Here is a 56,415-nt window from a genome sequence, read left to right as displayed (position 1 = left end):
ATCGAAGTGATCCTGGCCGAGTGCGTGGCCTACGGGCCGGAGGAACTGGTCGACAACGTCGCCCGTTTCGAGTCACGGATGCGGGAAATGGGGGCCTATGTTGATCTGGAATAGCGGGTGGCAGCGAGCCACGGACTTCGAGCCGCGAGCAGGTTGTTGCTCGCAGCTCGTCGCCCGAAGCCCATAGCTGCCACTAGGGAATCAGGATCGTCGATCCGGTCGTCTTGCGCCCGGCCAGAGCTTCCTGGGCCTTGGCAGCCTCCGCCAGTGGGTAACGTTGTCCGATGTCGATCTTGACCTTACCGCTTTCGAGCACGCCGAACAGGTCGTTACACATCATCTCGAGCCGTTCACGCGTATCGGCATAGCCGTTGAGGCTGGGGCGTGTCACATAGAGCGAGCCCTTCTGATTGAGAATGCCGATGTTGACGTTTTCCACCGGGCCGGAGGCGTTGCCGAAACTGACCATCAAGCCGCGCTTCTTGAGGCAGTCCAACGAAGTCTCCCAGGTGTCCTTGCCCACCGAGTCGTAGACCACATCGCACATCTCGCCATGGGTCAGCTCGCGCACCCGCTCGACCACGTCCTCCTTGGTGTAGTCGATGGTCGCCCAGGCACCGTTCTTCTCGGCCAGCTCCGCCTTCTCCCGCGAGCTCACCGTACCGATCAGCTTGACGCCCAGCTCACGCGCCCATTGGCAGGCGATGGAACCCACGCCACCGGCAGCGGCATGGAACAGGATCGTCTCGCCACCCTCGAGCGGATAGGTCTGGCGCAGCAGGTATTGCACGGTCAGGCCCTTGAGCATGCAACCCGCCGCCGTTTCGAACTCGATACCATCCGGCAGCACCACCACCTTGTCGGCCGGTAGCGTGTGGTATTCGGCATAGGCACCGAGCGGCCCCTGGGCGTAAGCCACGCGGTCGCCCGGCTGGAGATGTGACACGCCTTCGCCTACGGCGTCGACGATGCCGGCACCCTCCGTGCCCAATCCGGAAGGCAAAGACGGTGCCGGATACAGGCCGGTGCGGAAATAGATATCGATGAAATTCAGGCCCACTGCCCGGTTTCTGACGCGAACCTCCCCAGTACCGGGTGATGATGGCTCGACCTCGATGAGCTCGAGCACCTCGGGGCTGCCGGTGCGAGAAAACTGGATGCGTTTGGCCATCGGAATCTTCCTTATTCAGCTAACGAGTTTGGTTCACCATACAAGCGCCGCTGACAGGATAGGTCAAGTCGATTCATCTATCGTGCCTAGCGCATCGATGAACCGGCGATACAGGCCGCAGACAACCCGCCCGGATCGAGCAATATCATCCAAGACGAATTGGAGACCAGGCGGTACAAGTAATGGCAAGGCGTCAAGAGGGCATCGCCATGCCAGAGAAGGATCGGTTCCATTTCACTCATAGCGGTCACCTGAATGGCAACACACTGCTGGATGCCGCCATCACCGACTTTCGCTACACGCGACATACCCATGACGACTATTCACTCGCGGTAACGTGGGAAACCCCCTGATCCTATCGGAATACACCCAATGCTCGATATCTTCTTGTATGCGGTCGGCATCATGTACACGCCCGGCCCGGTCAACCTGTTGGGTCTGAATGCGGGGTTGCAGAACCGCTTTCGCCAGACATTGGGGTTCTTCGGCGGCGTGGCACTTGCCATGCTGGTGCTGTTCCTGGTCTTCGGCTACACAGGCGAAGCGATCGTCAAACCGGACTACCTGCCTTACGTCGCCTTGGTCGGCGCATTGTTCATCGTCTACCTGGCCATCAAGTTATTCCGAGCCCAGGTCGACACCAATAGCGGCAACAGCCAAGGAATCCTGACGTTCAAGGATGGCTTCCTGATGCAGTTGCTCAACCCCAAAGGCACGTTGGCGACGCTTCCTATCGCCACTCTCCAGTTTCCGGCACAGGGAATTACTGGCCTGGCCATTCTGGCCATGTCGATCGTCCTGTCGCTGTTGGCCTTCGGCGCCCCCAGCAGCTATTCCCTATTGGGTGCAGTCGCCGGCCGTTGGATCACCAATCCGCGTCTTTTCGTCCATTTCAATCGCATCATGGCCCTGTTGCTGTTCTATGTGGCCGCGGTGATCCTGCATGACCATGTCTATCATGCACTGGTCGCCGCCTGAACGTCACCGCCCGGATCACGTTGAAAGACATGCTGAGTTTTCACCTGCATGAAGCCCAGGCGGGTATAGAAGCGATGCGCGTCACCGCGACTGATACGCGAATGAACCCGCAGTCGGCCGATGCCCCGCTCCTTCGCCCAGGCCGCCACGCCTTCTACCAGTAACTGCCCGAGCCCTTCACCTCGCGCTTCTTCGTCGATCACCAGGCCGGCAATCTCGACAAACGGCGGTGACGTCAGTTGGGCGCTTTCGAAGGCGTGTATCCAGCCCAGCGGTTGATTGGCATCATCGCTGACGACCAGCACCACATGGCCCGGCCGGCTGCCGAGGAATGCCAACCGTTCACGCATCTCCGACGCCTGACAGGGGTAGCCCAGCGCTCCCGATAACCTCACCAATGCCGGAACATCATCATCGATCGGGGACCGCACTCGTCGAGACATCCTTATCGCCCTCCCCTCACATCAATCAACGTATTCTTGTACCCCAACAGCATGCTTGCCGGGGGATTTCCCGGATAATTGACAGGATAACAGGTGGTAACCGAAGCCCGCGTCTTCATGGGTTAAGATCGTATGGATACACCACACAGGAAGGTGCGACATGACACTCGAACTCTGGCTCTCGTTCTGCCTGGCCTCCCTGCTGATCATCGTTTCACCCGGCCCCGCCGTGGCCCTGCTGGTCGCCACAGGAGTCAACCGTGGGCGGCGGGCCGCCCTGGCCATGCTGCCGGGCTTCTTTGTCGGAGACCTGCTGGCCATGGCGCTGTCGTTTGCCGGGGTAGGCGCTCTTCTGATGACCTCCGCCGAGCTGTTTCAGGTACTGAAATGGGCCGGCGCCGCCTATCTGCTTTACCTGGGCATCAAGATGTGGCGCGAAGCCGGTCGACTGGGTGACCTGGAGCCTTCGGGAACGGATATCCGGCTCGGAACGGCCAAGGCTTTTCTGGTGACCGCCCTGAACCCCAAGAGCCTGGCATTCTTCATGGCCTTCATGCCCCAGTTCGTGACAGCGAGCCAGCCCTTGTTACCGCAGTTGGCCATTCTATTCTCGACCTTCCTGATCATCGGGGTACTCAGCGATCTCGCCTACACTTTCCTGGCCACCACCGGCGGCCAGCTACTGAGTGCCCGGCTTCGCCGTATCCTGCACCGCTTCGGTGCCGGCAGCTTGATTGGAGCAAGCGCCCTGGTCGCCGCCATGCGTCGTCCTTTAGGCGCTGCCTAAGTCGGTGCTGACGACCTCACCGTCCTTGTCCTGTTCCTATTACGAGAATGCCTGATCTACGCTGAGGCAGGCATCACAGCAGGAATCCTTACCGAAGGAGTGTGGTATGAACCTATTTTCACTCGAAGGCCAGGTCGCCATGGTCACCGGGTGCAACAAGGGCCTTGGCCAGGCATTGGCCGTGGCGCTGGCGGAGGCCGGTGCCGATATCGTCGGCGTCAATCGCCGTTCCGCTGTTGAGATCCGAGCCAGGGTCGAGGCCCTGGGCCGCACCTACCACAGTGTCGAGGCCGAATTGAGCCACGACAAGGAAAGCGAGATCGTCGACCGTGCCCTGGCACGAGCCGGCAAGCTGGATATCCTGGTCAACAATGCCGGCACCATCCGCCGTGCCCCGGCACTGGAATTCAGCGAAGCCGACTGGGATGCGGTGGTCGACGTCAACCTCAAGGCGGCATTCTTCCTGGCACAGCAGGTCGCACGTCACCTGGTGGCGCGCGGCGCGCGGGGCAAGATCGTCAACATCGCCTCGGTGTTGTCGTTCCAGGGCGGTATCCGCGTCCCTTCCTACACCGCCAGCAAGAGCGGCATTCTCGGCCTGACCCGACTTCTGGCCAACGAATGGGCCGAGCACGGTATCAACGTCAATGCCATCGCTCCCGGTTACATGGCCACCGACAATACCCAGGCCCTGCGCGACGACGAACAACGCAGTGCCGAAATCCTGGGGCGTATTCCCGCCGGGCGCTGGGGCGAACCCGCCGATCTGGCCGGCGCGGTGATCTTCCTGTGCTCGGACGCCGCAAACTACGTGCATGGGCATGCCCTGGCGGTGGATGGCGGCTGGCTGGCCCGTTAAGTCGGAATGGCCTTGCCCCTTACAAGGCACCGCTCACCGCAAACCAGGCGACCCCAGCCAGGGCGCAGGCGGCCAGTGTCACCAGCAGGCGTGCCTTGAATACGAAGATGGCGATGATGGCACCGGCTGTGATCAGGGCCGCTACCGGGTCGAGGCTGGCCAGACGCGGGATCTCCAGCGCCAGGCCGAAGCCTTCGAACGTGCCGACTTCATCGAACAGCACGTGCAGGGCGAACCAGATCGCCAGGTTCATGATCACCCCGACCACCGCGGCGGTGATCGCCGACAGCGCGCCGGTCAATGCCGGATTGTCACGCAGGCGTTCGATGAAGGGGGCGCCGAGAAAGATCCACAGGAAACATGGCACGAAGGTCACCCAGGTGGTCAGCACCGCGGCAAGGACGGCGGCAAGCATCGGGTCCAACATCCCCGGAGCACGGAAGGCGCCCATGAAGCCGACGAACTGGACCACCTGGATCAACGGCCCCGGCGTGGTCTCGGCCATGCCCAGGCCATCGAGCATCTCGCCCGGCGCCAACCAGCCGTAGTTCTGCACCGCTTCCTGAGCGACATAGGCTAGCACCGCATAGGCGCCACCGAAGGTCACCACCGCCATCTTGGAGAAGAACACCGCGATCTGGCTGAATACATCCGCCGGCCCCAGTACTACCAACAGTAGCGCCACCGGTCCCAGCCAGAGCGTCAGGCACAGCGAGGAAATCCGCAGCGACCAGGCGAGCGAGACCCGCGCATGGGCAGGCGCCTGTTCACCCAATGCCGAGTCCTTGTCGGCCAGGGTGCCGGCACCGCTCTTGCCATGACCACCGCCGATCCGGAACAGGCGCGAGCCGCGCTTGCCACCGATAAAGCCGATGATACCGGCACTCAGTACGATCAGCGGAAAGGCCACATCGAAGCCGAAGATGGCGACGAAGGCGGCCACGGCGATGGCGATCATCGCCGGGTTCTTGAGCGCCCGCTGACCGATCCGCGCCACCGCTTGCAACACGATGGCCAGCACCGCGGCCTTGAGACCGAAGAACAGCCCTTCGACCAGGCCGACGTTGCCAAATGCCGCATAGACGACGCTCAAGGCCAGGATCGCTACGAACCCGGGCAATACGAACAGGGTGCCGGCCACCAGGCCACCCTTGGTCCTGTGCAACAGCCAGCCCAGATAGATGGCGAGTTGCTGGGCCTCGGGGCCCGGCAACAGCATGCAGTAGTTGAGGGCATGCAGGAAACGCTGCTCGCCGACCCACTTTTTCTCATCGACCAGGATCCGATGCATCACCGCGATCTGGCCGGCCGGCCCGCCGAAGGAGAGCAACGCGATGCGCAACCATACCCGGACCGCCTCGGCAAAGGGAATCCCATGTGCGAACTGCACCTGTTCCGCCCCCTGGCGTGACGTGGCTTCTTCGATCATTTCGGGATTCCCTGTCGGTGGAGCCTCGGCGGAAGACAACCAAGGTTATACCACGGCCAGCCAAGAACGCATGACCGGCTATAATCGCTCGGGAAAGGCCGCCAGTCCCTCCACGAAGCGTTGCTTCTCTTCCTCGAAGCCCTTCGGGTCATGCTTGAGGTTGCGCAACACGGTCTGCTCGTCGAAACCGAGCGTATCGGCGAGTTCCTTGGCACTACCCGCCGGGTGTCGCGCTCCCAGGCCGATGCGCTTGCCCTCTTGTCCCGCGAACCAGCGCGTGATTCCACACCCCAGATAAAAGGTCTCGGCATCCCGATCCGTGGCTTCGACCCGCAGCGGCGCCTTGAACGCCAGTTCGGCGATCAGACGTCGTTCGGGTTCGCGGTCTTCCGACAATGAACAGGACAATACCAGTGTCATGCCCACGCCAGCCTCGTCCAGCACCAGCAGCGCCAAGGCTCTGGGAGCTCCGTCGGCATCGACCAGAGCCAACAAGCGAGCGGCTTCCTGAGCGAACAATACTCGCCGGGTACCGGCGAAACTGACCAACGGCATCAGGCCGGCCTTCCGCCCATAGACCTCGGCACACAGCCGTGCCAGGCAGGCATCGCGCTCGTCAACGGCTTTGACATGAACTACTTTCATGGGCATTCCCCTTGTCTCATTCACCCGTCGGTGGGAAGGCCACCAGAAAACGCGCAGCCTAGCATATCAGGTCATCCCCGGCGGCATCGTCACCCGGGTGTCATCTTCCACTGTCATGCTTTTTTCCAGGAAATGCGGCATGCTGCCGCTATGATCGTGTCACTTCACCTGATTGGGGAACCAGCGCCATGCAAGATGCTCCTTCTTTCGAGGATCCGGTGACAGCTCCACGCCCCCACCCCTACACCATCGCCCATCGCGGCCTCTCTGCCCATGCCCCGGAAAATACCCTGGCCGCGGTCAGGGCAGCCCAGCGCATCGGCTGCCAGTGGGTCGAACTCGATGTCCAGTTACTGGGCGACGGTACACCGGTGATCTGGCATGACAACGGCGTCAGGCGTTGCTCGAACAGCCGTGGCAAGCTGATCAAGTTGGACCTGGCCAAAGCCAAGACGTTGGATGTGGGTAGCTGGTTCAGTGACGCCTTCCGTGGTGAGCGCATGGCGACCCTGGAGGAAATGCTCGAATTGATCGGTGAACTGGGCCTGGGGCTCAACCTCGAGCTCAAGGTCAACCGCGGTCGCGATGCCCAGGCACTGGTCGATGCGGCGTTGCCAATGGCGTTGAAAGCCTTGCCGGCCAAGCAGCTGGTGGTCTCGTCCTTCAACAGCCAGGCATTGGAAGCCGCCCGCGACCTGCAGCCCGACGTGGATCTTCTGCGCCTGGGATTGCTGTACGAGAAACCGCCCCGCCAGTGGCTCACCGAGGCCGAACGGCTCAAGGCCTACAGCCTGCATGTCGACTGGCGTCGCCTGAAGGAAAAACGCGCTCGCGAGATCAAGGAAGCCGGCTATCAGCTACTGTGCTACACCGCCAACGACCCGGTGGCCTTCGCGCGCCTATGGCCCTGGGGAGTCGATGGCGTGATCAGCGATGACCCCTCCCTGTTCACGTACCACCTGCCCATGCCTTCCGAAATGCGGGCTATTCGATAGCGAGCAGACGACACACCCAGGCCATGTCCAGATGCGCTTCCAAGGTATCGGCCAGGCGATCCAGCTCGAGGAGCCGGTGCGCCTGGTAATCCACGGCCACGCCGGCGTCTTCCAGGCCGCAGCGTGCCAGCAGTGCGTCGCACGCCTCGGGGCGGTCGAACAGCCCATGCAGATAGGTGCCCATCACTTGGCCATCGGCGCTGGCCGCGCCATCCGCTCGTCCGTCCAGCGTGATGAGAGGATTCTCCAATGCCGAACCCTCACTCACGCCGTTGCGAATCTCGTAGCCGGTTACAGCCACGCCCTCGGGATTCAGTATGCCTTCCACATTGCGCAACTGCTTGCCGGCTACCATGCGGGTTTGAAAGTCCAGCAGGCCGAGGCCATGGGTGCTGCCGGGTTCACCTTCCAGACCTTCGGGGTCATGCACGGCCCGGCCGAGCATCTGGAAACCGCCACAGATGCCCAACAGCTTGCCGCCGTAGCGCAGATGACGCCGGGTAGCGGTCTCCCATCCCTGTCGCCTCAACCACTCGAGATCGCTACGGGTGCTCTTGCTGCCCGGCAGGACGATCAGGTCGGCGGGCGGCACCGGCCGGTCCGGGCCGACGAAGGTAAGCGCTACTCGCGGATGCAGGCGTAGCGGGTCGAAGTCGTTGTGGTTGCTGATACGCGGCAAGGCCGGTACCACGACGCGCAGGGCCGGCTCACCCGTCATGCGGCCGGTCAGCCCAAGGCTGTCCTCGGCATCGAGCAATAGCCCCTGCAGATAGGGCAAGGTCCCCAACACCGGCTTGCCGGTACGCTCGGCGAGCCATGCGAGCCCCGGCTCCAGCAGGGCGAGATCGCCGCGAAAGCGGTTGATCACGAATCCTTGCGTGCGTCGACGCTCCGATTCGGAGAGCAGTTCCAGGGTGCCCACCAGTTGCGCGAAGACACCGCCACGATCGATGTCGCCCACCAGCAGCACCGGACAGTCGGCGGCCTCGGCGAAGCCCATGTTGGCGATATCGTTGGCACGCAGGTTGACTTCCGCCGGGCTGCCCGCCCCTTCGGCGATGATCACGTCGTAGTGGCTCGCCAGGCTCTCCCAGGCCGCCATCACGCCACGACGGGCCTCGGTTTTGAAGGCATGGTAATCCAGGGCGTCCATATTGCCGTGCACCCGGCCACGCAGGATCACCTGGGCACCTCGGTCGCTCTGCGGCTTGAGCAGCACCGGGTTCATGTCGCTATGCGGCGCCAGCCCGCAGGCCAGTGCCTGCAACGCGGTGGAGCGGCCGATCTCGCCACCGTCCTCGGTCACCGCGCTGTTGAGCGCCATGTTCTGCGGCTTGAACGGCGCCACCGACACGCCACGACGCGCCAGCCAACGGCACAGCGCCGCCACCACCGTGCTCTTGCCGGCATCCGAAGTCGTACCCTGGATCATCAGGGTGCGGCTCATCTCGGTGCGATCCTCATAGCTCCACGCCTTTCTGGGCCTTGACCCCCTGATCCTTGAAAGCGTGCTTGACCACGCCCATCTCGGTCACGGTATCGGCGAGATCGATCAGCGCCTGAGGCACGTAGCGACCGGTAACGACCACATGTTGCCTCTCGGGCCGTCCTTCGAGGTCGTCGAGCACCCGGTCGAGGTCCAGGTATTCATAGCGCAGGGCGATGTTCAGCTCATCCAGCAGTATCAGGTCGTAGCTCTCGTCGCCGAGCATACGACTGGCCACCTCCCAGGCCGCCTCCGCGGCACGTACATCGCGCTCGCGATCCTGGGTATCCCAGGTATAGCCCTCGCCCATGACGTGATAGTCCACGCCGGGTAGCTGGCGAAAGAAGCGCTCCTCGCCGGTGCGGAACTTCCCCTTGATGAATTGCACGATCCCCACCTTCATGTCATGGCCCAGGGCCCGGGCGATCATGCCGAAGCCGGAGCTGCTCTTGCCCTTGCCGGGGCCGGTGAGCACCAACAGCACCCCCTGGTCCTTCTGGGCGCGGGCCATGCGCTCGCGCATGACACGCTGCTTGCGCGCCATGCGTTGGGCATGGCGCTGCGGATCCTTGGCATTCTCGCGCATAGGGTATCGTTCTCCGTTGTCTTCAGTTTGCCGGGACAAACACCCGACTGCCATTCACTTGCGCCGACACCAGTGGCTGGCCGTAAAGGCGCTCCAGCGCCTCGGGCACCAGCATGGCATCGGCGGGGCCCCAGCAGGCCTCGCCATCGGGATATAGCAGCAGCAGATGGTCGCACCAGCGAGCTGCCAGGTTGAGGTCATGCACGCATAGCAGCACCGCCCGTCCCTGCCCCGCCTGCTCGGCGAGCAGCTCCATCACCGCCACCTGGTGGCGCAGATCGAGATGATTGGTCGGCTCGTCGGCCAGCCAGATGGCCGGAGCCTGGGTCAGGATGGTGGCGATCGCCACCCGCTGGCGCTCACCGCCCGAGAGCTGACTCACCAGCCGCGTCGCCAGGTCGCCCAGTTCGAGGCGTGCCAGGGCCGCCTCGGTCAGGCGCAGGTCCTCGGCGCTCTCCTGCTGCCAGGGCGATAGAAAGGGGTGGCGGCCGATCAGCACAGTCTCGCTTACTGTGGCCGGGAAGCCGTCCTGCCGCTCCTGGAAGACCACGCCCAGCGCCTGTGCCAACCGCTTGCGACGCCGCCGTGGTAGCGGCGTACCATCCAGCAGCACCTCGCCCAGGCGTGGTGCCTTGAGCCCGGCCAGGGTATGCAGCAGCGTGGTCTTACCGACGCCGTTGGGGCCCAGCACGCCCCACAGCTGCCCCGGCTCGATGGCGAAATCGAGTGGCCGGCCGCTGTCGCGCCCCGGCACCTCGATCACCAGCCCCTTGGCCTCGAGCCTACTCATCAGCGACTCCGATTCAGCAGATAGAGGAAGGTCGGCACTCCCAGCAACGCGGTGATCACGCCCACCGGCAACTGCTCCGGCGCGATCAGGATCCGCGCCAGGGTGTCGGCCAGGGTCAGCAGGGTACCGCCGGCCAGGATCGACGCCGGCAGGATCACGCGCTGGTCGTTGCCCAGGAGCAGACGCAGCATGTGCGGCACCACCAGACCGACGAAGCCGATGCTGCCGGCGGTGGTCACCGCCGCCGCCGTCAACAGGCTGGCCGCCACATACACCAGCCCCTCCAGAGACCGGACCGACACGCCCAGCGCCGCGGCCTGCAGGGGACCACGGGCCAGCACGTTGAGATTGCGCCCCAGCGGCAACAGCGCCAGCCAGGTGGCCAGCAGCAGGCCCAGCGCCAGCCAGGGACCGCGCGCATAGGCCAGGTCACCCATCAGCCAGTAGAGCATGCCGGGCAGTGTCTCGGTAGGTCCCACCGCCAGCAGGAAGGTGATCACCGCGCCCCACCCCGCGGCCACCACCACCCCGGTAAGCAACAGGCGGGTCGGTGTCCAGCTGCCGGTGCCATGGGCCAGGCCAAACACCAGCAGGGTCGAGAGCAGGGCCCCGATGAAGGCCGAACCGGAGACCGCCACCGCCCCCAGGCCGGCCAGCATGGCCCCCAGCGCTCCCACCGCCGCGCCGCCCGAGAGTCCCAGCACATAAGGATCGGCCAGCGGGTTGCGCAGCAGCACCTGCATCAACGCTCCGGCCACGGCCAGCAAGCCGCCGGTGCCGAAGGCCGCCAGCGCCCGCGGCGCGCGCAGTTCCAGCAGCAGGGTACGGTGCAGCGGGTCACCCTCGCCCATCAGCACGGCCCACAACTCGGCCGGCGGAGTGGCCACGCTACCCACGGCCACCGACAGCAGCAGCGACGCGATCGCCATCATGGCCAGGATCACCAGTGGCCAGCGCGAACGGCGACCGGCCATGGTATGCGCCGCCTGGGAGACCTTAGCCCCGGCCACGTGCCGTCTCCAGGTGGTCGCAGAGAATTCGGGTGCCTTCCAGCAGGCGCGGCGTGGGCCGCTGGATCAGCGATGGGGGCACGAAGAACAGGTTGTCCCGGCGCACCGCGCTCAGTTCCTCGAAACGCTCCCAGGCGTCCAGCCAATCGCGGTTTTCTTCCCCCATCCCGCCGGCGACGATCGCCTCGGGATCGGCCCCCAGCACGGCCTCCTCACTGATACGCGGCACCAGCCGCGGCAACTCGCCGAACACGTTGTCGCCTCCGCACAGCGCCATGGCCTGACTGATCAGGTGCTCGTCGTTGACCGTCATCAGCGGCTCGTCCCAGACCTGATAGAAGACCCGCACCGGAGCCGCATCCCGATGGCGCTCGCGCAACGCCTCGATCCCGACCCGGAAGTCATCGGCCACCGCGCGTGCGGTATCACGGGTGCCGGCCAACGCACCCAGCCGCTCCAGCGAGGTCGCCACGTCCTCGAAACGACGCGGCTCGCTGAGATACAGCGGCAGCCCCAGGCCCTGCAGCCGCTCGAGCTGCTCAGCGGGGTTGCCGGTCACCCAGCCCACCAGCAGATCCGGCTCGAGCGCCAGCAAGGTCTCGAGGTCCAGCCGCGTATGACTGCCCACGCTCTGGCGCTGTCGAGCCTCGGGCGGATAATCGCTGAAGCTGACCACGCCGACCACCTGGTCGCCGGCACCGGCGGCGAACACCAGCTCCGTGGCCCCTGGTGACAGCGCCACGATACGGCTGGCCGGCCGTGCCAGGCACACCTTGCGGTCGGTATCGTCGGTGACACAGGTCTCGGCCTGGGCCGGCACTGCTGAAAGCCCCCACAACAGCGCAAGGACAAACGCCGAATAGCGCCCCCGGGTGAGAGTTTCTGTCATGTTCCTCCCATGCTCCTCATCGATCTCTTCCATCCCCGATGCCCGCCGAGACCTGTATCGGCCATCGCTCGCACACCAGAAAAGGATAGAAGCGATCCCTCACTGGGCGCCGAAGCGGACGCTAACGAAGGCGGCACGCCCGGCATTGAGGAAATCGCTGCCGCTGAAGTCCCTGGCCGTGGCGTACTCCTTGTCCAGAACATTCTCCAACGTCAGTCGGGCCGACCACAGGGGGGCGAACTGCCAGCCGGCACGCAGATTGACCAGCCCGAAGCCGGGCAGGCGCTCCTCGTTGTCCACATCCTCGTAGCGATGATTCTGCACGATCCAGGAACCGCCCAGTAACCACTCGCCCAACTCACGATCGACGTCCAGGCGCAGGCTCTGGCTGGCGCGACGCGGGAGTCGATTGCCGGTCTCGCGATTTTCATGATCGGTGTAGGTCAGTGCCGCCTGCAGGGTCCAGGCGTCGAGCTCGGCGCCCGTGCTCAACTCCACGCCACGAATACGAGCCTCGTCGACATTGAAGGGCGCCAGCAGTCCCCCCTGCTCGGTAAAGGCGATCTGGTCCTCGGCATCGGTGTGGTAGGCTGCCAGATCCCAGAACAGGCGCCGGTACTGGCCGCGAATCCCCAGCTCGAAAGTCTCGGACGTCTCGGCGTCGAGCTCCGGATTGCCGAAACCGGGGAAGTACAACTGGTTGAAGGAAGGCGCCTTGAAGGCGGTACCATAGCTGGCGCGCAGGGTATGGTAGTCATCCAGCTCGTAGCCCAACCCCAGGCTGCCCGTCAGCTCCTCGCCAAAGGCCTCGTTGTCGTCCCAACGCAGGCCTGCCTGCACGGCAACGGGAGAGAAATCCAGCAGCCCCTGGGCAAAGACGGCGGAATTATCACGGCTCCCTTCTTCGTAGGCGGTCGTGCCGGACACCGTGTCTTCGCTGTACTCGGCACCGGCAATCAGCTCATGGGGGCCGATGTCGAGGGTATTCTCCCAACGCGCGGTACGGGTGCGGGTATCGATGATGGAATCGCCGAAGACATCGATATTATCGCTTTCGTCCCTGGCCTCACTGAGCATCAGGCGGCTATGCCAGATCTCGGTCACCGGCAGCTCCCCGTAAACGCCGGCCACCTGCTGCACATAATCCGTGTTGCCGCCGACAAACTCGGTGTTGCCCCGGGCCCGTAGCCCCAGCACACCAAGCTCAGCGCCACTGTCGAAGGTATGCGACAGCCGGGCGAAGCCGGTGGTGTTGTCGTAGCCCTTGTCACCCTCCCCACGCACAACCTCAGTGCCATCGGTGGAGAAGTGACTGCCGGCGAAGCTGTAGCGGGTGCCGCCCTCGCCGCCGGACAGGCCGGCGCTGTAGCGCTGGGTGCCGAAGGAGCCACCGCCGACGGAAATGCTGGGCTCGGGCGCGCCCTCGCCTTCGGGCGTGAACAACTGAATCACGCCACCCACGGCATCGGCGCCATACAGGCTGCCACGCGGCCCACGCACGATCTCGGCGCGCTGGAACAGGCGCGGGTCGAGGAACTGCCAGGCAGGGCTTCCGGTGGTCGCCGATCGCAGTTGGATCCCGTCGATCATCAGCAGGGTGGAGTCGCTATTGGTGCCGCGAATATAGACGCTGCTGTCCTTGCCAAAGGCGCCTCTGGTGGATACATCCACGCCCGGCTGGCCACGCAACAGATCGGTCAGGCTAACCGGATCCTGGCGGCGCAATGTCGCCTCGTCGATCACGGTGACGGAAGCGAGGCTCTCGTTCGCGGTACGCGGCGCCAGGGTGGCCGTGACCACCAGTGGATTGAGATCCAGTGTGGTGCGGGCTTCGGCATCCTCGTCGGAGGTCTGGGCCTGAGCGACCCACGGCATGGCACTCAGGCACAGGGCGGCCAGTCCCCATTGACGCTTGGTTTTCGTTCTCATGGTGTTTCCCTTGCTGTACCGTGCTCACCCGCACGCTCAGGTTCTTCCGAATGGCCCGGTACGGCGAGAAGCGCAGGGAAAGGGAAAACGAGGTGCCAGAGTCCGCCCTGCCCCTGCGTCACCCACCGCGACACCAGGCATGAGCTCACAGGCCGGTCTCCGGGCTGACGAGTGAAACGACGCCGATGAGGCTCGTTTCCGGAACCGCCGCCTTCCCGTGCCTGGCGCACAGTGGCGTAATGGCGGTTCCTGACTCGATCACCGTTGCGGGGGCAGCGTCGGAATTCCGACTTCCCGTTTAACCTCGAAAGCGTGAGGAACCATATCCTCCAGGCTTTGTTCTTCCGGCACGAGGCACCTGAGAGTGGGCGTAAACTAGCAACGCAGCAGGGGGGCGTCAACGAGAGGTTGTCGGTGTACTGCGCTAGGTCAAGGAACGAGCCAGCCCGTTCCAGACATGCCAGACGCGCTCGCAGCGAGCGGCAGCATCCTGGGCCAGCCAGCCGGCCAGGTCACGCCACCGCCGGTCCTCGGCTGCCAGCGGCACGATACCGCGGCCCATCTCCAGCATGATCAGCACGATCTGCATGCCATGGACACTTTCCGCGTGCTGGATCGATTCCAGCTCGTCGACCATGCATTGTCGGACTCGATCATCATCGGGCTCGGACGCCAACTCGGCCCTCAACCACTCCTCCCAGCCCTCGAGCACCAGGCAGCGACCCGCGGCGACCTTGATTCGCCACGCCTCGAGGCCCTCACCGTCATAGGCCGAATGCCACTGCGGCGAAGTGAGGCGCTCCCTTATCGCGGCGCGCTTGCCGGCGTAGGCACCGCCGATGAAGAGCTGCATCGCCAGTCTCCTTGCTGATGAATGAAGGTCAGTATTCGCCCCTCGCCCTGACCGACGCTGCCTTCCCAGAAGTCGATGGCCTCGAAACGGCGCCGCAGTTCGCGAATCACCCCGCCATGAGTCACCACCAGCACGTGGCGATGCCCCTTGGCCCCGAATTCGGCGAACAGCTCAACCAGCCAGGCTTCGAGACGCTGGCGCAATGCCGCTGCCGACTCCCCGCCGGGCGGCGCCTGCTCGCCGCGGCTGTCGATCCAGGCACAATAGGCCGGCAAGTCCTTGAGTTCCTCGTAGCGCTTGCCTTCGTAGTCGCCGAAATCGAGTTCGCGCAGTCGGGCGTCGTAGCGTGGCTCGGCGGCTCGCTGGCGCCCCCCCAGCAAGAGCTCGAGGGTCTGGCGGCAACGCATCAGGTCACTGCAGCACACGGCATCGAAATCGAAGCGGACCAAGTCATCGCGTAGCACATCCAGCGCCTCTCGCGCCTCCGGCGCCAGCGGGATATCCCGATGCCCCTGGTAGCGTCGCTCGCGATTCCAGGCCGTCAGCCCATGGCGGACGACCACCAGATCCAGGCGACCAGCAACAGCCATAGTTCTCCTCCCTCGATGGCGGCACCGACGATATCGCCGTTGATGCCCTTGAACGCCCGGATCATGGCCAGGCCATACAGCAACAGGAACGGCACCAGGGCGGCAAACAGCACCATCCCGCCCGGCAGCAGCCAGAAGCACAACGGCAGCGGCCATAACGCCAGCAGCAAATCGCGGTGGCCGAGATGCTGTTTCCAGGCCCAGGCCATGCCTTCGGGACGCGCCGCCGGTGAGAGTACCAACAAGGCCACGGCGCCGAAGCGTCCCAACGCCAGGACTGCGACCAGGACGGCCAGGCTCACCCCCGATTCCAGCAGCGCCAGCAGCAGTGTGCCTTTCCACACCAGCAGGAACACCAGGGCGATGATGCCGAAGCTACCCACGTGGGGATCCTTCATGATTGCCCAGCGGCGTTCCAGCGACGCGTTGCTGCCCAGCGCATCGGCCACGTCCATCAGGCCATCCAAGTGCAGCCCTCCCGTCAGGGCGACCCACAGACTCAGCAACAATAGTGCCAGCATGGGAGTGGGCAGCCATCCCTCGAGCAGGCGACCGGTCAACGCCAGGATGCCGCCCAGCAACAGCCCCACCAGCGGATAGCAGCGCACCGCCCAGCGGCTGGTATCGGCATTCCATGGGCACTGGACCGGCACCGGCAGTCGGGTCAGGAACTGCAGCGCCAGCAATACGCCGAACCCCAGGCTTCTCGTCATGCGTGTCCCCTACTCGTGTCGCTTCCAGTGGATCGGCATCCCGGCGACGACCTGAATCACCATCTCGGCCTCGTGGGCAACCTGCCGGTGCAATCGCTGCAGAAAGCGCAGATAGCGCCGCACCTCGGCACCGCGCGGAGGGATATCCTCGTTGATGTCGTTGGAGACCACCACCAGGGCGATATCCTGAACCCGGGCCCGTTCCAGCAATGCCTCCATCATGGCCAGCCCCTGGCGCTCCTCCAGGCCGCTAGCGTAGAGCACCTGGCTGGCCCACAGCGTCAGGCAGTCGAGCAGCAGCGTACTGCCTGCAACCACTCGGTCAAGGGCCGCCATCAGGTCCAGCGGTTCCTCCAGGGTCGTCCAATCCACCCCGCGAGCCTCTCGGTGGCGGGCGATGCGCCTGGCCATTTCACCATCGGAGGCCTTGGCCGTGGCCAGGTAGTAGAGCCGGCCCCCTCTGGCCTGATGCCAGCGCCGAGCCAGGGCCTCGGCCTGGCCACTCTTGCCGGAACGGGCACCGCCACTGACGAACGCGATCATCCTGCCGGGCTCCAGTCCCCGAGGGCCGCCAATAGGCGGCCATTGTCTTCTCGCGAGCGCACCGCCAGACGCAGCCAGGCACCGTCCAGCCCACGGAAGTTATGGGTATGCCGCGCCAGGATGCCGGCATGCAGCAGGAATTCGAACAGTTTCCCGGTCGCCGACGGACACCGGGCATCCCGGAGCAGGAGGAAGTTGACTTGCGAGGGCGTCACCTGGAAACCGAGGCGTGCAAAGGCCTCGTGCAAGCGGAGTCGCTCTTCCTGCAGCCAGCGGTGAGTACGCGCCACGAAACCGCTATCCGCCAGCAAGGGCTCGACCAGAGCGGCAGCCAGGCTGTTGACGCTCCATGGCATCTGCAACGCCGCTGCATGACGCACCACCTCGGGGCTGCCGAGCAGGTAGCCGAGCCGCAGCCCGGGGATGGCATACAGCTTGGTCATGGAACGCAGCAGGATCAGGTTGGGATACCGGGCCAGCAGCGGCGTCAGACGCTCCACGGGGTCGGTCAGGAAATCGACGAAGGCTTCATCCACCACCAGCGTACAGTCCAACCGGCGACCCGCTTCCAGCAGCCGCTCGACCAGCGAACGCTCGATCAGGGTACCGGTGGGATTGTTGGGGCGGCACACAAAGAGCACATCACTACCCTCCATGGCCCTGCTGGCACGCGTCTCATCCAGGGAAAAACTGTTATCCGGCGACAGCGGCAGGTCCGCCACCCGCAAACCATAATGGCGGCAGGCCCGTTCGTACTCCACGAAGGTCGGCTGCACAATGGTGGCGGTCTGGCCGGCGTGTAGCCGAGCGGCGAGAAAGACCGCCTCCGCCCCGCCGTTGGTGAGCAGTACCTGCGCCGAGTCCAGGTTCTCGGCTTCGGCGATGGCGCAACGCGCCTCGAGGTAACCGGGGTCGGGATAGACATCCAGCCCGTCCAGCCCGGCGATCAGCCTGTCCTTGAGCCAGGCCGGCGGGCCGAGCGGGTTGATATTGGCACTGAAGTCCAGAATTTCACGGTCTGCGGCCAAGCCGAACCGGGCCAGCAGCTGTTCAGGACGACCACCATGGCTGGGCCACTGCATCACCATCTCCTCCGGCATCGCATGCGGTACGACCTCACTTGGGGACAAGAGCCACGACACCTAACAGCATAACGAACACCACCCAACCACCATGCATATGGCGGATGGCGCGTGCGATATGCCCGGCACCGAGCGGTTCCCGTGGTTCGCCGAGAATGGCCCGACAGGAAGGCACCCCAGCATAATGATTCGTGCCGCCAAGTTGCACCCCGAGCAACCGTGCCATCATCGCCTCCGGCCAGCCGGCGTTTGGGCTGGGATGCCGGGGGGCATCGCGCCAGGTGCCGACCAGGGCACCGCGGCGGCGTGTGTCGGACAGTGCCAGTGCGGCCAGCCACAGGCTCAGCGCCGTCAAGCGTGCCGGAATCCAGTTGGCGAGATCATCCAGCTTCGCCGCGCCGTAGCCGAAGTCGGTGTAGCGCGAGTTTCGATAGCCGACCATCGAGTCCAGCGTATTGACCGCCTTGTAGGCCAACGCCAGCGGCGCCCCACCGAGGAACGCCCAGAACAGCGGCGCGGTAATGCCATCGACCGTGTTCTCGGCCACGGTTTCCACCGTGCCGCGCGCCACTTCGGCCTCGTCCAGGTTGTGGGTGTCGCGGCCGACGATCATCGAGAGCCGCAGCCTGGCCATGGCCAGGTCGCCCTTCGTCAGGGGCTCGGCAACAGCCCGGGCGGCATCGCTCAGGCCCTTGGTGGCGAGAGTCGTGGTGAGCAACCAGAGTTCGGTCACCAGGCCAAGCCAGGGGTGCAGACGTGACAGAATCGCGATCACCGACCAGGCGAGCCCATAGACGCCGAGTACCACCACGGCGGTCAGCAGGAATCCCCGGCACCGCCGTGCCGTTGGCGTCCCCCGGTTCCAGGCTGTCTCCAGCCTGGCGATGACCTTGCCCATGCCGACCACGGGATGCGGTATCCCGGGTGGGTCACCGAGCACCAGGTCCAGGACGACCGCCGTCACCAGCAATACCAGCCCCCACGGCGCCAGTGGCTCGAAGCTCACTCGCGACTCTCGCTGCCGGCGATTCCCGCCGAGTCGAACGTCGCCATCTCGGCCAGCATACGAGTCGCCGAGGCCACCAGCGGGAAGGCCAGGGCCGCGCCGCTGCCTTCTCCGAGGCGCAGGTCCAGATCCAACAAGGGGGCGGCGTTCAACGCCGCCAGGGCGACAGCGTGACCCGGCTCCTGGGAGCGGTGTCCGAAGATCATGAAGTCGCGTGCGCCAGGACACAGCCGGCACGCCAGCAGGGCCGCCACCGTGGCGATGAAACCATCGACGATCACCGGCGTACGGCGCGCCGCGGCGCCCAGGTAGGCCCCGGCCATGGCACCAATCTCCAGCCCACCGACCTTGGCCAGCACCTCCACAGGGTCGCTCCGATCCGGCCGACGGGCGGCGATGGCCCGCTCGATCACCGTCTGCTTGTGGGGCAAAAGTGCCTGCGGAATGCCGGTACCCTGGCCGACCACCCGTGCCGGCTCCTCTCCCGTCAACACTGCCAGTACCGCACTGCTGGCGGTGGTATTGGCGATGCCCATCTCGCCAACGATCAGGCAGTTGCAGCCGGCATCGAGGGCTCGGTTCGCCGCGCGAATGCCCACGTCGATGGCCCGCTCGGCCTCGTCACGGCTCATGGCATCGACGTCGACGAAATTGGCCGTGCCCGGGCGCACCTTTTCATGCACGACGCCACGCTCGATGTTCCCGCCCGGGAACTCGCTGGCCACGCCGACATCGATGATCTCCAACTGGGCGCCTATCTGCCGAGCGAAGACGTTGATGGCCGCTCCTCCGCCCACGAAGTTGGCGACCATCTGTGCCGTGACCGCCTGGGGGAAGGCCGAGACGCCCTCGGCAGCCACGCCATGATCGGCGGCGAAGACCAGCACCGCAGGGGGCACGACCGCGGGGAAGGCCTGGCCGGTCATCTCCACCAATTCGATGGCCAACCTTTCGAGTTGTCCCAGGCTACCGGGTGGCTTGGTGAGGTTGTCGAGGTGTGCCCTGGCCTGCTGGCCAAGGTCCCGATCGCGAATCGCGATCCTTGCAATGGTGGTCTTCAACACGGCCGCTCCTGGCAGGGTCATGGGGCATTAGCGAGCGCTCATCCTCATCCAGAGAGTGATACAGATCAAGTCGTCTCCATGGGACTCGGCTAGGATGATAGAAAGGGTATCCAAGGAGGATCTCGCGATGCGCTTTCATCAGGTCAAGGAACTCGTGCATTGGGTAGTGGAGTATCATTCCCGCCTCGCCGAGCAGTATGACGAGTTGTCCGCTGGCGACGTCAGCGACCGGGTACGCATGGCACTGGACTACCTGGCCGCGCGCGAACGAAAGATGCAGGCTGGCCTGGAAGAGTATTTCGGCGACAGCACCAACCACAACAGCGTGCTGAACACCTGGTTCGACGATCCGAACGATTTCCCGCATCCGCCGGTACTCGAACGTTTGGCGCGCTGCATGGATTGCACTAGCGTCCAGGACGTGCTGGCCACCGCTCTGACCACCCACAAGACCTTGCAGGACCTTTATGCGCACCGCGCCGATTGCGCCAGCATCGAAGCGGAACGCGACTTTTTCATTGCCCTGGCCGCCGGTCACGAAGGCGAGGTGCGCCGCATCGCCCGCGATATGCAGCGGCTCGAGGATTACTGAACGCCGCCAGCTCGACGATCATTCGATGGGCCGAATCGGGACCAGTGACACGCCGGGAGCTGGCTTGCAGCCCCCGGCAACGCCTCTATACTGTATTTATATACAGCAAAGAGGCGTTGCACACATGGCCATTCAACACCCTTCCACGCTGCGCAAGGGGCGCGGCGCCACCTATGATCCTCCTAATCGCTTTGCCCCCACCCACAGCGAAGCCATCGATGATGGCTGGTGGCAGGAAGAGGCATCGCCGCGTATCGCTACCCAGGTACGCGACGAACCGACCAAGAGCGCCCTGTCATGGAATCGCTCACCGGACCTGCCCTTCGATCGATCGCTGAATCCCTATCGTGGCTGCGAGCACGGCTGCATCTACTGTTATGCCCGCCCCAGCCACGCTTACTGGGACCTTTCCCCGGGACTCGACTTCGAAACCAGGCTGATCGCCCGCACCGGACTGGTAGAGCGTCTGCGCGAGGAATTCTGCAAACCCGGCTATGTGTGTCGCCCCATCAGCCTGTCGGGCAATACCGACTGCTACCAGCCTATCGAGGCAGAACGCCGTACGACCAGGGCCGTGCTCGAATTGCTGCTGGAGTGCCGCCATCCGGTCACCCTGGTGACCAAGAGCGCCCTGATACTGCGCGATCTCGATATCCTCTCCGAGTTGGCCGAACACCGCCTGGTCCGGGTCTTCGTCAGCCTCACCAGTCTCGACGACAACCTGAAGCGTACCCTGGAACCACGCACGGCCTCTCCCAAGGCACGCCTGCGCGTGATGAGTGAACTCAATACCGCCGGGGTGCCGGTAGGCAGCCTGATCTCGCCGGTGATTCCCGGACTCACCGATCATGAACTGGAACGTTTGCTGGAAGCCGCAAGTCGTGCCGGTGCGCGTACCGCCAGCTGGATGCTGTTGCGCCTGCCACGAGAGGTCGCGCCACTGTTCGAGGATTGGCTGACCACCCACTACCCCGAGCGTGCCACCAAGGTCATGAGCCTGATGCGCCAATGCCGGGGAGGAGAGACCTATGACTCGCGCTTTGGCAAGCGCATGAGCGGCGAAGGCGTCTTCGCCGAGCTATTGGCGCAGCGCTTCCGCAAGGCCAGCCGGCGTCTGGGGTTGAACGAACGCACCGAACTGGGGCTGGACTGCGAGTCCTTTCGCCCACCGCATGCCCAAGGCGATCTGTTCGGCTAAGATGGCATCGACACGCTCCAGGGAAACGCGACGATGGCCAGCACGATCAGCAAGACCAAATCCAGTTTCTATCGTCGACTCTATGTGGCGTACCTGATCGATAGCGGGGTGGCCACCAGCGTACCCGCGTTGATCGAGGTCACCGGCATGCCCCGGCGTACCGCCCAGGACACCATCAACTCCCTGGCCGAACTGGATATCGTCTGCGCGTTCGAGAACATCGAAGGTGAGCGACACAACATCGGTCGCTACGTGATCCGAGACTGGGGAGCCATCAACCGGCGCTGGATCGCCCACCACCTGACACATATCAAGGCAGTGCTGGGCTATCCCTGAACATTCGGGATTCGCTATGCTCGCGGCATGGACCGTTTACCCATCGCGCTCGCGTTGACGCTGCTGCTGACCATCACCCTTGTTGGCTGTGCCAGCCGTGTCATTACACAATCGCCGGGGCCTGGTCATCAGGATCCCGAGCTGAAAGACTTCGCGATCATCGCCCGCGATGGCTATCGCTTACCCCTAAGGCATTGGCCGGCCAAGACGTCGCCTCAGGCCGTGGTACTGGCCGTACACGGCTTCAACGATCACGGCGGCAGCTTCGAGATCCTCGCCGAGTCGCTCACCGAACGAGGCATCAGCGTCTACGCTCACGACCAGCGCGGCTTCGGCACCACGGCACAGCGCCGCCTGTGGCCGGGCCAGGAGCGCCTGGCCGAGGATGTCAAGACGATCTCCCGTCTACTCCGTAAGCGCTACCCCCGTACCCCGCTGTATCTCGTCGGCAATAGCATGGGAGCCGCCGTGGTCATGCTTGCCCTGAGCGGCAATGACTCGCCACCGGTGGACGGCAGCGTCCTGATCTCCCCCGCCGTCTGGGGCCAGAGCGCCATGCCCTGGTATCAGCGTCTGGGACTGTGGCTGGGGGTACGCCTGTTTCCCTCCACTACCTTCTCGGCTCGCATGACCCGACGCCTGGGTATCGAGCCGACCGACGACCCCGAGATCAAGCAGCTCTTGGCCAAGGACCCGTTGATCCTGCGCAGCGCCCGTGTCGACACGTTGTATGGCGTCTCAAGGATGATGGATGATGCCCTGAAAGCTGCGCCACGGCTCACCGGTCCCCTCCTGATCATGTACGGCGAGGAAGACCAGATCATCCCCCCCGAAGCGATCTGCGACATGCTCGAGCGTCTCCCCGATTCCGAGGCCACGCCCTGGCGCATGGCGATATACCCCGCCGGCTATCATATGCTGGATCGCTATACCGGTCGCGCCCAGACCCACGCCGATATCGCCAGCTGGCTGCTCGATCCCCAGGCACCGCTGCCCTCTCAGCATGAGGTGGCCCTCAGCGAGGCCAGGCGACGGCTTTGCAACTGCTAGTCGCATGAGTTCGTCCACACTTTCGTTGCCCACGCGATGGAGAACAGCCGTAAACGTGCCGCCAACCTCAGGAAACTTCGGAGTAAATCCTGAACCAGCATCAGCAGGGGCTGCATATCATCCCCAAAAACCCTTTTGACAGCCCCCCGGGTGCGTGATAAAGACAAGACCCCGGGGTAGGAATTTTCCTGCCACGCAAGGCCAGTTCCAGTTTACATCAAGAATCACTAATACAGAGTGGCTGGTTATATATAATATACGACAAGAAATGCTTACATGTAGAAGGATAAAACATGCAAGTAGCAGCCCCATGCCAAACTCACGATCACATCGTTCAGTTCTACGAAGACGATGACTTTCTGGCCGATGCGATAGCCGACTATCTTCATGCCGGCGCCTTGCTGGACGAACGGCTTTTCGTCGTACTGACCGCCTCCCGCCTCGCTGCCGTCATCCAACGGCTCGAGGCCAAAGGCATGAATGTTCAAGCGGCCACCGCCAGCGGCCAGCTCACGGTTCTCGATGCCCACACCTCGCTCGAGGCCATCATGCATGATGGCTTGCCCGACGAGACATTGTTCGAAAGGCACATTGTCGAGGCTATCCAAGCCCCGGCACCAAGATACCAGCGACACCCTGTCCGCGCCTTTGGGGAGTTGGTCAATCTGCTGTGTGAAGGGGGAAATCCCGACGCCGCGGTGCACCTGGAAGGACTCTGGCACAATGTCTGTCGGCGCTTGCCGATCACCCTGTTGTGCAGCTATGCCATGACGCACTTCCGTCGAGCCGGTGACCATCACGCCTTCGACGCCATCTGCGATCATCACACCCATGTGCTGCCGGCCGAGAACTATTACCGCCTGTCGCCGCAGCAACGGCTGCGTGAAGTCACTCGACTCCAGCAGCAAGCCCAAGTGCTGCGGCATGAAACCGAGTCCCGTGCCCGTGCCGAAACTGCCCTCAGTGCAGCTCAACAGCTTTGTCACGACATGCTGATGGGACTAGCCAGCCATGCCAGCCATGATGAGCTGACCGGACTGCCGAATAGACAGCGCGCCCAGAACTACCTGGCAGAGCTCATCGCAAGGGAAGCGGATAGCGACACCAAGATCGCGGTGCTGCATATCGATATCGACCGGTTACAGTCGATCAATGATTCGCTTGGCCTCGACATCGGCGACTACTTCCTGCACCGGACCGCACAACGCATCAAGCGCTGCCTGGGTCAGGGCCAAGTCGTCAGCCGACTCGGCAGTGACGAAATGCTGGTGGTACTGCCACACCTCGAGAAAGAGGCGGATATACAGTCGATTGTCGAACGACTGCTCGATTGGACCAGCGAGCCGGTAGAACTGGCGGACCACAAAGTATTCGCCAGCTGCAGCATTGGGGTCAGCCTGTTCCCCGACCACGGCCGCACGGTCCACGAACTGATCCGTAACGCCGGCCTGGCGCTGCGACAAGCCCAGCGCCACGGATGTCGCCAATATCATCTTTTCACGCCCGAACTGCAGCGCAGCGAGCCTGACCGTGTTGTCCTTCGCGGCGCACTGCGCGAAGCCATCCCACGCGGTGAGCTCGAGCTCGTCTATCAACCGCTGATCTGCGCACGCTCCAGTCAGGTGATGGCAGTGGAAGCGCTTCCGCGCTGGAACTCGCCACGATTCGGTCTCATGGGGTCGCAACAGCTCGTGCACGCCGCCGAGGAAGCCGGCCTGACCGCCTCCATCGGCCAATGGGTGCTGGATATGGTCTGCCGCCAAGGACGAGACTGGCTGGATTCGGGGGTCGGATTGAAGATGAATCTCAACATCTCGACCACCCAGCTACTGCGTGACGATCTCGTCGAGAAGGTGGGGGAGGCCCTCATCAACAGTGGCCTGCCAGGCAAGATGCTGGAGATCGAACTGACCGAAAGCGTGCTGATGAGCGACCCACAGCGAGCCAGTACCATCCTGCGCGGCTTCAAGGCACTGGGCGTGAGAGTGGCTATCGACGAATTCGGCAGTGGCCGCTCGGTGCTGACACAGCTGCACCGCTTTCCGGTCGACACCATCAAGATCGACACGTCGCTGATCGATGGGATCGTCGACCACCTGCACTGCCGGGCGATCGTGCGCAGCATCATCATCATGGCCCATGAGCTCGGCCTCCAGGTCGTCGCCAACGGTGTGGAAACGCGCGAGCAGGCCATCCATCTACGCCATAAGGGCTGCGATATCCTGCAGGGCGGACTGTGGGCGCCGCTGGAATATCGTGGCGATCTGGACGAACTCGGGCACGGCTGACCCCCTCGCAGGAGCTCCCAACACGCCAGTCGTGAAACCGCAGACCACCGCCGCCCCCTGATCACCCTCTACCACTGGCAGGGGGACGCATTGGACTCGGGGCCGGAAGCTGACGCGACGCCATGACTGTCGTAGGCTGTTGGCAATACAGCCATTTTCCCAGCGGAGCCCCTCATGAGCGAGAGTGATCGCGAAGCACGCCACAAGAGGTCGATGCAGAAGCTGAAGTCGCATGTCGATGAGAAGGTCGCCCAGGCCACCGAGCAGCGTGGCTTGCTGCTGGTGTTCACCGGCAACGGCAAGGGCAAGACCACCGCGGCCTGGGGCACGGTGACACGCGCACTCGGCTACGGTTACAAGGTCGGCGTGGTGCAGTTCATCAAGGGAACGTGGGAGTGCGGCGAGCGCGAACGCCTGATCGACGACGATAACCTCGAGGTGCAGGTGATGGCCACCGGGTTCACTTGGGATACCCAGGACCGCGAAAGCGACACCCGGGCATGCCAGACAGTGTGGCGCGAGGCCGAGCGTCTGCTGGCCGACCCTGCGGTGTATCTCGTGGTGCTCGATGAGATCACCTACATGCTCAAGTTCGGCTATCTGGAGTTCGAAGTGCTGAAAAAGGCGCTCGAGAGTCGTCCCGCCGAGCAGACGGTGATCGTCACCGGGCGCAACGCTCATCGCGAGCTGGTAGCGATGGCCGATACCGTCACCGAGATGCAGGAAACCAAGCACGCCTTCAATACCGGTCTCCAGGCCCGTCGTGGCATCGATTATTGATCGGTGACGAACTTCCCGCCGACACAGCCTTCCAAGTGCAGGGAGTCATCCCCAACGCGCTACGGTGCCGAGGGGGCATCAGGCGTTCCATGATAGTCACGTTGAGGAGCATGCTATGAATGCCAAGGGAATTCTCGACCAGTTGATGAAGCAGGCTGGAGGCGGCAGCGACGGAAATCGCCAAGGAGGTGGAGGATTCGACGTCGATCGACTGATGAAGGGGCTGTCTTCCCAAGTCGGCGGTCAAGGCCAGGCAGGCGGCAGCGGTGTCGACATGAAGAGTCTGTTGGGCGGTGGTGCCCTGGGTATGCTGATTGGTTCCAAGCGTGGCCGCAAGATGGGCGGCAAGGCTTTGAAGTACGGTGCCATTGCCGGCGTGGGCGTGCTGGCCTGGAAGGCTTGGCAGAACTATCAATCCGGCCAGGGTGACGACGCGCGGGAAGGCCAGCCGTTGGAGCGGCTGCAGGGCCAGCAGCAAGAACAGCGCAGTCTGGAGATCCTGCAGGCAATGATCATGGCGGCACGGGCCGATGGGCATATCGACGAGAACGAGCGTGCCCAGCTCACCGAGCAGATCGATGCCATGGGGGCCGACGAGGAGTTGCACGCCTGGGTCGAGCAGCAGTTCCAGGCCCCGCTGGACGCCGAGGCGCTGGCCAAGCAAGCCGATTCGCCCCAGGCGGCGCGCGAGATCTACCTGGTCAGTGTGGCGATGATCGACGACCAGAACCCCATGGAGCGCGCCTGGCTGGACCAACTGGGGGCAGCCCTGGGTCTGGATGCCGGAATGACCGCCGAACTGGAGCGCCAGGCAATGTCTGCCTCAGGATGATGGCCAACCGAGGCTAGCGAAGGACAGGTGGCGGTTTTTACGGATAGAGCCCTTGAGGAGTTCGCTATGAATACCAAGGAAATTTTCGATGGAGTTCTAGAACTGACCACCGGGGGACGCATCGCAGACAGCGCTGCCCTCGACCACCTGTCAGAGGGACCCGTTTCCCGACTCGATAGAGACAACGGAGCATTCGGCGTCGACAACTTGAAAGTGAAGAGCCTGGTGACAGGCGGCGCAGTGGGCTTGCTCTTGGGCACGCGGCCCGGTCGTTTCCTGGGTGGCAAGATGCTGAAATACAGCACGATCGCAGGTATCGGTGTGCTGGCCTGGAACGCCTGGCAGGAGTATCGAGCTTCTCATCCAGGCACTCCGCCCCGTCACCATGGGCTTCCGTTGAAGCAGTTGCAGTACACCGCGCGAGAACGGCGAAGCCTGTTACTGCTGAGGACGACCCTAATGGCGTCACGCGCCGATGGCAATTTCGATGAGGCCAAGCGCACTGCACTGATGCAACGGCTCGACACCCTTGGTGCCAATGACGAGCTAAAAAGCTGGATCGAGGCGCAACTGGAGGACCCCGTGGACTTCGATACCTTGGCGCTTGAAGTCGACTCCCACCAGGAAGCCAGGGAAGTCTATCTGGTCAGCGTGGCCGTGATCGAGGATAACCCTCCGCTGGAGCGTCCATGGCTAAACGAATTGGCCCTGGCCCTGGGCCTCCCTCAAGCCGAGGCTCTCGAACTGCAGCGCCAGGCCCTAGCAAACGCCTGATCGAGAGAGTCTTGCAGTGCCCCGCTTGGCAGGGCGCGATCGCGAGTATTGGATGGCGATGAATCAGATTTCGAAGCCCAGGCCGAAGTCGTTGGCGGAGATCGCCATCAGCGAACCGGCACCGGCCTGGATCATCTGGGCATGGGCACGGGTCCGCGGCAGCAAGCGCTGATAGAAGAAGCGCGCGGTGTCGAGCTTGGCCCGGTAGAAGGCGTCTTCCGAGCCCCCCAGTGACTGGCTGGCCAGCTTGGCGGCGCGCGCCCACAGATAAGCCAGGGTCACGTAACCGGAATACATCAGGTAGTCGACGCTGGCGGCGCCGACTTCCTCGCGGTCGTTCATGGCCTTCATGCCTACCGCCATGGTCAGCTCGCCCCATTCGGTGTTGAGCCTAGCCAGTGGTTCGACGAACTCCGTGAGCGCAGGATTGTCGCCCTCGGCCTTGCAGAACTTGTGGATCTCCCTGGTGAAGACCTTCAGTGTTTCCCCCTGACTCATCAACACCTTGCGACCCAACAGGTCGAGAGCCTGGACGCCGGTGGTGCCTTCGTAGAGCCGGGTGATGCGTGCATCGCGCACCAGTTGCTCCATGCCCCACTCCTGGATGAAACCGTGCCCGCCGAAGACCTGTACCCCTTCATTGGTGGCTTCGAAACCGACCTCGGTAAGGAACGCCTTGACGATCGGCGTCAGCAGGCCGAGCAGCGCCTCGGCATGCTCGCGCTCGACCGCGTCCTGGCCGTGTTCGACCACATCGACCATCTGCGCGGTGAACATCACCAGCATGCGGCCACCCTCGGCGAAAGCCTTCTGGGTCAGCAGCATGCGCCGTACGTCGGGATGGACGATGATCGGGTCGGCAGGCTTGTCGACCGCCTTGGGGCCGGACAGCGCACGCATCTGCTGGCGGTCGCGGGCATAAGCCAGCGAGTTCTGGAAGCTGGCCTCCATCAGGCCCAGGCCTTGGATGCCGACGCCGATACGCGCCACGTTCATCATCGTGAACATGCAGGCCAACCCCTTGTTGGGCGGCCCGACCAGGAAGCCGCGGGCGGCGTCGAAGTTCATCACGCAGGTGGCGTTGCCGTGGATGCCCATCTTGTGCTCCAGCGAGCCGCAGGTCACGCCATTGCGCTCGCCGGGGTTGCCATCGGCGTCGGGTAGGAACTTGGGAACCACGAACAGCGAGATGCCCTTGGAGCCTTCCGGGGCATCGGGCAGCTTGGCCAGCACCAGGTGGACGATATTCTCGGCCAGGTCGTGCTCGCCGGCGGAGATGAAGATCTTCGTGCCAGAGATTTCATAAGAGCCATCGACGGTCGGCACGGCGCGCGTCTTGATCAGCCCCAGGTCGGTGCCGCAATGCGGCTCGGTCAGGCACATGGTACCGGTCCATACGCCCTCGACCAGCTTGGTCAGATAGGTGGCCTTCTGCTCGTCGCTGCCATGATGACGCAAGGCATCGGCCGCCCCGTGGGAAAGCCCCGGATACATGCCCCAGGCCAGGTTGGTGGCACAGATCATCTCACTAAGCACCATGCCCAGCGAATGCGGCAGGCCCTGGCCACCAAACTCCGGCTCGGCGGACAGGCTGGGCCAACCACCCTCGACATATTGCCGGTAGGCCTCCTTGAACCCCTTGGGTGCCTTGACCTCGCCTCCCTCCAACAGGCAACCCTCACGATCGCCGCTCTGATTGAGCGGCAACAACGCTTCGCGAGCGAAGCGCGCCCCCTCCTCGAGGATGGCGTTGACCACGTCCGGCGAAGCCTCCTCACCACCCGGCAAGCGAGCATAGTGGGAGGGGAAGTCCAGCATCTCATCCATCACGAAACGCAGATCGCGCAGGGGGGCCTGATAGTCGGGCATCTCGAACACTCCTGAAATCGACGGCGAGGCGACAATCGCCGCCACTCTCAAACATTCGTTTGAAATTAGCCATTCGCCAAACAGGAGTCAAGCGTTCGTTTTAAAAAGTACGTCGCTTCGCGACTGGAAGCTGGAAGCTGGAAGCTGGAAGCTGGAAGCTGGAAGGCAGCACCTTGCCACCAGAAGCTAGCGTCAGGGGTTTTTCTTCCAGGTTCCAGGCGCGGAGCGCCGCTCTTCAAGCTTCGAGCTCCTGACCCGGCGTAGCCGGGTCATTGCATCCGAATGCCGCCGTCCAGGCGGATCACCTCGCCGTTGAGCATGGGGTTGGCGATGATCTGCTCGGCAAGCATGGCGAACTCGTGCGGTTTTCCCAGGCGCTTGGGAAACGGCACGGCGGCGGAGAGTGCCGCCACGGCATCCTCGGGAAGTTCGCTCATCATCGGCGTCTCGAACACCCCGGGAGCGATGGTCATCACGCGGATGCCGTGGCGCGACAGTTCGCGGGCCAGTGGCAAGGTCATGCCCACCACCCCGGCCTTGGAGGCGCTATAGGCCGCCTGCCCCACCTGGCCGTCAAAGGCAGCAATGGAGGCCGTGGTGATGATCACACCACGTTCGCCATCGCCGCCTTGCGGTGAGTTACGGACCATGGCCGCGGCGGCCAGACGCATCACATTGAAGGTTCCTACCAGGTTGATCTGCACGGTACGGGCATAGGCCTCGAGATCGGCCGGGTTGCCCTCACGGTCGAGCAGCTTGGCCACGCCAACGACGCCGGCACAGTGCACCACACCATGCAGGCCGCTGTTCTCGCCGCCTGCGGCCACGGCCTTGTCGACCACGACCTGCATGTCGTCGCCTGACGTCACATCGCCACGACAGGCCAGCGCGGTATCGCCCAGGCGGGAAGCCAAGGCCTCCACCTTGTCGCTCAGGTCGCATAACACCACCTGAGCACCTCCGGCCACCAACCGCTCGGCGGTGGCCGCTCCCAGCCCGGAGGCGGCGCCGGTGATCAGAAAGGTCTTGTCCTGCATTTGCATGGTGAGTCTCTCCACGGTTATCGGGCAGCGGCAGCGTCCTCGGCTGCCTCGGCGCGCAGCTTGAAGCGCTGGATCCTGCCATTGGTCGGTCACATCAGGAACAGGGGCCAGGCACAAGAGGCAAGGCCCAGGAGATCACCGAGCGTGGGCCGGCTCAGGCAGCGTGATCATGCCGATCAGCTCGTGGGCCAGCTCTTCCGGAGAACGCGAGCCAGCCGGGTCGTACCAACGCACGGTCCAATTGAGGGCCCCGAGTACGAAGCGTGAAACCAGGAACTTGTCGCCGCGGATCAGGCCGGCTTCCAGGGCATCGGCAATCACCATCTGCCACAAGGCTTCGTAGGCATCCCGCAAATGAATCAGGTGCTCACGGGACGCTTCGTCCAGACGCCGCCACTCGTAGAGGGCAACCACATGGGCATTACGGTCGGTAAGCAAGGTTTCCAGGTGAGCACGTGCCATGGCATGCAGGCGGGCTTCGGGGGTGCCGGCGCATTGCGCCAGTGCATCGCGAGCGATCGCCAGGGCATTCTGGGTACCCTCCTCGATCACCGCACAGAGAATTTCCTGCTTGTCCCGGAAGTGGTGGAAGAGGCTGCCCGACTTGATGCCCATTTCCTGGGCCAGCATGCGTACCGTGGTGCGGTCGAAGCCTTCCTGAACGAACATTTGGGCGGCGACCCTTGTCAACTCCTTGCGGCGGGGTGAGACATTCACTACATTCATCGCATTTACACTAGCGCTTGCTTGGTTATGCTTGAGCAAACCATAGCCCCGAGCGGCGGTCAACGGCTTACCTTCTTATAAACGCCTGGAGTCTTCGCCATGTCATACCAAGACGATATCGTGATTCTTTCTGCTACCCGCACTCCCATGGGCGGTATGCTGGGGAGCCTTGCCAGCCTCACGGCTCCCGAGCTCGCCGCCACGGCCATACGCGCCGCCATCGAACGGGCCGGCCTCGAGGCCGATGAGGTCGACGAGGGGATCTTCGGTTGCGTGCTGCCCGCTGGTGTCAAGCAGGGGCCCGCCCGCCAGGCCATGCGCCAGGCCGGCGTCCCGGACAGCATCGGTGCCACCACCATCAACAAGCTCTGCGGCTCGGGCATGAAGGCCACCATGCTCGCCCATGACCTGATTCGCGCCGGCAGCGGTGAAATCGTGCTGGCCGGCGGCATGGAGTCGATGTCCAACGCCCCGCACCTGTTGAGCCGCGCCCGCAGCGGCTACCGCCTGGGCCACGGCGAGCTCAAGGACCACATGTTCCTGGATGGCCTGGAAGACGCCGAAACCGGCCAGTTGATGGGAGGCTTTGCCCAGCAGATCGCCAGCGAGCGTGGCTACTCGCGCGAGCGCATGGACGACTTCGCCATCGCCTCGCTGGAACGCGCGATGGCCGCCCATGAAGCCGGGCACCTGGCCGCCGAGATGGCACCGGTCACCGTCAAGGGTCGCCACGGCGAGAGCGTCGTCGACCACGACGAACAGCCCTTTCAGGCCAGACTCGACAAGATCCGCGACCTGCGCCCGGCCTTTGCCAAGGACGGTACCATCACCGCCGCCAATGCCAGTTCGATCTCCGACGGTGCCTCGGCGCTGATCGTGGCCAGTCGGGCCGCCGCCGAAGCTCATGGCATCCTGCCCATCGCCCGTATCCTCGGCCACAGCACCCACTCCCAGCATCCCAGCGAGTTCACCATCGCCCCGGTGGGCGCGATCGACAAGTTGCTGGACCGGCTCGACTGGTCGGTGGACGAGGTCGACCTGTTCGAGATCAACGAGGCCTTCGCCGTGGTCACCCTGCTGGCCATGGACGGGCTGGACATTTCCCACGACAAGGTCAATGTGTTCGGTGGTGCCTGTGCCCAGGGGCACCCCATCGGCTCCACCGGCTCGCGGCTCATCGCCACCCTGATCAATGCCCTGCGCGTGAAAGGCGGCAGGCGCGGCATCGCCAGCCTGTGTATCGGTGGCGGCGAAGCCACCGCCGTGGCGATCGAGCTCTGCGACTGATCCTTCGATAGAGGGTCACCTCGGGCCGCCCAAACGCGCCCCGAGGTGGCCTCGCATCGCCTTCGGGCAACTAGTTTCCCAGATGCCCGTATTCGACCCGCCGGCGCAGGCAGAAGACCGGTATCCCCGCCTGATCGACGGCGTCGATCAGGCGTTCAGCGAGGTCATCCTCAAGGACGTACATCAATTCGACCGGCTGGTCGTCGAGCTCGAAGAAGTGAGCGGAATGCAGATGTCCGTTCTCACCGGCCCCTTCGACGTCGAGGCGACGAGTCATGCGTCGGATGCCCAGGGCACGGGCGCATTCGACCACCGCATCGGTGGCGCGTTTTCCCTTGTGGCGACGCGACTGCGGCGCCATGAAAATCACTTCGTAACCGGCTTGCAGCGTTTTCATTTGACGACTCCCATCAATGCCCTGAGCCCCGCGAAGGTGACGACACCAAGGCCCGTCATCAGCAGCGAGCCCCCCAGGTGCAGCCCGATCCCCACAAGTGCCATGCCCCATCTCTCCGACTGAATGCTGGTGAAGATCTCGGCCGAGAAGGTGGAAAACGTGGTCAGCGCCCCCAGAAATCCGGTCACCATGAACAGACGCCACTCGGGCGCAAGCTGTGGAAGATGGGCAAAAAGGGCTATGGCCAACCCGATTGCCCAGGCCCCCAGCCAGTTGGCCACCAGGGTGCCGGGGGGGATGGAGGGGAACAAGGCGTTCAGCCATACGCCCAGCCACCAGCGCAAATTGGCTCCCAGCACAGCTCCAGCGCTGACAGCGAGTATCGATAACCACATCAGGGCGTCGTCCTTGTGTCGAAAGGTTTGTTTATCACTGGCCAAGGCTCGCTTCAAGATACGAGCACAATTCCCCCATCCTGCGGGACCGGCCGGGGGACATATGTCATCATCAGGATTGTTAACATATGGAAGTCCGCATATGCCTTCACTCATATATTCCGGATGATGCAAGGAGAGCGCCGAGGAAGTCTCGAAGCGCGTCAACCAGCGAGCGATGTAGAGGTACCTGAATGCCGACACCCACCGCTGTGCGAAGGCTGGCGGTTCATCCGAGGTCCTGTCTCGGCGACGAATCGACAGCGGAGTCATCGATGCGGCGCCCAACCCAGTGTACGGGTGGTGCCGAGGGGCAAGATGATAGAGAGGTTTGCGATGTCAGGCGGCCTGGCGCGGCAAGGCCAGCGCCATCATGGCGCTCAGTGCCACCAATGCCGCCGACACCCACAGACAGGCACTCAGGCCCTGCACCTGGTACAACCACCCCGACAGTATTGTGCCCAGCAGCCGCCCCATGGCGTTGGCCATGTAGTAGAAGCCGACATCCATCGACACACCTTCGGCGCGGGCATAATGCACGATCAGGTAGCTATGCCAACTGGAATTGATCGCGAACAGCACCCCGAAGACCAGCAGCCCCACCACCAGCCAACCGACCGCCTCCAGCGGCAACAGGGCCAGCAACACCGGCAGGCCGGCCAGGGCCAACGCCCAGCCCACGGTGACGGCACGCGCATCGCCCTTCACCAGGCGTGTCAGATACGGCGCCTGAGTCTGCACACCGCCGTAGCCGATCACCCAGACCGCCAGCAGGCCACCAACGGTCCAATGGCTCCAACCATGCAGGTCGTAGAGAAACACCGGCAGCGCGACCACGAACCACACGTCACGGGAAGCAAACAGGCACAGCCGCGCCGCCGACAATACGTTGACCGCCCGCGACGATGAGAACACCTCGCGGAACTTGGGCTTCTGCTTCTGGCGCCCCAGGTCAGCGCGCAGCCGCCATAGCGAAAGCCCCAGCACGCCGAGGAGCATCAGCGCCATGGCGATCACCGCCCCGCGGAAGCCGATCAACGTCAACAACAGGCCGCCGACGAAGAACCCCGTCCCCTTGAGGGCGTTCTTCGAGCCGGTCAGCAATGCCACCCAGCGGAACAGCGCACTCTGGGCATTGGCGCTCTCCTTGGGCACCAGCACCTTGACCGCGCTCTTGGCGCTCATCTTGTTGAGGTCCTTGGCGATCCCCGACAGCGCCTGGGCCGCCATCACCCAGGGCACGGTCAAGGCCGCAGCCGGCACCATCAGCATTGCAAGCGCCACTATCTGCAGTGCCAGCCCCGCATTCATGGTGCGATTGAGGCCTAGCCGCGCCCCCAGCCAGCCCCCCACCAGGTTGGTGACCACACCGAAGGCCTCGTAGAAGAGGAACAGCATGGCCACTTCCAGCGGCGAATAGCCGAGCTGGTGAAAGTGCAGCACCACCAGCATGCGCAGGGCGCCGTCGGTCAGGGTGAAGGCCCAGTAGTTGCCGGTGATCAGCAGATACTGGCGCACCTCGAAGGGCAACTGCCTGAGGCGTGCGGAAAGCGACAGCCCGTCAGCCACGGCCCACCTTCAGTGCCAGTTCCACGGTGCGGTTGGCATAGCCCCACTCGTTGTCGTACCAGGCATAGAGCTTGAGCTGGGTGCCATTGACGACCATGGTCGACGGCGCATCGATGATCGAACTGCGTGGATCGGTACGGTAGTCGATGGAGACCAGCGGACGCTCTTCATACCCCAGGATCCCCGCCAGCGGCCCTTCGGCAGCGGCCTTCAACGCGGCGTTGACCTCGTCGACCGTAACCGCGCGCTCGAGCTCGAAGACCATATCGGTGAGCGAGGCATTGGCCAACGGCACGCGTACGGCATGGCCGTTCAGCTTGCCGGTCAGTTCGGGAAAGATCGCCGTGATCGCCTTGGCCGAGCCGGTGGTGGTGGGAATCAGGCTCATGCCGCAGGCGCGCGCCCGGCGCAGGTCCTTGTGGGGTGCATCGAGGATCGACTGGGTATTGGTGATGTCGTGCACCGTGGTCATCGAGCCATGGCGGATGCCGAAGGTCTCGTGGATGACCTTGACCGGCGGCGCCAGGCAATTGGTGGTGCAGCTCGCGGCGGTGACGATGCGATGGATCTCCGGGTCATAGGCGTCGTCGTTGACGCCCATCACCACGTTGAGCACGCCCTCCTCCTTGATCGGTGCCGAAACGACGACCCTCGCCACTCCCTGGTCGAGATAGGCCTGGAGCTTGGCCCGAGCCGTCATCTTGCCCGACGCCTCGATCACCACGTCGCAGCCCGACCAGTCGCTGTCGTCGATGCTGCGGTTGGCACTGAATGCCATTCGCCGGCCATCGACGACGAGCGCAGCATCTTCGGCATGAATGCCCTGCCCCGGCGACCAATGGCCATGCACCGAGTCGAATTCCAGCAGATGGGCGAAGGTCGCCGCATCGCCACCCGGGTCGTTGATATGCGAGATCTCGGCCGTGCCGCTCTCGATGGTCGTCCACAGGCTGCGCAAGGCCAGCCGCCCGATACGCCCGAAGCCGTTGATGCCGATACGTACCGCCATGTCATCTCCTGTCGATGAAGTAATGATCAGTGCTGGATATCCTTACGATCCTGCACATGCAGCCATAACTGGACCCGATTACGAATCTCCTGCAGCGTGCTTCTTGGCCATTCGCATCCCCTAAGCCATATATATGAATTAGCATATATAATAGCAAAAGATGTCAATTCCATGTCACCAATTCTTCACTCTTGCGAGTCTCACCGTTACTGCCAATCGGCCAGTTCCGGCTGATGTTGGGTAATAACACCTTATTTCAACTTTACGTGAAATATTGAATTCAACTATTATTGAAACATGACCAATGACGACCTCGCCGCCAAGAAACTCTCTGCTCTTGCCCATCCGGTACGTCTGGCTGCCATCCGGCAGTTGGTCGCGGCCGGCCCTGCCGGCTTGCCGGCTGGCAAACTCAGTGACGCCCTGGACGTTTCCCCGAATGCCTTGACCTTCCATTTACAGAAACTGGCCCTTGCTGGACTGGTCCAGTCTCACCGCGAAAGACAGTTCATGATCTATCACGCCGTATTCGACGATCTGCTGGACCTGGTGGATCACCTGGTCGGTGCCTGCTGCACGGAAGCCTTGGGATCATGCGGCCCACGCTGCCCATCGAATGACGGCGGCCCGGTACTCCCACCAAGCTCTTCGTATACCGAAGAAGGAGCCGATCATGATTGAAGTGCAACGAAGCAGAGGATCCTGGCCACGCGCCATAGGAGTTGGCATCGCCGTTTCCCTCATCACGGCGTTCATCATGGCGATATTGCTCAGGGCCGGTATCGCGCCCTTTCCCAAGCCACCTTCGCTGGCCTTTGCCGAGACCCTTCTGGGACGCCCCCTGCCCATGCCGGTAGGCCTGCTCTTCCATACGGTCTATGTCACGTTCTGGTCGGTGGTTTTCGTGCGTTACTTCCCCCGCCGCAACCTACTCAGCGCACTGGCCCTGGCATTCGTGCTTTGGCTGGTGATCCTGGTGGTGTTCTTTCCCATCGTGGGATGGGGAGTCGCCGGGCTGGCCATCGGCCCCCAATTGATCCCGGCATCCGCGCTACCACACCTGTTGTTCGGCATTCTGCTATGGGGGCTAGACCGGTATCTGCCCAGTAAAGCGACACGTACCGCATAGGCGACAACAAACGCATGACCACCATCAGCACGCAGCCGCGAGCGGGGCGGGCTTCACCCATGACTGCGCACCGGCCATCAGGACGGCTAGGGGAAGCGGGGTCCGCTTCCCCTAGCGTGACGGGCAATCAACCGTAACGCCCGGTGATGTAATCTTCCGCCTTCTTGGTATACGGGTTGGAGAACATCGTCTTGGTATCGTTGTATTCGATGATTTCCCCCAGGTGAAAAAACGCCGTGTAATCGGCGACTCGCGCGGCCTGCTGCATGTTGTGGGTCACGGTGATGATGGTGAACTGCTTCTTGAGCTTGTCCATCAGGTCTTCGATGGTCGCCGTGGAGATCGGGTCCAGCGCCGAGGTCGGCTCGTCCATCAGGATCACGTCGGGCTGTACGGCGATGGCGCGGGCGATACACAGGCGTTGTTGTTGCCCCCCGGACAACGAAGTGCCCGGCTGATGCAGCTTGTCCTTCACCTCGTTCCACAACCCGGCATCCCTGAGAGCCTTCTCGACCAGTTCGTCCTGCTCTGCCTTGCGACCCACCAGGTCGTGCATGCGCGGCGCATAGGCGACATTCTCGTAGATCGACTTGGGGAAGGGGTTCGGCTTCTGAAAGACCATCCCCACCCGACGGCGCAGCGCCACCTCATCCATCTTGGTTGCGTTGACGTCGCGTCCGTCCATTTCCACCAGGCCCTGAATGCGCACACCGCGAATCAGGTCGTTCATGCGGTTGAGGCAGCGCAGGAAGGTCGATTTGCCACACCCGGAAGGACCGATCAGCGCGGTAACGTTCTTCTGGAAGACATCGATGTTGATGCCTTTCAGTGCCTGGGACTGACCATACCAGAGGTTGAGATCACGCACGCGGACGCTCAGGTCATGATTCGCCTCCTCGTTGCGAGTCACCGGCTGGCCGATGGCTTGACTGGACATGGGCGACACCCCCCGTTCAGCAACTTTCATATCCATAGCGACGTATCCTGTTGCTTGCGCCAGTAGTCTACTACCAGCGACGTTCGAATTTCTTGCGTAACACCACGGCGGTGGCGTTCAGGGTGATCAAGACGCTCAACAGCACCAGGATGCCGCCGGCGGTCTTCTCGACGAAGGCGCGATCCGGCTCCCCTGCCCAGGTGAAGATCTGCGCCGGCAACACCGTGGCGGCATCGGTCACGGAAGCCGAAATATCCGGAATGAAGGCCACCATGCCGACAATGATCAGGGGGGCGGTTTCCCCCATGGCTTGAGCCAGGCCGATGATCGAGCCGGTCATGATGCCCGGCAGCGCCAGCGGCAACACATGGTCGCGTACCACCTGCCAGCGCGAACAGCCGACACCGAAGGCCGCATGACGAATGCTGTCGGGCACGCTGCGTAGTGCCGTGCGGGTGGCGATGATGATGACCGGCAACGTCATCAGCGCCAGTGTCAGGCCACCCACCAGCGGCGAGGAGCGCGGCACGCCAAAGAAGTTGATGAAGATCGCCAGGCCCAACAGACCGAACAGGATCGAGGGGATCGCGGCCAGGTTGTTGATATTGATTTCGATAAGCTGCGTGGCACGGTTATCAGGCGCGAATTCCTCGAGATAGACCGCGGTCATCACGCCGATCGGGAAAGCAACGGCCAGGGTCACCAGCAACGTCATCACGGTCCCCATCGCCGCCGACATGATCCCGGCAAGCTCCGGCATCTTGGAATCGCCGCGCGAGAAGAACGTCGTATTGAACTTGAGCTCGGCCCGCCCCGCTTCGGCAAGCGCATCGACCGCCGCCTTCTCGTCATCGTCCAGGCGCGTATAGTGGCCCTTGAGGTACTGGTCGACCTGGCCATCGGCCAGTACCCATTCGGTTCTGGTGGTGCCCAGCAGCTCGGGGTTGTCGCGCATCTTCATGGGCAAGGTACGCAGCCAGCCACGACTGACCAACTCCCTGACGTCTGCGTCGATCGCTGCCAACGGCAACTGCTGCGACTGCTCGCTATAGGTGACCTCGACCTTGATCTGGGCCTGCTGAAAGGCCGGCAACCCCTTGCCCAGCATGTCGGCGAAAAACAGCACCAGGAACAGCCCTGCCAGCCCCAGGGCCCCCATCGACATCCATTTCAGGCGAGCAGACTTGCGATGACGCCGCCGCAACTGCGCGCTGATCTCATCGAAGGATTGACTCATATGCGTTGTTGACCTCGATCGATGTCACAAATTGTTGGAGCGATACTTCTCACGGAAGCGGCGAATCATGATCACCGACACCAGATTGAGCGTCAGGGTGACCGCGAACAGCACCAGCCCCAGGGCAAAGGCCGACAATGTCTCGGCGCTCTCGAACTCCTGGTCGCCGGTCAAGGCGGCGACAATGCGCACCGTCACCGTGGTCATGTCTTCCAGCGGGTTGGCGGTGAGATTGGGGCGCATGCCGGCCGCCATGACCACGATCATGGTCTCGCCCAGCGCTCGCGACACCGCCAGCAGCGAGGCGGAAATGATCCCCGGCAGTGCCGCCGGCACCACCACGTGCTTGATGGTCTCGCCCTTGGTCATGCCCAGTGCCAGCGCCCCCTGGCGCATGCTGTCGGGAACGGCATTGATGACGTCATCGGACAGCGAGGAGATGAACGGGATGATCATGATGCCCATCACGATCCCCGGCGCCAGCGCATTGTTGAACGAGGCTTCCAGGCCCACGGCGCCGGCGATGGCAACGATGATGGGGGCAACGGTGATGGCGGCGAAGAACCCATAGACCACGGTAGGAATCCCGGCCAGCACCTCCAGCACCGGCTTGGCCAGCGTGCGCACCTTGGCAGGCGCGAATTCCGACATGTAGATCGCCGACATCAGGCCGATGGGGATCGCCACCAGCATGGCGACCAGGGTGATCATGAAGGTGCCGGCAAACAGCGGCACCGACCCGAATTGGGCGGTGCTGCCTGCGTCTTCGGCGCGCCCGGCGGCTGCCAGGAAGCTGGCGCCGGGGTTCCAGGTGGTACCGGTGATGAAGTCCCAGAAACTGTGCATCTGGAAGAAGCGCACGGCCTCGGAGACGATCGAGAACAGGATCCCGAAGGTGGTGAAAATGGAAATCAGTGCCGCCCCGGCCAGGAGGAAACGAATCACTCGCTCGATGGCCTGGCGTGCGTGGAAGTCGGCCCGGACTTGAGCCATGCCGACCATCAAGCCGGCGGCGGCCACCACCAGGCTGCCGGCCAGCAGGTACAGCGTGGGAATCTCGGCGCCCAACAGCAACATCGCGAAGGCCCCCACCGCCCCCACCGCCACCGCGGGACCGGCAGTAGCCAGCACCATGAACCAGGCGTACTGATCGGGCTGGGCATACATGGCGGTGCCGGTGGCACGTACCCGTGCCGCCTTGGCCCGCCCCATGAAGAAGGCTATCAGACCCAGCAGCAACAGGACGCCACTGAACAGCAGGAGAAGTTGGTTGGTCTGCATAGGAAACTCTCGGAAGTCATCACCCGGCTCATCGACGGGCCGGAACGTAAGCAGGCCGGCAACCCAGGGCTGCCGGCCACATCATGCGTCGAGCTCACCTCACTGCAGGTCGGACAGTTCGAGCCGTTCCTTGCTCTCGACGGCGTTGCGTGCTTCCTCACGCATCTCCTCCGGGGCCGGGATCAGACCGATGCCCTTGAGATAACCCAGCTCACCGACCATCTGCTCGCTCATGAACATGTTGGCGTACTCGTACATCGCCGGCACGTCGTCGCCGTGCTGATTCTTCAGGTAGAAGAACAGGGAGCGAGACACCGGGTACTCACCGCTACCGATGGCTTCGGGGGTCGGCTCGACGCCATCGATGCTGGCACCGCTCAGGGAATCGTCGTTCTCTTCCAGGAAGGAGTAGCCGAAGATACCGAAAGCATTGGTGTTCTCGGACAGGCGCTGAACGATCAGGTTGTCGTTCTCACCGGCGTCGATGTAGGCGCCATCGGCGCGGATGTTGGTGTAACCCTCGCCGCCGTAGGCTTCCATGTCCTCGGAGACGGCTTCCATGACCAGCTCCTCGAAGGCATCCCGGGTACCGGACGTGGTGGGCGGGCCATAGACGGCGATCTCGCGATCCGGCAGCGAGGCGTCGATCTCGCTCCAGCGGGTATAGGGGTTGTCGACCAGCTCGCCGTTCTGGGGCACCTGGGCGGCCAGGGCCAGGAAGATCTGCTCGCGCGTGACGTCCATCGGCTCGTTGGTGTTGGACTGGGCGAAGGCGATGCCGTCATAGCCGATGAAAGCTTCGGTGATATCGGTCACGCCGTTCTCTGCGCAACGCTCGAACTCGGAGGGCTTCATGCGGCGCGAAGCGTTGGTGATATCCGGCGTGTCATCACCAGCGCCGTTACAGAACAGGCGCAGGCCACCACCTGAACCGGTCGACTCGATGACCGGGGTCGGATAGTCGGTAGTCGCGCCAAATTCCTCGGCTACGTAGCTGGCAAAGGGGTAGACGGTGCTGGAGCCGACGATACGGATCTGGTCACGTGCCTGGGCGACTCCCGCCACGCTCATGACAGCGGCAGCGATAGCAGTGGTCTTGAGGATGCGGTTCATGCGGGTAACTCCTGTCGATGAGAGTGTTCAACCTTCGCGAGACACAAGATGCCGCACGAAAATGACAACTTCATGACAGTCGTAACATCGTGTCAGAACAGTAATCCCCATGCCCCAGCCACTCAGCCATGCAGCACCTTGCCCGCCAGTAGGCGCACTCCCACATTGCTCAGCACCGCCACCATCAGCATGGTCAGCACGGTCGGCCAGGCACTGTCGATCTCGAAGGCCCCGACCAATACCCCGGCCAGCGCACCGCAGGAAAACTGGATGCTACCCAGCAGAGCCGTGGCTGTAGCACTCATGTGGCTGAAATGATCCAGCAAGGAGGAGATCGCATTGGGGGTGATCAGCCCGATCATGCTGGTGAACATCATGATCAACGGCACGAAGGTCCACAGCGATTCGAGCCCGGTCATCACCGCCAGCACCAGCCCACTGGCAGCCACCAGTTGCACCCCCAGCCCCAGGCGCAGGTTCTGCTGTGGGCTGCGTTTGCGCAGCAGCCAGATATTGACGCGATTGGACGAGGCCATGACCAATACGTTGACCCCGAACACCACGGGGTACATGGCCGGCGACAAGCCGAAGTGTTCGATATAGAGGAACGGCGAAGCGGTGACGAAAGCGAACAGGCCGGCGAACGACATCGCCGTGGCACAGATATAGCCCATGGCCTCGCGATGACGAAAGACACTCAAGTAGTTGGCCACGACCTGTCGCGGCGAGGCCGCTGGCTGGTCTGGGCTGCGGGTTTCGGGCAGGTGGATGCCCAGCAGCCACATCAGGAACAGCGCATAGCAGGCCAGGAAGACGAAGATCAGCCACCAGTCCGCCAGGTACAGCAATCCGCTGCCTATGGCGGGGGCCGCCAGCGGCGCCAGCATCATGATCATCGCCATGGTCGACATCACCTTGGCGGCCTCGCGACCGCTGAAGCAGTCGCGCACGATGGCTGCCGAGTTGACCACGCAGGCCCCGCCGCCCAGCGCCTGCACGAAGCGCCACGTCCACAACGTATAGAGGCTTTCCACCTGAGTGATCGCCAGACTGGCAACCAGAAAGACCGTCAGCCCGCCGAGCAGTACTGGCTTGCGTCCCAGGCGGTCGGACAAGGGGCCGCAGGTCAATTGACCGATGGCGAAGCCAAACAGGAAGACGCTGATCGACAGTTCGGTGTGGTGAATGCTGGCCCCGATCGACTGCGCCAGTGCGGGCATCGCCGGCAGATAGGCATCGATGGCGAAGGGTGCCAGCGCCGTGTTGGCAGCCACCAGCAACGCGACGCGGCGGGCATTGAGCGTCAAGACGGCCTCCTTGCTTGTCAAGAACGGGGAAAAGATAGGACGCTAATGATACCCGATTTCATCATCGGTAGCAGATATCGCCTTCCCCTTGCAGACAGGCTCTCCCCACCCTGCCTGATACCCAGCGTCTCGCGACCTTGATAAAGTGGGCACTCTTCTCCCCCATGACCAGCACAGGACGCCCATGGCCCAGGACAAACTGACCCAGCTCAAGGCAATGACCACGGTGGTCGCCGACACCGGCGATATCGACGCGATTCGTCGCTTCCAGCCTACCGATGCCACCACCAATCCCTCGTTGATCCTGCAGGCAGCACAACAGGAAGGCCGCCGTGCGCGGCTTGCCGAACTGGCCCGCCACAGCACCGACATCAACGACGCGGTGGATGCCGTTGCCGTCGAGATTGGCAGCGAAATCAGTGAGCTGGTGCCGGGATACGTGTCGACCGAGATCAGCGCACGGCTATCGTTCGATACCGAGGCCAGTATCGCCCGCGCGCATTCGCTGATCGAGCGTTACGCACGCCATGGCGTCGACCGGGACAGAATCCTGATCAAGGTCGCCGCGACCTGGGAAGGGATCCGTGCCGCCGAACGGCTCGAGCGCGAAGGCATCCACACCAACCTCACCCTGCTGTTCGGCTTTACCCAGGCCCAGGCCTGTGCCGATGCCGGGGTCACCCTGATCTCGCCCTTCGTCGGTCGTATCCTCGATTGGCACCGGGCCCAGGCGCCGGATGCCGACTTCAGCGGCGACAACGATCCCGGCGTGCAATCGGTGCAGCGCATCTACGAGCATTACAAGGGGCACGGCTACAAGACGATCGTGATGGGGGCGAGTTTTCGCAATTGTGGCGAGATCGAGGCCCTGGCCGGCTGCGATCGGCTGACCATCTCCCCCACGCTGCTGGCCGAGCTGGCCGACGATCGGGGGGCATTGCCGCGCCGCTTATCGGCGGCGGTGGATGCCGAGACGTCGCCGCCGGAGCCGTACGACGAAGGCGAATTTCGTTGGGAACTGAACGAAGATGCCATGGCCACCGAGAAGCTGGCCGAAGGCATTCGCAAGTTCATGGCGGATCAACGCCGACTGGAAACCCTGTTGGGCGAACTGCGTCGCTGAAGTGCAGCCCTCGTGAATAGCTACGGCCCGGTCACTGTACCGGGTCGTGCTGCTGGGCCTCGAGCAACTCCACCAACGGCTGAAACTCCTCGCGGTTGTGCTCGTTCATCCGCATCAGGATGCGGTGAGCCTCGAGAATGCGCTGTTGCATGCCCGCCTCGTCGGCTTCCACCTGGGGCAAGTCGTTCAGTTCCCCGGGCTCGGTAAGTGGTGCTTCGACCAGAGTGAAGTAATGGGAGAAGCCCATCACATCGAGCATGCGCTGCACGTCGGGATGGTCGGCCACGATGGTCGGCGGCTGCTCCAAGCGCCCGCGCACCGCCATGGCCACCTTGGCAAGAAATCCCAATGCCGTGGAGTCGATATTGGTCGCCTCGCGCAGATCGATCATCACTGCCTTCAGGCCCGGGGTATTGGCCAGGCTTTGGGCCTGGCTGTCCAGCGTCGCACAGAGCGTCAAGCGCACATCACCGCATAACTTGAGCACGAAAACACCGGAGTCGAACGCCGCTTGCAATCGCCCTTCATGCATTATCATCGTCAAATCCGCTCAACGTCATGATCGTCAAGTCATCCGGGAGTTCATCCAGACCCGGTGCATGCCTGGCAACGGCATCCTCGTCACTATCGGGAACATCACCAAGCGCTAACTTCCCTCGCAGTGCGGTTACACTGTCACTGGCCCGCACGAGACGCTCGAGTTCCTTGAGCCGAATGTCGAGCGTATCGCCCGGTAGACACTCCAATACTCCATCCGAACACAGCCATAAACGGAAGTTCTGCGGCAGTGCACAACTAAGGCTAGGATACTCCACTCCCGGGAACAGTCCAACTGGCATTCCCTCGCCTTCAAGCACGCGGGCCTCGCCGTTCGCGACCAGCAGGGGCATGGGTAGTTGCGCCCCCAGCGAATAGTGCAAACGACGCTCCTCGTGGTCGATGACTCCCACGAACAGCGTGGCATGCTTGCCGATACCGGTATCGAGGAGTTCACGATTGAGTTCACTTAGCCAGCGTGAGGGCAAACGCTCGGGATCCTTGCCATCCCATTCGGACAACCAGCGGTTGCACAGATACTTGAGCAATACCGTCACAAACGCCGACGAGGCCCCATGGCCCGAGACATCGGCGAAATAGAACACGCTGTAGTCGTCGTCGAAGCGTTGAAAATCGAGAAAGTCGCCCGACAGGTACAATGACGGGGCCAGCCAGTAGTCACAGGTCACACCGGCGAACGTCTGTGGCCGTGGTGGCAACATCTTGCGCTGGATGTGGCCTCCCGCCTGCTGGTCGAGACGCAGCATTGCCAGATGGGTTTCCAGGCTTTCGTTGAGTTCGGCGAGCCGCTCACGGTCACGAGCATGCTCCTCGGCCAGGTGTCGGTTCTCGATGACCTTGGCGATCATGCGGCGCAAGATATCGCCATGCTTCAACGGCTCGATGATGTAATCCACCAGGCCGGCATCCACTGCCTTCAGCAGATCGCCATCGAGGCGCGAGTCACTGACCACCAGGGCCGGCACGCGTGCCGTGAGAGCCGGCCATTCCTGGCTGGGAACCGCCCGTGCATGAGCCACGATCAGTGAAGTGTCGTCGGGAAGGTCCTCGGCACGCTCGGCAGCCACCACCGCAAACTTGCCCTTGGCGATGACGTCGGCCAGCGCATCGCGCTCGCGTCCCGGTTGGTCTAGCACACCGATCAGCACACGTGAACTGGCCATGGCCATCTGCCTCCTGCCTCACTCGGCAAAAGCGTCATCATCGAAGTCAAATTCATCGCTGGCGAAGGGATCCTCCCCCAACTCTCCATCGCTGACCTCGAAGCGCCGTCGTTGCAAATAAGCATCGCGGATGAAGCTGTAGCGATCGCCACGGATCAGCTCCTCCTGCTCGAGGAAGCTCGCACGTCTATCGATCATACGTAAGGCGGTGAGAGCGTAACGCACCTCGTCGTCCTCGACATAAGTCAACGGATAAGTGTACATGTCCAGCGGCAGACCGGTCGTATCGCGAACGGTGCTCGGCCCCAGCAGCGGCAGCACCAGATAAGGGCCCTCTCCAACGCCCCATACCCCCAGCGTCTGCCCAAAGTCCTCTTCCCGCCCGGTAACCTCTATGCCGGTGGCGACATCCCACAAGCCCCCGATCCCGATCGTGGTATTGATCACGAAACGCCCGGCCGCGACACCGGCATTGTTCGGCTTGCCCTGCAACAGACTATTGAGCACGGTACGGACTTCACCGAGGTTGGAAAAGAAGTTTCCCACTCCGGTCTGCACGGGTTGCGGCGTGATGGCGTCATAGCCTTGGGCCAGGGGCTTGAGTGCCACGCGGTCGATGGCCTCGTTGAAGGCAAAGACACGGCGGTTGAATCCTTCCCAAGGATCCTCGGGATTGGGTTCCACGTTTTGCTGACTGGCGCAGCCTGCCAGTATCATCAAGACCAGCGTCACCACCAGCCACTTGGTGACGAGCACCGACACGCCACTATGCCTTCCCTTGCCATTCATCAAGCTCACCCTTTCCCCATGATCCCGTTGAGTCACGCCTTGCGTACAACGACGTTGCCGGCACTGTACCCAGCACCGAAGGAACACACCACCCCAAGCTGGCCAGATGTCAGGTCGTCACGATGCAGATGGAAAGCAATGATCGACCCCGCCGAGCTGGTGTTGGCATAGCGATCCAGGATGATCGGCGCCTGCAAGGGTGCCGGCTCCGTTCCCAGCACACGTCGCGCGATCAGGTCGTTCATATGCCGGTTGGCCTGATGCAACCAAAGCCGCGACAGCTCCTGGCCGGACAGTCCCAGGCTGTCGAGGTGGTCACCGATCAAGGTCGCCACCATCGGGCAGACCTCCTTGAACACCCGGCGCCCCTCCTGGACGAACAGCTTGTCCTGCGCCAGAGGATCGGCGTCGGTGACACGATTGAGGAACCCGGCATTGTTGCGAATGGCATTGGAGTAACGAGTGATCAGGCGCGTACCCAGGATCTCGAAGCGCGACGCCGCCGTAGCGAGATCGCCGGCTTCGATGACGACGGCCGTACAGGCATCGCCAAAGATGAAATGACTATCGCGGTCGCGAAAATTGAGATGGGCCGAGCAGATCTCGGGGCTGACGATGAGGGCCCGTCTCACGCTGCCCGCGCGAATCGCGTTGGCAGCGGTGTCGATGGCAAAAGTCGCCGAACTACAGGCCACGTTCATGTCGAACGCATAGCCACCGGCGCCCAATGCCGCCTGCAACTCCACGGCTACTGCCGGATAGGGGCGCTCATGGTTGGAGCAGGCAACGATCACCAGCTCGATATCCTTGGCGGCGACAGCGGCGGCATCCAGTGCCTCGCGTGCGGCCGAGAGCCCCATCTCGCCCTGGATCGACAGCTCGTCGTTGCCCCGCTCGGGCAACCGAGGGCGCATGCGTGCGGGATCGAGGATACCTGCGGCATCCAGCACATACCGGCTGTGGATACCCGACGCCTTGACGATGAACTCGGTACTGGAATACTCCAGCGGTTCACGCTCACCGGCGGCGATGGCCGAGGCATGCCGGGTGTTCTCGGCATCCACCCAGGTATTGAACGATGCCACCAGGGCATCGTTGTCGATGACGTGCTCCGGCGTGTAGAGCCCAGTGCCGGTAATCAGCGCATGTGTCATAGTCTCTCCCAGCGGCGGTTGGTTCCCGCCTTGAATCCTGTATCGGCAGCCTTTGGGGCCGCTTCAGTGCCGGCCAGTGATCTCCGCCCAACGCTTTTCCAGGCGCTTGCTGGATACCGGCATCAAGGTGCCGAGTTGCTGCGCGAACAACGAGACTCGCAATTCCTCGATCCACCAGCCGAATTCCACCAGTCGCGGGTCTTCCAGACCGGCACGACGGCTCGCCTCGCGTCGCTCGGCGAGGCGAGTTTCGAAATCCTGGACCTCCTGCATCAGCATCTGGTCGCGCATGCGCTCGCGCGGGGCTTTTTCCAGACGAATCGCCGCCGCCTCCATGTAACGCGGGTAATGCTCGAGCCAAGGCCCTGCCTCGGCGACAAACCCCGGGTGTACCAGCCGTTCCATCTGGGCCTTGAGATCACTGTATACCAGCGCCAGAGCGAAGCTCAGATTGCCTTTCAACGCCTTGGTCACTGCCAGATGCCCCTTGAGGGCCTGCTCCAGTGTCACCACCAACGCTTCGCCATGCGGCACCAGATCGGCGCGCCGCTCATCGAGCCGTTCGCGAAGTGCCTGTGGCGTGCGAGGCAAGGGATCGGTAGCCACCACTTGGAGAAACACGGCTTCGACCACATCGTCGACGAGCTGGCGCTTGCTGCCGACCTTGGTGAACAGCAATGCACAACGCTCGAGTCCCGGTAGGCGTTGCAGCAGGCGCACCTGGTCCGGCAAGCGATCCATCGCCAGGCGCTTGATGCCTTGACGATGCGCCTCACGCGCCTTGTCCGGATGATCGAAAAGCTCCACCACCAGGCTGTCTCCGGCCTCGGTCAGTGCCGGATAGGCCTCGACACGAATGCCTGCCTGGGTGGTGACCCGCGATTCCGGCAGGCCGGCCGCAGGGAGATCGTCGAGTCGTCGTTCGGCCACAACCTCCTCGCTCAAGGCCCTCGCGCCGGCACTGGCGGCCTGGGCGAAACGCCGCTCGAGCTCGACCGGATCGCGCCCCTCGCCCAGCGGCTGGCCATCGTGATCCACGACCCGCAGGTTCATGCGCAGATGCGGCTCGAGCAGATCCTCCCGCCAGTCGTCCGGCCCCAGACGCAACCCGGTCTTGACGCGCAGGAATTCGCCCAATGCCGCGGTCAGGGGCACGTCATCGGGTACCAGGCGCTCGAGCGCGGCATCGACCCAGTCGGGAATCGGCACCACCTGCCGCCGCACCGACTTGGGCAGCGACTTGAGCAGGGCAATGCATTTCTCGCGCAACAACCCCGGTACCAGCCAGTCGAGACGCGCCACCGGCAACTGCGAGAGCATCGCCGCGGGTACCGTCAGGGTGACACCGTCGTCGGAAGCACCGGGCTGGAAATGATAGGACAGCGGATAGCGTACGCCATTCAGTACCAGTTCGTCCGGATACTGGGCGGCCGTCACGTCCTCGGCTTCACGCGCCATCAGGGCCGCGCGATCGAACTTGAGAATATCGGGGTTCTCGGCCTCGGCCTGCTTACGCCAGCGCTCGAAGCCCTTGCCATTGATGATGTCCCGAGGCAGGCGCTGGTCGTAGAAATCGAACAACGTCTCCTCGTCGACCAGGATGTCGCGCTTGCGGGCTCGGTCCTCGAGATCCTCGACCTCCTCGATCAGGGCCCGGTTATGGCTGAAGAACTCGGCCTGGGTGCGATATTCACCTTCCACCAGGGCACGACGAATGAACAGTTCCCGGGCCTCCTCGGGGGCGATCGGCCCATAATGCACCTTGCGCCGGACGACGATCGGCAAGCCGAACAGGGTGACCTGCTCGAAGGCGACCACCTGGGCGCGTTTCATCTCCCAATGCGGTTCGCTATAGGAACGCTTGACCAGATGCCCGGCCAGCGGCTCTACCCATTGCGGCTGAATGCGCGCGACCTGGCGGGCGAACAGCCGCGAGGTCTCGACCAGTTCGCCGGCCATCACCCACTTGGGCGTCTTCTTGGCCAGCCCCGAGCCAGGATGGATCAGGAACTTGCGGTTGCGTGCCCCCAGGTACTCGCGATTCTCGATCAACTGGCCCAGGTTCGACAGCAGGCCCGTCAATAGTGCCTGATGCAGCTTGACGGCGTTCTCGCGCCGCTGGTGCGCCTGCTCCTCGTCGTCCTCCCCTTCCTGCGGCAACGATGCCGGCGGCACCGGTATCTCCATCTCGCGCAGCAGTTGCCGGAGCTGGCGGAAGGTATCGTGCCACTCGCGCAGGCGCAGGTAGTTGAGGTAGTGCTCGCGACACCAGCGGCGGAGCTGGTTGCCGGAAAGCTCCTCGCGTGCCGCCTCGAAGCCGTGCCACAGGTTCAGCCAGGCGACGAAATCGGAATCCGGATCGTCCCAACGCTTGTGCGCCTGATCGGCGGCCTGGCGCTTCTCGGCCGGTCGTTCGCGTGGGTCCTGTACGGCCAGCGCCGACACCACGATCAGTACCTCACGCAGGCTGCCGTTTTCGGCGCCGGCCAGCACCATGCGCGCCAGACGCGGGTCGATGGGCAGCCGTGCCAGGCGACGACCGGTTGCCGTCAAGCCGTTGCGTTCGTCGACCGCACCCAACTCGAACAGCAGCCGAAAACCATCCTTGATGAAGCGCGCATCCGGCGCGTCGATGAAGGGGAAGTCCTCGATATCGCCGAGCTTCAAGGACAGCATCGAGAGGATCACCGAGGCCAGGTTGGTACGCTGGATTTCCGGCTCGGTGAAGGCCGGTCGCGCCAGGAAATCGTCCTCGCTGTAGAGGCGTACGCACACCCCTTCGGCGACACGCCCACAGCGCCCCTTGCGCTGGTCGGCACTGGCCTGGCTGACCGGTTCGATAGGCAGGCGCTGGACCTTGGCCCGGTAGCTGTAGCGGCTGATGCGCACCAGGCCCGGATCGATGACATAGCGGATCCCCGGTACCGTCAGCGAGGTCTCGGCGACATTGGTGGCGAGCACGATGCGACGCCCCGCATGCGGCTGGAAGACACGATTCTGCTCGGCATTCGACAGCCGGGCGTAGAGCGGCAGGATCTCGGTGCTCTTCAAGTCGGCCCGGCGCAGGGTATCGGCGGTCTCGCGGATCTCCCGCTCGCCGGGCAGAAAGATCAGCACGTCGCGGGGGCCATGGAACCAGCGCTTCTCTCGCTCGATGGCCGCGATCTCCTCCACGGCGTGGAGGATGCCCTCCTGCAGGGTGCGGTCGTCCTCATCGGCGGCTTCACGCAGCAGCGGCCGATAGCGCACCTCCACCGGATAGGTACGCCCGGTCACCTGCACCACCGGCGCGGGGGCTCGGGGAGTACCGAAGTGTTCCGCGAAGCGCTCTACATCGATGGTCGCCGAGGTGATGAGGATCTTGAGATCGGCACGGCGCGCGGTAAGGCGCTTCAGGTAACCGAGCAGGAAGTCGATATTGAGGCTACGCTCGTGCGCCTCATCGATGATGATCGCCTCGTAGCGGGACAGATCCGGATCCTGCTGGGTCTCGGCCAACAGGATCCCATCGGTCATCAGCTTGACCAGGGAATTCTCCCCCGTCTGATCGGTGAAGCGCACCTGATAGCCGACCTGCTCGCCCAGCGGCACCGCGAGTTCCTCGGCCAGGCGGGAAGCGACCGAGCGTGCCGCCAGTCGCCGTGGCTGGGTATGGCCGATCAGGCCACGCCGTCCAAGACCGAGCTCCAGACACAGCTTGGGCAACTGGGTAGTCTTGCCCGAACCGGTTTCACCGGCCACCACCACCACCTGGTGGTCACGCAGCGCCGCCAGGATATCCTCGCGACGTTCGGCGACGGGCAGCTCAGGAGGGTATTCCAGCTTCACCGGCAATGCCCGGCGACGCGCCAGTGCAGCGCTGGATGCCGCCAGGCGGCGTTCGATCTCGGCCACGCCACGGTCCACCGGCTTGCCCTCTCGGGCCCGCCGTCTAAGACCCGCCAGGCGCCGCTCGAACTCGCGGGCATCACGCGCCAGGCAATCGCCCAGACGCCCCTGCAGGGCATCGAGTTGCGATAGTTCGGTAGCGGGGTGGGCGCGAGTGGTGGTGCTCAAGAGATCCTCTTCACGATCAACGAAACCTGCCCGCTCCGTAGCTCCCGGAACGGGCAGATCATTGTAACGCCAGGTGACAGGCCGTGCCTAATAAAGACGGCCTCTATCAAAGCACCGTTCAGGCTTCGCCCTGCTCTTAGGGAAGCGCTGAAGAAATCGACGAGCATGCTCAAGCGCAAGGCGCACGGAGCACAGGAACCGGAGCATATGGGGTATATGTGAGGATTCCGCCGGTCCGACGCTTCGGCACCGCGCAACGCAGCGATTGAGGAGCGCAGGCATTTATTCAGTGTTTCCCTGGCTGTCACGCAGTTCGCGGCGCAATACCTTGCCGACATTGGTCTTGGGCAGCTCGTCACGGAACTCGATGAACTTCGGCACCTTGTAGCCGGTCAACTCCCTCTTGCACCAGTCACGCAGCGTCTCCGCATCCAGGTCCTGGTTGCGCGACACCACGAACAGCTTGATCGCTTCGCCGGTGCCGTCGTCGGAAACCCCCACCGCCGCGGCTTCGACCACGTCCGGATGCCCGGTCACCACGTCCTCGATCTCGTTGGGATAGACGTTGAAGCCGGAGACGATGATCATGTCCTTCTTGCGGTCGACGATCCGCACATAGCCATCTTCCTGCAGCACGGCGATATCGCCGGTACGCACCCAACCCTCGTCATCCAGCGTCTTGGCGGTCTCTTCCGGCAGGTTCCAATAGCCCTTCATCACCTGCGGCCCCTTGACGCACAGCTCGCCTGCCTCGCCCAGCGGCAGGTCATTGCCTTCGGCATCGATGACCTTCAGCGAGGTGCCGGCCACCGGCTTGCCGATAGTGCCGAGTTGAATGGCATCGATGGGGTTGAAGGTGACGATCGGCGAGGTCTCGGTCATGCCGTAGCCCTCGGCAACGGGGCAGCCGGTGATCTCCTCCCAGCGTTGGGCAACGGCCTTGGTCAACGCCATGCCACCGGAAATGGTCAGCTTGAGGCGCGAGAAGTCGAGCTGCTTGAAGTCGTCGCGATTGCACAAGGCATTGAACAGGGTATTCAGACCGATGAAACCGGTGAATGGCTGTTTCTTGAGCTCCTTGACGAAGTTATCCAGATCACGCGGGTTGGTGATCAGGATCGAGTGATTACCGGTTTCCATCATGAACAGGCAATTCACGGTGAAGGTATAGATATGATAAACCGGCAACGGCGCAATGATCGTCTCGCCACCATCGGTCAACCCCGGGCCGATGGCGGCGCGGGCCTGCAGCATGTTGGCGACCAGGTTGCGATGGGTGAGCATGGTTCCCTTGGACACGCCGGTGGTCCCCCCCGTGTACTGCAGGGCGGCGATATCCTCGGCCTCGCGAACGACATCCTCGCAGCTCAATGAACGCCCCCGGCGCAAAGTCTCACGGAAGCTCATTGCCATGGGCAACGAGAATTTCGGCACCATTTTCTTGACGTGTTTGACCACGGCATTGATCAACTGCCGCTTGGGGAACCCGTGCATGTCGCCCAGTTCGGTGACCAGCACGTACTTGATATCGGTACGCTCGAGGACTCTCTCCAGCTTGTCGGCCATATTGGCCAGAATCAGGATCGCCTTGGCCCCGGAATCCTTGAACTGATGGGCCATCTCTCGCTCGGTGTAGAGCGGATTGGTATTGACCACCACCAGGCCGGCGCGCATCGCACCAAATACTGCCACCGGAAACTGCAGCACATTAGGCAGTTGGATGGCGATGCGATCCCCTGGTTCGAGACTCGTTTCGTTCTGCAACCAGGCCGCAAAATCCTTGGAAAGACGATCGAGATCCCTATAGTTCAGCGTCTGGCCCATGCAGGAAAAGGCCGGCTTGTCGGCGAAGCGTGCGATCGACGCCCGAAAGACATCCATCACCGAAGCATAGTCATCGAGTCCTTCAAGGGGTTGGCCGGTGAGGATCGCGGCGGTGGCGTGCTCGCTCATAGGTTGATCTCCGCATAGTGGCGACTGTACCGTCGACCTTTGTTCTTAGGGTGAGCTGGGCTTACCTTATACCAAGGCATGCAACGCTGTAAAACGAGCGATTGAAACTATCGATTGAACCTTTTGATCGGATGACCGATAGCGGCCCACGGTCCGAAATGCTTACCTCTTATGGGTAAAGCGTATGTGGCTTTTCCAGAAGCGCAAGCGGGAGAATCACCCGGCACGGCATAACCGCCCGATGGCTACGAGCTTCGGGCTTCGGGTGTCTTGTCGCCGTGCCTTTGCTGCTCATCGCTCTCCAAACGGGCCTGGATTTCGCCAGCTCGCCACACCAGCAACTCGCCAGGCGTCATGCGCACCCAACGCTCGTTATCGGTGAGCGGCTCGGTCGCCAGCACCGAAACGATATCATTGGGGGTGGTATGTTCGACGAAGTTCACGCTCAACTCGGCGTCACTGAGCCTGGCCTTGCCGAAGGGAGCTCGTCGGGTGATATGCGCCAGCTTGGTGGCGCAATAGGCATACAGGTAGATGCCGTCGGAAAGCAACAGGTTGAAGACGCCCAATCCACGCAGACGTTCACAGAGTTCATGCAAATATTGCCACATGGGCTCGGGAGACGCGGGCGGTTCACTGAAGCGACGGCGCAGCTCTCCCATCAAAAAGCAGAAGGCATGTTCGCTATCGGTATCGCCCACCGGCCGATAGAAAGCCAGCGGCAGTTCCTGCCACCCGCTCAGTTGGCCATTATGGGCACAACTCCACTGTCGCCCCCACATCTCGCGGGTGAAGGGGTGGGTATTGGCCAGACGCACCTGCCCGACATTGGCCTGGCGGATATGGCTGATCACCACGTGCGACTTGATCGGGTATTCGCATATCATTCGGGCGATAGGTGAGTCCACCGAGGGATGCGGATCGCGAAAATCGCGGTAGCCCCCCTGCTCGTAGAAGGCGATGCCCCAACCGTCGCGATGGGGGCCGGTGCCCCCGCCACGATGCAGGAAGCCGGTGAAGCTGAAGCAGATATCGGTGGGCACATTGGCACTCATGCCCAGTAGCTCACACATGCGGCTCCTCCACATGCCGACGGCGGCGCCGGCGGCGGTTGGCCCGGCGCCACAGGACGAGCACCATCATCAGCAGCGCGGCACCCGCGATCAGAACCCACAGCCGAAGGTCGTCTCCATGGGTACGCGCCAGGCGCTCGACCCCGGGCTGCACCTCACGCCACAGCGACTGAGCCTGTCGCGGCAGGGCATTGATCGCCAAGCCGATGCGTACCGCCAGATCGGCTTGCACTTCCTCTTCTGGCTTGGAGTCGGGATCAGCGGCGGGGGTCTCCGGAAGCCGCTCGGCTTGCATGCCCTCGATGCGCGCCTCGCCGAGGCCGATCTGGGCGTCGGTATTGAGCATCAAGCGTGGTAGGCGAATCTCGCGTGTCTGGCCATCCAGCGTAATGGTGGCGCTGAGCAGCAGGGGGACACTGATATCGGGATCGAGGGATGGCAGGTCGACTCGCCAGCGCCGCTCGCCGGCGGTGTCGACCTCCAGCGATTCTCCCTGCAACTCGGCATGCGGCCGGGTATTCTCCGTATCGAGACGCGGATGCTCGGCGCTCAATATGACCTCACGCGCCCGTCTCCCGAGGTTCGCGCTGATCGCCGGCAGCACGTTCATCGCCTGCACTTGCTGGCGCTGGAACTCCGCGCTGTCGGCATCGACCACCAGACTTGCATTGCCGGTCACCGACGGGGCGGGTAGCACGCCCTCGAAACGGCCATTGTCTTCCTCGAGTGCCACTCCCGACTGAACGGCGCCATCGAGGCCCCGCAACTCGGCACGCACTCGCAGATCACCCGGCAATGCTTTCGCTGTCAGGGGAGCGCCATCGCGCACCAGCCAGGCGGACAATGGCAGGTCGAAGTCCAGATAGTGTGTGGCCGGCAATTCCGAGGTGCGCAGTGCCAACGAGGAGTCGACACTGATCCGGCTATCGGCACTGAACTCGCCTTCCACGCGCCATTCCCCTTCACGGGGATCGGGAATGGTGATCAGGTCAAAGCGCGACTCGTTTTGCCAATGCATGCCCTCGGGATGGTCGTCCGCCCGATAGCGCCGCCCTTCGGGGTCGATCAGGGTCAAGGGGGGAGACTCGGGATCATGGAACAACAGCGCCGAGAACGATTCCACCTCCGGATCGATGGTGAAACGCCCCCCTTCGAACGGCACCTGATCGACGGGAAAGATGCGCTCGAAGATGCCCAGGAAAGCACGCAACAGGGTTTCCGGTGTCTCGACCACGGTTGCCAGCCCATCGGTGGCATGCCCCAACTGTTCGACCATGGTCAGGTCGGCATCGGGCGAAAAGGCGATGGCGTGAATGACCACCCCCTGCTCGGCAAGCCTGGGCGCCAGTTCGTCCAACAGCCGACGCCGCGACTCGGCATTGCGTGCCGCCTGGCCGCTCGTCGTCCCGGGCAGGTCGATCCTGCCATCGGTCAGCAGGATCAGATGCCGGCGCCCCTCACCGGATGAGTTGCTGGCTTGACGCACGGCCTCCTCGATATCGGTGAACTG

The 56,415-nt window shown here is 63.2% G+C and carries 55 protein-coding genes and 1 riboswitch (2 of these 56 running past the window's edge); of the genes, 18 read left to right on the top strand and 37 right to left on the bottom strand.

All coding sequences use genetic code 11. The annotated features are described in order from the left end of the window. Positions 1-114: the 3' end of a MurR/RpiR family transcriptional regulator gene (locus tag ACFOEV_RS07630; RefSeq protein ID WP_386772541.1), read on the top strand. It extends 789 nt beyond the left edge of the window; 114 of the gene's 903 nt are visible here — the last part of the coding sequence; its start codon lies beyond the left edge, outside the window; its stop codon occupies positions 112-114. Between the two features lie 79 nt (positions 115-193). Here ACFOEV_RS07630 and ACFOEV_RS07625 read toward each other — a convergent pair whose 3' ends face one another. Then, on the bottom strand, positions 194-1,171 hold the full coding sequence (locus ACFOEV_RS07625; RefSeq protein WP_386772540.1) for an NADPH:quinone reductase: 978 nt from the start codon (positions 1,169-1,171) through the stop codon (positions 194-196). Between the two features lie 182 nt (positions 1,172-1,353). Between ACFOEV_RS07625 and ACFOEV_RS07620 the strand changes: the two genes are divergently transcribed. Continuing rightward, entirely contained in the window at positions 1,354-1,524 is a 171-nt protein-coding gene (locus ACFOEV_RS07620; protein WP_386772539.1) for a hypothetical protein, read from the top strand. A gap of 19 nt (positions 1,525-1,543) precedes the next feature. Continuing rightward, a complete protein-coding gene (locus ACFOEV_RS07615) occupies positions 1,544-2,149 on the top strand; it encodes a LysE family translocator (RefSeq protein ID WP_386772538.1) in 606 nt (201 codons plus the stop codon). Here the strand turns inward: ACFOEV_RS07615 and ACFOEV_RS07610 are convergent. Then, entirely contained in the window at positions 2,128-2,592 is a 465-nt protein-coding gene (locus ACFOEV_RS07610; RefSeq protein ID WP_386772537.1) for a GNAT family N-acetyltransferase, read from the bottom strand. The two genes, ACFOEV_RS07615 and ACFOEV_RS07610, sit on opposite strands and share 22 nt — an antisense overlap. Before the next feature lie 160 nt (positions 2,593-2,752). Here ACFOEV_RS07610 and ACFOEV_RS07605 point away from each other — a divergent pair, with 160 nt between their 5' ends. Continuing rightward, positions 2,753-3,379 (top strand): LysE family translocator, encoded by a 627-nt coding sequence (locus ACFOEV_RS07605; RefSeq protein ID WP_386772536.1) that lies wholly within the window; start codon positions 2,753-2,755, stop codon positions 3,377-3,379. Positions 3,380-3,485: 106 nt separating this feature from the next. Then, complete coding sequence (kduD, locus tag ACFOEV_RS07600; protein WP_386772535.1) at positions 3,486-4,238, top strand: 2-dehydro-3-deoxy-D-gluconate 5-dehydrogenase KduD; 753 nt, start codon at positions 3,486-3,488, stop codon at positions 4,236-4,238. Between the two features lie 19 nt (positions 4,239-4,257). Here the strand turns inward: kduD and chrA are convergent, their stop codons facing one another. Beyond that, positions 4,258-5,667, bottom strand: coding sequence for a chromate efflux transporter (gene chrA, locus ACFOEV_RS07595; protein ID WP_386772534.1), 1,410 nt, complete (start codon positions 5,665-5,667; stop codon positions 4,258-4,260). Positions 5,668-5,745: 78 nt separating this feature from the next. Beyond that, positions 5,746-6,312, bottom strand: a complete 567-nt coding sequence (locus ACFOEV_RS07590; protein ID WP_386772533.1) for a hypothetical protein — start codon at positions 6,310-6,312, stop codon at positions 5,746-5,748. A 188-nt stretch (positions 6,313-6,500) separates the two neighbouring features. Between ACFOEV_RS07590 and ACFOEV_RS07585 the strand changes: the two genes are divergently transcribed. Next, the gene (locus tag ACFOEV_RS07585; protein WP_386772532.1) at positions 6,501-7,307 is read left to right on the top strand and encodes a glycerophosphodiester phosphodiesterase family protein; all 807 of its coding nucleotides are present in this window, start codon (positions 6,501-6,503) and stop codon (positions 7,305-7,307) included. Here the strand turns inward: ACFOEV_RS07585 and ACFOEV_RS07580 are convergent. The 13 genes from ACFOEV_RS07580 to cobT form a co-directional block, all read right to left on the bottom strand. Next, entirely contained in the window at positions 7,297-8,754 is a 1,458-nt protein-coding gene (locus tag ACFOEV_RS07580) for a cobyric acid synthase (RefSeq protein WP_386772531.1), read from the bottom strand. The two genes, ACFOEV_RS07585 and ACFOEV_RS07580, sit on opposite strands and share 11 nt — an antisense overlap. 13 nt (positions 8,755-8,767) lie before the next feature. Next, positions 8,768-9,379: a cob(I)yrinic acid a,c-diamide adenosyltransferase gene (cobO, locus tag ACFOEV_RS07575; RefSeq protein ID WP_386772530.1), complete on the bottom strand. Its 612-nt coding sequence runs from the start codon at positions 9,377-9,379 to the stop codon at positions 8,768-8,770. A 22-nt stretch (positions 9,380-9,401) separates the two neighbouring features. Beyond that, a complete protein-coding gene (locus ACFOEV_RS07570) occupies positions 9,402-10,169 on the bottom strand; it encodes an ABC transporter ATP-binding protein (RefSeq protein ID WP_386772529.1) in 768 nt (255 codons plus the stop codon). Next, positions 10,169-11,143 carry a FecCD family ABC transporter permease gene (locus tag ACFOEV_RS07565; RefSeq protein WP_386773060.1) on the bottom strand — a complete coding sequence of 325 codons (975 nt, stop codon included), beginning with the start codon at positions 11,141-11,143 and terminating at the stop codon, positions 10,169-10,171. Before ACFOEV_RS07565 ends, ACFOEV_RS07570 begins: the two co-directional genes overlap by 1 nt. A 22-nt stretch (positions 11,144-11,165) precedes the next feature. Further along, entirely contained in the window at positions 11,166-12,068 is a 903-nt protein-coding gene (locus tag ACFOEV_RS07560) for a cobalamin-binding protein (RefSeq protein ID WP_386772528.1), read from the bottom strand. Positions 12,069-12,167: 99 nt separating this feature from the next. Next, positions 12,168-13,997 carry a TonB-dependent receptor domain-containing protein gene (locus ACFOEV_RS07555; RefSeq protein WP_386772527.1) on the bottom strand — a complete coding sequence of 610 codons (1,830 nt, stop codon included), beginning with the start codon at positions 13,995-13,997 and terminating at the stop codon, positions 12,168-12,170. Between the two features lie 133 nt (positions 13,998-14,130). Next, positions 14,131-14,337: riboswitch (cobalamin riboswitch) on the bottom strand. Positions 14,338-14,421: 84 nt separating this feature from the next. After that, positions 14,422-14,850 carry a bifunctional adenosylcobinamide kinase/adenosylcobinamide-phosphate guanylyltransferase gene (locus ACFOEV_RS07550; protein ID WP_386772526.1) on the bottom strand — a complete coding sequence of 143 codons (429 nt, stop codon included), beginning with the start codon at positions 14,848-14,850 and terminating at the stop codon, positions 14,422-14,424. After that, positions 14,802-15,440, bottom strand: a complete 639-nt coding sequence (locus ACFOEV_RS07545; RefSeq protein WP_386772525.1) for a histidine phosphatase family protein — start codon at positions 15,438-15,440, stop codon at positions 14,802-14,804. Before ACFOEV_RS07545 ends, ACFOEV_RS07550 begins: the two co-directional genes overlap by 49 nt. Next, positions 15,392-16,153: an adenosylcobinamide-GDP ribazoletransferase gene (cobS, locus tag ACFOEV_RS07540; protein WP_386772524.1), complete on the bottom strand. Its 762-nt coding sequence runs from the start codon at positions 16,151-16,153 to the stop codon at positions 15,392-15,394. The genes ACFOEV_RS07545 and cobS overlap by 49 nt, the downstream gene beginning before the upstream one ends. Before the next feature lie 9 nt (positions 16,154-16,162). Next, complete coding sequence (locus tag ACFOEV_RS07535) at positions 16,163-16,696, bottom strand: bifunctional adenosylcobinamide kinase/adenosylcobinamide-phosphate guanylyltransferase (protein WP_386772523.1); 534 nt, start codon at positions 16,694-16,696, stop codon at positions 16,163-16,165. After that, positions 16,693-17,778, bottom strand: a complete 1,086-nt coding sequence (cobD, locus tag ACFOEV_RS07530; RefSeq protein WP_386772522.1) for a threonine-phosphate decarboxylase CobD — start codon at positions 17,776-17,778, stop codon at positions 16,693-16,695. Before cobD ends, ACFOEV_RS07535 begins: the two co-directional genes overlap by 4 nt. Positions 17,779-17,812: 34 nt before the next feature. Next, positions 17,813-18,784: an adenosylcobinamide-phosphate synthase CbiB gene (cbiB, locus tag ACFOEV_RS07525; protein WP_386772521.1), complete on the bottom strand. Its 972-nt coding sequence runs from the start codon at positions 18,782-18,784 to the stop codon at positions 17,813-17,815. Then, complete coding sequence (gene cobT, locus ACFOEV_RS07520; RefSeq protein WP_386773058.1) at positions 18,781-19,845, bottom strand: nicotinate-nucleotide--dimethylbenzimidazole phosphoribosyltransferase; 1,065 nt, start codon at positions 19,843-19,845, stop codon at positions 18,781-18,783. The genes cbiB and cobT overlap by 4 nt, the downstream gene beginning before the upstream one ends. Before the next feature lie 130 nt (positions 19,846-19,975). Here cobT and ACFOEV_RS07515 point away from each other — a divergent pair, with 130 nt between their 5' ends. The 8 genes from ACFOEV_RS07515 (at position 19,976) to ACFOEV_RS07480 (ending at position 27,698) form a co-directional block, all read left to right on the top strand. Beyond that, positions 19,976-20,440: a 2-hydroxyacyl-CoA dehydratase gene (locus tag ACFOEV_RS07515; RefSeq protein WP_386772520.1), complete on the top strand. Its 465-nt coding sequence runs from the start codon at positions 19,976-19,978 to the stop codon at positions 20,438-20,440. 124 nt (positions 20,441-20,564) lie between these two features. Continuing rightward, on the top strand, positions 20,565-21,638 hold the full coding sequence (locus tag ACFOEV_RS07510) for a PA0069 family radical SAM protein (RefSeq protein WP_386772519.1): 1,074 nt from the start codon (positions 20,565-20,567) through the stop codon (positions 21,636-21,638). Between the two features lie 33 nt (positions 21,639-21,671). Beyond that, positions 21,672-21,974, top strand: a complete 303-nt coding sequence (locus ACFOEV_RS07505; RefSeq protein WP_386772518.1) for a winged helix-turn-helix domain-containing protein — start codon at positions 21,672-21,674, stop codon at positions 21,972-21,974. Between the two features lie 27 nt (positions 21,975-22,001). Next, positions 22,002-23,024, top strand: coding sequence for an alpha/beta hydrolase (locus ACFOEV_RS07500; protein WP_386772517.1), 1,023 nt, complete (start codon positions 22,002-22,004; stop codon positions 23,022-23,024). A 293-nt stretch (positions 23,025-23,317) separates the two neighbouring features. Next, positions 23,318-25,312 (top strand): putative bifunctional diguanylate cyclase/phosphodiesterase, encoded by a 1,995-nt coding sequence (locus tag ACFOEV_RS07495; RefSeq protein ID WP_386772516.1) that lies wholly within the window; start codon positions 23,318-23,320, stop codon positions 25,310-25,312. A gap of 174 nt (positions 25,313-25,486) precedes the next feature. Continuing rightward, on the top strand, positions 25,487-26,092 hold the full coding sequence (gene cobO, locus ACFOEV_RS07490) for a cob(I)yrinic acid a,c-diamide adenosyltransferase (RefSeq protein WP_386772515.1): 606 nt from the start codon (positions 25,487-25,489) through the stop codon (positions 26,090-26,092). Positions 26,093-26,207: 115 nt separating this feature from the next. Beyond that, the gene (locus tag ACFOEV_RS07485; protein ID WP_386772514.1) at positions 26,208-26,924 is read left to right on the top strand and encodes a tellurite resistance TerB family protein; all 717 of its coding nucleotides are present in this window, start codon (positions 26,208-26,210) and stop codon (positions 26,922-26,924) included. 66 nt (positions 26,925-26,990) lie between these two features. Next, entirely contained in the window at positions 26,991-27,698 is a 708-nt protein-coding gene (locus ACFOEV_RS07480; RefSeq protein WP_386772513.1) for a tellurite resistance TerB family protein, read from the top strand. 63 nt (positions 27,699-27,761) lie between these two features. On the opposite strand, the gene ACFOEV_RS07475 is transcribed toward ACFOEV_RS07480, so the two are convergent. The 3 genes from ACFOEV_RS07475 to ACFOEV_RS07465 all read right to left on the bottom strand — a co-directional run bounded on the left by ACFOEV_RS07475 (position 27,762) and on the right by ACFOEV_RS07465 (position 31,336). Further along, positions 27,762-29,567, bottom strand: a complete 1,806-nt coding sequence (locus ACFOEV_RS07475; protein ID WP_386772512.1) for an acyl-CoA dehydrogenase C-terminal domain-containing protein — start codon at positions 29,565-29,567, stop codon at positions 27,762-27,764. Positions 29,568-29,836: 269 nt separating this feature from the next. Further along, positions 29,837-30,610, bottom strand: coding sequence for an SDR family NAD(P)-dependent oxidoreductase (locus ACFOEV_RS07470; protein ID WP_386772511.1), 774 nt, complete (start codon positions 30,608-30,610; stop codon positions 29,837-29,839). A gap of 135 nt (positions 30,611-30,745) precedes the next feature. Further along, positions 30,746-31,336 (bottom strand): TetR/AcrR family transcriptional regulator, encoded by a 591-nt coding sequence (locus ACFOEV_RS07465; protein WP_386772510.1) that lies wholly within the window; start codon positions 31,334-31,336, stop codon positions 30,746-30,748. A 99-nt stretch (positions 31,337-31,435) separates the two neighbouring features. On the opposite strand from ACFOEV_RS07465, the gene ACFOEV_RS07460 reads away from it, so the two are divergent. Then, positions 31,436-32,623 (top strand): acetyl-CoA C-acyltransferase, encoded by a 1,188-nt coding sequence (locus tag ACFOEV_RS07460; protein ID WP_386772509.1) that lies wholly within the window; start codon positions 31,436-31,438, stop codon positions 32,621-32,623. Between the two features lie 70 nt (positions 32,624-32,693). Here ACFOEV_RS07460 and ACFOEV_RS07455 read toward each other — a convergent pair whose 3' ends face one another. The 4 genes from ACFOEV_RS07455 to ACFOEV_RS07440 form a co-directional block, all read right to left on the bottom strand. Beyond that, positions 32,694-33,020, bottom strand: coding sequence for a DUF190 domain-containing protein (locus ACFOEV_RS07455; protein ID WP_386772508.1), 327 nt, complete (start codon positions 33,018-33,020; stop codon positions 32,694-32,696). Next, on the bottom strand, positions 33,017-33,415 hold the full coding sequence (gene crcB, locus ACFOEV_RS07450) for a fluoride efflux transporter CrcB (RefSeq protein WP_386772507.1): 399 nt from the start codon (positions 33,413-33,415) through the stop codon (positions 33,017-33,019). Before crcB ends, ACFOEV_RS07455 begins: the two co-directional genes overlap by 4 nt. A gap of 378 nt (positions 33,416-33,793) precedes the next feature. After that, positions 33,794-35,023 carry an organoarsenical effux MFS transporter ArsJ gene (gene arsJ, locus ACFOEV_RS07445; RefSeq protein ID WP_386772506.1) on the bottom strand — a complete coding sequence of 410 codons (1,230 nt, stop codon included), beginning with the start codon at positions 35,021-35,023 and terminating at the stop codon, positions 33,794-33,796. Continuing rightward, positions 35,016-36,032, bottom strand: coding sequence for an ArsJ-associated glyceraldehyde-3-phosphate dehydrogenase (locus ACFOEV_RS07440; protein WP_386772505.1), 1,017 nt, complete (start codon positions 36,030-36,032; stop codon positions 35,016-35,018). The genes arsJ and ACFOEV_RS07440 overlap by 8 nt, the downstream gene beginning before the upstream one ends. Positions 36,033-36,329: 297 nt before the next feature. Between ACFOEV_RS07440 and ACFOEV_RS07435 the strand changes: the two genes are divergently transcribed. Together ACFOEV_RS07435 and ACFOEV_RS07430 are read left to right on the top strand one after the other, a co-directional pair. Then, the gene (locus tag ACFOEV_RS07435) at positions 36,330-36,713 is read left to right on the top strand and encodes an ArsR/SmtB family transcription factor (protein WP_386772504.1); all 384 of its coding nucleotides are present in this window, start codon (positions 36,330-36,332) and stop codon (positions 36,711-36,713) included. Further along, positions 36,706-37,161 (top strand): hypothetical protein, encoded by a 456-nt coding sequence (locus ACFOEV_RS07430; RefSeq protein ID WP_386772503.1) that lies wholly within the window; start codon positions 36,706-36,708, stop codon positions 37,159-37,161. The genes ACFOEV_RS07435 and ACFOEV_RS07430 overlap by 8 nt, the downstream gene beginning before the upstream one ends. A 127-nt stretch (positions 37,162-37,288) precedes the next feature. On the opposite strand, the gene pstB is transcribed toward ACFOEV_RS07430, so the two are convergent. The 5 genes from pstB to ACFOEV_RS07405 form a co-directional block, all read right to left on the bottom strand. Then, positions 37,289-38,098, bottom strand: coding sequence for a phosphate ABC transporter ATP-binding protein PstB (gene pstB, locus ACFOEV_RS07425; protein WP_386772502.1), 810 nt, complete (start codon positions 38,096-38,098; stop codon positions 37,289-37,291). Between the two features lie 70 nt (positions 38,099-38,168). Beyond that, a complete protein-coding gene (pstA, locus tag ACFOEV_RS07420) occupies positions 38,169-39,335 on the bottom strand; it encodes a phosphate ABC transporter permease PstA (RefSeq protein ID WP_386772501.1) in 1,167 nt (388 codons plus the stop codon). A 24-nt stretch (positions 39,336-39,359) separates the two neighbouring features. Beyond that, the gene (gene pstC / locus ACFOEV_RS07415; RefSeq protein WP_386772500.1) at positions 39,360-40,616 is read right to left on the bottom strand and encodes a phosphate ABC transporter permease subunit PstC; all 1,257 of its coding nucleotides are present in this window, start codon (positions 40,614-40,616) and stop codon (positions 39,360-39,362) included. Positions 40,617-40,715: 99 nt separating this feature from the next. Continuing rightward, positions 40,716-41,729, bottom strand: coding sequence for a PstS family phosphate ABC transporter substrate-binding protein (locus ACFOEV_RS07410; protein WP_386772499.1), 1,014 nt, complete (start codon positions 41,727-41,729; stop codon positions 40,716-40,718). Between the two features lie 122 nt (positions 41,730-41,851). Further along, positions 41,852-43,036, bottom strand: coding sequence for a Bcr/CflA family multidrug efflux MFS transporter (locus tag ACFOEV_RS07405; RefSeq protein ID WP_386772498.1), 1,185 nt, complete (start codon positions 43,034-43,036; stop codon positions 41,852-41,854). 184 nt (positions 43,037-43,220) lie between these two features. On the opposite strand from ACFOEV_RS07405, the gene tal reads away from it, so the two are divergent. After that, entirely contained in the window at positions 43,221-44,159 is a 939-nt protein-coding gene (gene tal, locus ACFOEV_RS07400; RefSeq protein ID WP_386772497.1) for a transaldolase, read from the top strand. A 31-nt stretch (positions 44,160-44,190) separates the two neighbouring features. Here tal and ACFOEV_RS07395 read toward each other — a convergent pair whose 3' ends face one another. From ACFOEV_RS07395 to ACFOEV_RS07360, 8 genes are all read right to left on the bottom strand, one after another. Next, entirely contained in the window at positions 44,191-44,697 is a 507-nt protein-coding gene (locus ACFOEV_RS07395) for an STAS domain-containing protein (protein WP_386772496.1), read from the bottom strand. Next, complete coding sequence (locus ACFOEV_RS07390) at positions 44,684-45,880, bottom strand: PP2C family protein-serine/threonine phosphatase (protein ID WP_386772495.1); 1,197 nt, start codon at positions 45,878-45,880, stop codon at positions 44,684-44,686. Before ACFOEV_RS07390 ends, ACFOEV_RS07395 begins: the two co-directional genes overlap by 14 nt. An 18-nt stretch (positions 45,881-45,898) precedes the next feature. Further along, on the bottom strand, positions 45,899-46,669 hold the full coding sequence (locus ACFOEV_RS07385) for an MlaA family lipoprotein (protein WP_386772494.1): 771 nt from the start codon (positions 46,667-46,669) through the stop codon (positions 45,899-45,901). Positions 46,670-46,701: 32 nt separating this feature from the next. Next, positions 46,702-47,823 (bottom strand): beta-ketoacyl-ACP synthase III, encoded by a 1,122-nt coding sequence (locus ACFOEV_RS07380; protein WP_386772493.1) that lies wholly within the window; start codon positions 47,821-47,823, stop codon positions 46,702-46,704. 63 nt (positions 47,824-47,886) lie between these two features. Beyond that, complete coding sequence (hrpA, locus tag ACFOEV_RS07375) at positions 47,887-51,879, bottom strand: ATP-dependent RNA helicase HrpA (protein ID WP_386772492.1); 3,993 nt, start codon at positions 51,877-51,879, stop codon at positions 47,887-47,889. 282 nt (positions 51,880-52,161) lie between these two features. Then, positions 52,162-53,832 (bottom strand): AMP-binding protein, encoded by a 1,671-nt coding sequence (locus tag ACFOEV_RS07370; protein WP_386772491.1) that lies wholly within the window; start codon positions 53,830-53,832, stop codon positions 52,162-52,164. A 245-nt stretch (positions 53,833-54,077) separates the two neighbouring features. After that, positions 54,078-54,905 carry a class II glutamine amidotransferase gene (locus ACFOEV_RS07365; protein WP_386772490.1) on the bottom strand — a complete coding sequence of 276 codons (828 nt, stop codon included), beginning with the start codon at positions 54,903-54,905 and terminating at the stop codon, positions 54,078-54,080. Then, positions 54,898-56,415, bottom strand: the 3' portion of a protein-coding gene (locus tag ACFOEV_RS07360) for a VWA domain-containing protein (protein WP_386772489.1). The gene runs 315 nt beyond the window's last position; 1,518 of the gene's 1,833 nt are visible here — the last part of the coding sequence; its start codon lies beyond the right edge, outside the window; it ends in the stop codon at positions 54,898-54,900. Before ACFOEV_RS07360 ends, ACFOEV_RS07365 begins: the two co-directional genes overlap by 8 nt.

Source organism: Litchfieldella rifensis, assembly GCF_042646605.1.
Lineage (GTDB): Bacteria > Pseudomonadota > Gammaproteobacteria > Pseudomonadales > Halomonadaceae > Litchfieldella > Litchfieldella rifensis.
The sequence above is the reverse complement of the archived record's forward strand: the minus strand, read 5'-3'. Positions and strand labels throughout refer to the sequence as shown.

Excerpts from the sequence above, each read along its gene's own strand:
- ACFOEV_RS07550 (WP_386772526.1), bottom strand. The coding sequence starts at position 14,850 with ATGCAGCTCTTCATCGGCGGTGCCTACGCCGGCAAGCGCGCCGCGATA.
- tal (WP_386772497.1), top strand. The coding sequence starts at position 43,221 with ATGGCCCAGGACAAACTGACCCAGCTCAAGGCAATGACCACGGTGGTC.
- ACFOEV_RS07485 (WP_386772514.1), top strand. The coding sequence starts at position 26,208 with ATGAATGCCAAGGGAATTCTCGACCAGTTGATGAAGCAGGCTGGAGGC.
- cobO (WP_386772530.1), bottom strand. The coding sequence starts at position 9,379 with ATGCGCGAGAATGCCAAGGATCCGCAGCGCCATGCCCAACGCATGGCG.
- ACFOEV_RS07365 (WP_386772490.1), bottom strand. The coding sequence starts at position 54,905 with ATGTGTGAGCTACTGGGCATGAGTGCCAATGTGCCCACCGATATCTGC.
- ACFOEV_RS07395 (WP_386772496.1), bottom strand. The coding sequence starts at position 44,697 with ATGATAATGCATGAAGGGCGATTGCAAGCGGCGTTCGACTCCGGTGTT.
- ACFOEV_RS07505 (WP_386772518.1), top strand. The coding sequence starts at position 21,672 with ATGGCCAGCACGATCAGCAAGACCAAATCCAGTTTCTATCGTCGACTC.
- ACFOEV_RS07495 (WP_386772516.1), top strand. The coding sequence starts at position 23,318 with ATGCAAGTAGCAGCCCCATGCCAAACTCACGATCACATCGTTCAGTTC.
- cobD (WP_386772522.1), bottom strand. The coding sequence starts at position 17,778 with ATGCAGTGGCCCAGCCATGGTGGTCGTCCTGAACAGCTGCTGGCCCGG.
- ACFOEV_RS07440 (WP_386772505.1), bottom strand. The coding sequence starts at position 36,032 with ATGGCGGTACGTATCGGCATCAACGGCTTCGGGCGTATCGGGCGGCTG.
- pstB (WP_386772502.1), bottom strand. The coding sequence starts at position 38,098 with ATGTCCAGTCAAGCCATCGGCCAGCCGGTGACTCGCAACGAGGAGGCG.
- ACFOEV_RS07620 (WP_386772539.1), top strand. The coding sequence starts at position 1,354 with ATGGCAAGGCGTCAAGAGGGCATCGCCATGCCAGAGAAGGATCGGTTC.
- ACFOEV_RS07455 (WP_386772508.1), bottom strand. The coding sequence starts at position 33,020 with ATGAAAACGCTGCAAGCCGGTTACGAAGTGATTTTCATGGCGCCGCAG.
- ACFOEV_RS07390 (WP_386772495.1), bottom strand. The coding sequence starts at position 45,880 with ATGGCCAGTTCACGTGTGCTGATCGGTGTGCTAGACCAACCGGGACGC.
- ACFOEV_RS07625 (WP_386772540.1), bottom strand. The coding sequence starts at position 1,171 with ATGGCCAAACGCATCCAGTTTTCTCGCACCGGCAGCCCCGAGGTGCTC.
- ACFOEV_RS07535 (WP_386772523.1), bottom strand. The coding sequence starts at position 16,696 with ATGATCGCGTTCGTCAGTGGCGGTGCCCGTTCCGGCAAGAGTGGCCAG.
- ACFOEV_RS07610 (WP_386772537.1), bottom strand. The coding sequence starts at position 2,592 with ATGTCTCGACGAGTGCGGTCCCCGATCGATGATGATGTTCCGGCATTG.
- ACFOEV_RS07545 (WP_386772525.1), bottom strand. The coding sequence starts at position 15,440 with ATGGCTGTTGCTGGTCGCCTGGATCTGGTGGTCGTCCGCCATGGGCTG.
- ACFOEV_RS07555 (WP_386772527.1), bottom strand. The coding sequence starts at position 13,997 with ATGAGAACGAAAACCAAGCGTCAATGGGGACTGGCCGCCCTGTGCCTG.
- ACFOEV_RS07565 (WP_386773060.1), bottom strand. The coding sequence starts at position 11,143 with ATGGCCGGTCGCCGTTCGCGCTGGCCACTGGTGATCCTGGCCATGATG.
- kduD (WP_386772535.1), top strand. The coding sequence starts at position 3,486 with ATGAACCTATTTTCACTCGAAGGCCAGGTCGCCATGGTCACCGGGTGC.
- ACFOEV_RS07380 (WP_386772493.1), bottom strand. The coding sequence starts at position 47,823 with ATGACACATGCGCTGATTACCGGCACTGGGCTCTACACGCCGGAGCAC.
- cobS (WP_386772524.1), bottom strand. The coding sequence starts at position 16,153 with ATGACGAGAAGCCTGGGGTTCGGCGTATTGCTGGCGCTGCAGTTCCTG.
- pstC (WP_386772500.1), bottom strand. The coding sequence starts at position 40,616 with ATGCAGACCAACCAACTTCTCCTGCTGTTCAGTGGCGTCCTGTTGCTG.
- ACFOEV_RS07465 (WP_386772510.1), bottom strand. The coding sequence starts at position 31,336 with ATGAATGTAGTGAATGTCTCACCCCGCCGCAAGGAGTTGACAAGGGTC.
- crcB (WP_386772507.1), bottom strand. The coding sequence starts at position 33,415 with ATGTGGTTATCGATACTCGCTGTCAGCGCTGGAGCTGTGCTGGGAGCC.
- ACFOEV_RS07515 (WP_386772520.1), top strand. The coding sequence starts at position 19,976 with ATGCGCTTTCATCAGGTCAAGGAACTCGTGCATTGGGTAGTGGAGTAT.
- ACFOEV_RS07410 (WP_386772499.1), bottom strand. The coding sequence starts at position 41,729 with ATGAACCGCATCCTCAAGACCACTGCTATCGCTGCCGCTGTCATGAGC.
- cobO (WP_386772515.1), top strand. The coding sequence starts at position 25,487 with ATGAGCGAGAGTGATCGCGAAGCACGCCACAAGAGGTCGATGCAGAAG.
- ACFOEV_RS07430 (WP_386772503.1), top strand. The coding sequence starts at position 36,706 with ATGATTGAAGTGCAACGAAGCAGAGGATCCTGGCCACGCGCCATAGGA.
- ACFOEV_RS07585 (WP_386772532.1), top strand. The coding sequence starts at position 6,501 with ATGCAAGATGCTCCTTCTTTCGAGGATCCGGTGACAGCTCCACGCCCC.
- ACFOEV_RS07435 (WP_386772504.1), top strand. The coding sequence starts at position 36,330 with ATGACCAATGACGACCTCGCCGCCAAGAAACTCTCTGCTCTTGCCCAT.
- ACFOEV_RS07570 (WP_386772529.1), bottom strand. The coding sequence starts at position 10,169 with ATGAGTAGGCTCGAGGCCAAGGGGCTGGTGATCGAGGTGCCGGGGCGC.
- ACFOEV_RS07510 (WP_386772519.1), top strand. The coding sequence starts at position 20,565 with ATGGCCATTCAACACCCTTCCACGCTGCGCAAGGGGCGCGGCGCCACC.
- ACFOEV_RS07615 (WP_386772538.1), top strand. The coding sequence starts at position 1,544 with ATGCTCGATATCTTCTTGTATGCGGTCGGCATCATGTACACGCCCGGC.
- pstA (WP_386772501.1), bottom strand. The coding sequence starts at position 39,335 with ATGAGTCAATCCTTCGATGAGATCAGCGCGCAGTTGCGGCGGCGTCAT.
- ACFOEV_RS07370 (WP_386772491.1), bottom strand. The coding sequence starts at position 53,832 with ATGAGCGAGCACGCCACCGCCGCGATCCTCACCGGCCAACCCCTTGAA.
- ACFOEV_RS07500 (WP_386772517.1), top strand. The coding sequence starts at position 22,002 with ATGGACCGTTTACCCATCGCGCTCGCGTTGACGCTGCTGCTGACCATC.
- ACFOEV_RS07460 (WP_386772509.1), top strand. The coding sequence starts at position 31,436 with ATGTCATACCAAGACGATATCGTGATTCTTTCTGCTACCCGCACTCCC.
- ACFOEV_RS07470 (WP_386772511.1), bottom strand. The coding sequence starts at position 30,610 with ATGCAAATGCAGGACAAGACCTTTCTGATCACCGGCGCCGCCTCCGGG.
- chrA (WP_386772534.1), bottom strand. The coding sequence starts at position 5,667 with ATGATCGAAGAAGCCACGTCACGCCAGGGGGCGGAACAGGTGCAGTTC.
- ACFOEV_RS07590 (WP_386772533.1), bottom strand. The coding sequence starts at position 6,312 with ATGAAAGTAGTTCATGTCAAAGCCGTTGACGAGCGCGATGCCTGCCTG.
- ACFOEV_RS07475 (WP_386772512.1), bottom strand. The coding sequence starts at position 29,567 with ATGCCCGACTATCAGGCCCCCCTGCGCGATCTGCGTTTCGTGATGGAT.
- ACFOEV_RS07580 (WP_386772531.1), bottom strand. The coding sequence starts at position 8,754 with ATGAGCCGCACCCTGATGATCCAGGGTACGACTTCGGATGCCGGCAAG.
- ACFOEV_RS07480 (WP_386772513.1), top strand. The coding sequence starts at position 26,991 with ATGAATACCAAGGAAATTTTCGATGGAGTTCTAGAACTGACCACCGGG.
- ACFOEV_RS07385 (WP_386772494.1), bottom strand. The coding sequence starts at position 46,669 with ATGAATGGCAAGGGAAGGCATAGTGGCGTGTCGGTGCTCGTCACCAAG.
- ACFOEV_RS07605 (WP_386772536.1), top strand. The coding sequence starts at position 2,753 with ATGACACTCGAACTCTGGCTCTCGTTCTGCCTGGCCTCCCTGCTGATC.
- ACFOEV_RS07560 (WP_386772528.1), bottom strand. The coding sequence starts at position 12,068 with ATGACAGAAACTCTCACCCGGGGGCGCTATTCGGCGTTTGTCCTTGCG.